Raw genomic sequence first — 53,164 nt, 5'->3', positions numbered from 1 at the left:
CGGTGTCAGGTGTCTCCAACCCGAGCACCAGGCGCAGGATGGTCGACTTGCCCGACAGCGGCGGACCGAAGAAGCAGAAGAACTCATTGTCGTTGACGGTGAACGAGGCGTCGTCGACGGCGAGTGTATTGCCGTAGCGTTTGGTCACATTACGGAAGACGATATCGGCCATCTCAACCTGCCTTCATCGCAAGGCCGGTAGCGGCGTCGAAGACGCGCACCGACGACGTAGTAGGAGCGATGACAGCGGTGTCGCCGATAGCCAGCCCGACATCATTGTCGAACACCGTTTTCACAGCCGCCTCGCCCTGGCCGAGATGAACGATGGTGCGCGCACCGATCCGTTCGACAAAGGTCACCGGCATTGCGAGGCCCTGCCCATTCTGCACCAACGTCGCCTGTTCAGGCCGGAATCCGTAAAGCACCTCGCCGCGTGCACCACGCATGGCCGCTGCGAGTTCGCCCGGCAGCGGCGGCGTGACGCCCAACGGTCCGAGATCGACGACCAGTCCGCGGTCGCTCTCCGCCGGCCTGCCCTTGAGCAGGTTCATGCCCGGCGCACCGATAAAGCGGGCGACGAAGACATTGGCTGGATCGTTGTAGACCTCGAGCGGCGTGCCGACCTGCTGCAAAACCCCATGATCCATGACCGCGATGCGGTCGGCCATGGTCATCGCCTCGAGCTGATCGTGGGTGACATACACCATGGTCTGGCGGAACTGCCGCTGCAGCTGCTTCAGTTCGGTGCGCATGACGGCCCGGAAAGCGGCGTCGACATTGGAGAGCGGCTCGTCGAGCAGGAAGATCGCCGGCTCCATGATCGCCGAGCGGCCGATCGCCACCCGTTGCAATATGTTGACCGACAGCCTGTCGGCCTTGCGGTCGAGCAGCGGCGAAAGCTGCAGCATCTCGGCGATGGCGCCGACACGGCGATCGATCTCGGCTTTGGCAGCCCCTCGCATTTTTGGTCCATAGGCAAGGTTCTGGCGCACTGTCATATGCGTGAAGATGGCGTAGTTCTGGAACACGAAGCCGACGCCACGCCGGCCCATCGGCACGCCGGCCATGTCGCGCTCGCCAAACAGGATCTTGCCGCCGGTCGGTTCTTCCATGCCGGCGATCATGTTCATCGTCGTCGACTTGCCGCAGCCCGACGGGCCGAGCAGCGCCATGAACTCGCCATCTGATATTGCCAGGTCCATGGTCTTCAGCGCGGTGAAGTCGCCGAATTTCTTGACCAGGTTTTGCAGGTGGATGGCGCTCATGCCGGAACCTCGCGTGCACGCGCCATGCGCTTCATGGCAAACACCGCGACGATCGACAGCACGACCAAAATGGCCAGCGCGATCGCCGCCACATAGCCCCAGATCAGGTCCTGCGTGGTGAGCTTGTAGATGTAGACCGAGATGGTTTCGGTAGCGACGCCTGGACCGCCGCCGGTCATGATGTAGAGCGTGTCGAAGATCTTGAAGTTCTCGATCACCCGGATCGCCAACGCGATGATGATGATCGTCTTCATCTTCGGCAGCACGATGGTGACGAAGCGCTGCCACGGATTGGCGCCGAGCAGCGTCGCCGCCTTGATCTGGTCCTCCGGCACGCCGACCAGGCCGGCAAGCAGGATAAGGAACATCAGCGGCGTCCATTGCCAGATGTCGGCGACCATCACCGCAATCAGCGCCAGAGTCGGATCCGACAGCCAGGCGATGGTGACGGGAGATCCGGTGAGCGCCGACAAGATGTCGTTCACCGGGCCGCCCGACTGGAACAGCATGAAGAACATGTAGCCGGCCACGGCAGGCACCACCATCATCGGCATCAGCAGGATCGAATAGAAGACGCGCTTGCCCGGGAAATCGTCGGCAAACAGTGTCGCCAGCGCCAGCCCAAGCAGGAATTCCGCCGGCACGCAGACGATCATGACGATGGCCGTACGCTTCAGCGCGCTCCAGAAGCGCGCGTCGGCGGCGAGATCGGTGTAGTTGGCAAAGCTGTTCCACATCGACCAGGCGTTCCACCAGCCGGTGCCCGACAGGGGCGACCAGTCGGTGACGCTGATGTAGAGCTGCATCAACAGCGGGAAGGCCGAGATGAACAGCACCAGGATCTGCGCAGGCAATGTCAGCCGGAAACCCAGCCTTGCGCCCTCATCGCGCGAAACCGGCTTTGCTCCGACGGCTTTCACCTCATCCTTGGAAGTCATGACAGTCACCGCGCTCATTGCTTGAGCGCCCCGAACGTCAACCCGCGCACCAGATGGCGTTGGATGGCGATGCCCATGATGACCGGCGGCACGGCCGCGATCAGGCCAAGCGCCGCCTTGGCGCCATAGAGCTGCCCGGTCATCGAGGAGGATAGCGAGGCCATGTAGACCGGGATGGTCACCCATTCGCGCGTCGTCAGAAGCAGCGCGATCAGATAGTCCGACCAGTTGAGGATGAAGACGAAGAGCGCGGCACTGGCCAGCGGCGCGCGCATCATCGGCAGCGTGATGCGGGTGAAGACGCGCAACCGCGAACAGCCCTCGACAAGCGCCGCCTCCTCGATCTCGCGCGGCATGTCGTCGAAGAAGGTCTTCATCAGCCAGAAGGCGAACGGCAAGGTGACGATGCCGTAGATCAGCGCCAGGCCCCACCAGCTGTCGGTGAAGTTGAGGAAAGCCCACATGATCATCACCGGGATCATGACCGCCATCGGCGGAAAGATCCTGAGTTGGATCAGCGCCAGCGGCAGGTTCTGGCCGGAGCCGAAACGCGAGAGCCCATAAGCCGCGGCAGTGCCCGCCGACATGGCGATCACCGTGCCGAAAACCGCCGACAGCAGCGATGCGAGGATCGGCTTCAGCGCGGTACGGTCGAGCGCGACGATCAAATTGTTGGTCGACTCGCCGAAGACGAAACGAAAATTGCTGAGCGTCGGGTTCTTCGGCCACCAGGTCAGGTCGGCGCCGGTCGCCGACCATTCGGCGATCGGCTTGAACGCCATCGATACCATCCACAGGATCGGCACCAGCGTCACCGCCATGGCCGCGAAGATCGCGGCATAGCGGAATATCAGGAAAGGAACGGAACGCTTCATCTGGCGGCTTTGCTGGTGGCGTTGTGGGCGGAGGGGAAAAGCAAGCTCCTCCCCTCCTTCGATGTGATCCAGGGAGATGGATCAGACGATCGGGTCGAGAACTGTCGGCCAGGCCTCCTTGTTGGTCTTGATGGCTTCGAGCAGTTTGTCCTCGCCGGTGCGCCGCACGATCTTCTTCCACTCCGCCTCGGTATCGGCCATCGCCTGCTCGGATGTCTTGGCCTTGGTCAGCGCCGCCATGAGGTTCTCGTCGAGCGCATTGTGGAAGGCTGTCGCGCCGGGATAGTTGATGGTCGGCACGGTGCGCGCCACCGTCTCGCGCACGACGTCCATGTGGTAGGCATGATAGGTCTGGCGCACCAGCGGATCGGAGAAGTCCGAAAGCCGGAACGGGTCCAGATAACCGCCGGGATTGGCACTCATCCAGGCGTAGATACGGGCCGAGCCCAGCCATTGCAGCAGGAGATAGGCAACCTCCTGGTTCTTCGACTGCGACGAAACCATGCCGGTCAGCGAGAACCACAGCACGGAACGGCTGATCAGCTTGCCGTCGATCTCGCGGCCTGGCGGCAGCATCGAGCCGATCTTGCCGGTGACGGCCGAATCCTTGTTGCCGGCATTGTCGAGGAATTTCGGCAGGTTGGAGAAGGCGCAGGTCATCGCCGCACCACCCTTGGCGAAGTTGCCGTATTGCTCCGGCCAGCCCCACGAGATCGCATCCGGCGAATGATGTGCGAGCGAAGCGACATATTCGTTGGTGGCGGCGATGCCTTGCTCGGAATTGATCATCGGCTTGCCGTCATCGCCAAACAGGAATTGGTTGGGCGAAGCCATCGAGACATAGCGCTGGTACCAATTGGTATAGCCCCAACCCTGGTTGCGCAGGTCGGTCGAGCCGAACAGGCCCTTGTCCGGTCGCTGGAAGAAGGCGGCGATGTCGCCATGCTGCTTCCAGGTCTTCGGCGGCGCCAGATCGTAGCCGTATTTGTCCTTGAAGGCCTTCTTCTCGGCTTCGTCGCCGAACAAATCGGTGCGGTAGACCCAGGTCTGGAAGTCGCCGTCCAGCGACACGCCATAGTTGGAGCCGCGGTATTTGTTGAGCAGCGACACGCCCTTGGCGCCGTTGACATAGCCGCTGACGGGATCGTCCCATTCGGGCTTGTGCTGCGCGACAAAGTCATCGAGCTTGGCGATGCCGCCGGTTTCGGCGAGGTCGCCGAGGCGATTCCATTCGGTCGAATAGATGTCGTAGGCCCCACCCTTGGTAGAGATGTCCTGCATCGTCTTGGTGAATTCCTGGCCGTTCGGCAAACCGACGATTTCGATCGCGATGCCGGTTTCCTTTTCCCACAGCTCCTTGATCGACGGCGCACCGGCCGGGAACGGCTGCGTGAGCTGGCCGATCGAGCCGTCGGACAGGCCGAGCACGATCTTGGCGGGCGCCTTGCCGGCGCCCTTCAGCGCCTTGGCCGCCTCGATGGCGCGGCCTTCCGGCGTGTCGGCGCCATACTGGTAGCGCTCGGCTCCATCGAAGCCCGTCGGGCCGCCGATCATGCCTGGCGCCAGCGCGTCGGCCGCATAGGCGCGGCCGGGACGAATGAATTGGGGTGCGATACCAGCGGCGGCCATGATCACAGCCGCCTTTCCTCCGGATGCCAGCAGCCGGCGCCGCGAGATGCGGATCAAGTCAGACATTGAAACTCCTCCCTCAGGGCCACGTTTCCTCCACGGCCCTTATGAGGGATATTGACGGCAGCATGGCAAGGCTGTCAACATCATAAATAATCAAAACACCTCACAACATCGCAATAGGGCAAGGAAATGCACAAAAACGGGATCCATGCATCATGCCGGGTGCTTCAATTTGAGGGCACACGACCCTTCCCGGCCCTGCGCAGCCCTGCCGGACCATTTGATTTAGCGCGGCGGCTTGCGCATGGGCTAAGGGCGGATACATCATTTCCCATCAGAATCGCCGATGGCGGGGAAGCCGTCACCAGCCGATCTGACGCATGCAGGAGATGAAAGACGGTGCGTTCCACCCTGACTGACATAGCCCGGGAAGCCGGCGTCTCGGCCGCCACCGTCGACCGCGTGCTCAACAACCGACCCGGCGTGCGGGCGCGCACGCGCGAAATCGTGCTCGAAATGGCGCAGCGCCTCGGCTACATCGCCGAAGGCCCGAACGGCGCGCCGCCACGGCCTGCGCCCGGCGAGGTCATCCGGCTCGACTTCGCGCTGCCGGCCGGCACCAATTCCTTCATCAAGATGCTGCACCGGCACATCGAGGCACAGGCTCTGGCGCGGCCCGACCTCGATGTCCATATCGCCACCATCGAGGGCTTCAATCCTGACCGGCTCGCCCGCCTGCTGCAGGACCTGCGCGGACAGACGCAAGGCGTCGGCGTTATAGCGCTCGACCATCCGACGGTGCGCGAAGCGATCCGATCCCTGTCGGCCAACGATATCAAGGTGGTGACCATCGCCTCCGACATCCTGCATGTGCCCAGGGTCGCCTATATCGGCATCGACAACCGCGCCGCCGGGCGGCTGGCCGGCTATCTGCTCAACCGCTTCATGGGATCGGGGCATCCGGGCAAGGTGGCGCTGTTCGCCGGCTCGCTGTCCTATCGCGGCCACGAAGAACGCGAGATGGGGTTCCGCCACGTCCTGACCGAGGAATCACCCAACCTGCAGATCGTCGAGATGCGCGAAATGCTCGACGACCGCGAGAAGGCCTATTCGGAGGCATCGGCCCTGCTGGAGCGGCACCCCGACCTTGCCGCGATCTACAATGTCGGCGCCGGCAACACCGGCATCGCCCGCGCGCTCAAGGAGCACGGCCGCGCCCAGTCCATGGTCTTCCTCGGCCACGAGGTGACGGACGGCACCAAGGACCTTCTGCTCGACGGCACGCTCGACGCGGTCATCGACCAGAACCCGCGCGTCGAGGCCCGCGAAGCGCTCAACACTTTGACCCATGCGGTCCGCGGATTGCCCTATGAACTGCACCAGCCAAGGCTGCAGGTGATCTTCAAGGAGAACATCCCTGAGATTTGACGGACCAGACGAGCGGGGCAGCGCGGTAAAGCGCCCGCCCCGCTCGATGCTTCCAGTCTATTGGACGGCAGCGACTTCAGCCGCGGCGCCATCGACAAAGCTCTTGTCGACCCATTTGCCGTAGTCGATCGAGCCCTTCAGGAGCCCGGCGCTGGCCATGAATTTCTCCTCGCCCTGCAAGGCGGCGATCGCGTCGTCGGTGAGTTTCGGATCCTGGTGGAACACCCCGTCGGCATAGGTCTTGCGGACGGATTTTTCCGACGACTTGGTCGCCTCCACAAACGTCTTGATCGTCTCGTCCGGATGAGCGTCGGCCCAACGCGAAATCTCGATGTCGATCTTCAGCAGCCGCTTGACCAGATCGGGATATTTCGCCGCGAAGGCGCCGTTGACCGAGATGACGTTCGGCACGTTCCATTCCGGATGGGTGCTGGTGTCGAACAGCACCCGCGCCTCGCCGGTGTCGACCAGCTTGGCCGCCGTCGAATCCGTCTCGACAATGGCGTCGATATCGCCGCGCAGCAGCGCCGGGCCGGATGCCTCGAAAGGCAGGTTCAGACCTTCGACGTCATTGGTGGTCAGGCCGACGCTGTTCAGTGCCTTGCTGAAGTTCGAATGCCGTACCGTTCCGGTGAGATAGGCGACCTTCTTGCCCCTGAGATCCTGCAGCGTCTTCAACGGCGAGTCGGTTTTGACGACGATGTAGGAACCGCCGGCCTTCACGTAGCTCGACAGGCCGATCAGCTTGACGTCGGCGCCGGACGCAGCAACGCGCAGCGCCGGATTGTTGCCGGTATAGGTGAACTCGATGGCGCCGGTCGCCAATGCCGTCGTGGCTTCCGAGCCGCCGTTGAAGGTCACCAGTTCGACCTTGATGCCGTCCTTGGCGAATTCCTTGTCCCACCAGCCGTCCTTCTGGGCGAGGACGAATTTGAGGTGCCCCGGCGCCGTGCTGCCGATGCGGATGATGTCAGGCTTGTCCTGTGCGAAGGCAGGCATGCCACCGAGGCCGATGACGACGGCAATGGCGCCCTTCAGCAGCAGCCGGCGAATTGCGTCGAATGGAATGTTGGGCATGGGAAAATCCTTCCTGTTTGGAATGAATGGGGCCGCTTAAATGAGCGAGGTCTCGGACTGGCCCTTCCAGGCTGTTGCCCAGCGCTCGAACCAGACGAGCAGGTAATTGACGGTCAGGCCGATGACGGTGAGCGTCAGGATGCCGGCATACATGTCGGCCGTTTCCATCATCAGCTGCGAATTCTGGATGAGGAAACCGAGGCCGGATTTGGCCGCCAGCATCTCGGCGCCGATGACCGCGAACAGCGAGGATTTCACCGCCAGCCGAGCGCCGGCGACGATCGAGGGAATGCTGGCCGGCAGGATGACTTTCCGGAACAGGTCGAAGTCGGACGTGCCCATCGAGCGCGCCGCCTTGATGAGCAGCGGATCGACCGACTTGACGCCGCTGATCGTGTTGACGAGGAGAAAGAAAACCGAGGAGTAGAAGGTGATCGCGACCTTCGATTCCTCGCCGATGCCGAGCAGCAGGATGAACACCGGCAGAAGCGCGAATTGCGAGGTGTTGCGCAGCGTCTGCACCAAAAGGTCGGAAACCTTCTCGAACAGCGAATAGCGCCCCATCAAGAGACCGAGCGGGATGGCGACCACTACGCCGAGTGCGAAGCCGATCGCAGCGCGCTGCAGGCTTATGCCGATATGCTCGATCAGCACGCCCGAGGCGAGCAGCGCCCACCAGGCGACCAGCACCTCGCTCAGCGGCGGAAAGAAGATCCGGTTCAGCCAGCCGAGCCGGGGCGCGATCTCCCACAGCAGGAAGAACAGGCCGAGCAGCGGCAAGCCATAGAGGAATGTGCCGCGGCTCGCTTTCTTGCTCCGGATCTTGGCGTTGGCCTTGATGGCGGGGACCCTGGCGGCGGCTACCGTTTCGCCAGCGCCGGCAAACAGGTGGAGCGCTCCAGCGGAGCCAAACTTCTCGGTCAGATAGGCCATGGGTCCAGTTCCTCAGTGACTGAAGGCTGGCGACAGAGTCCAGTCCTTCTGCGCCTTGTTGACCTCGTCGCGCAGCACGTCCCAGACGCGAGCGCGATATAGATTGAATTCGGCGCTGGCGCGGATGTCGCCGTCGCGCGGCCGTGGCAGGTCGATATCGATGATCTCCTTCACCGCGCCCGGCCGCGCCGTCATCACCACCACCCGGTCGGCGAGGAAGATCGCCTCGTCGATCGAGTGGGTGACGAAAATGACAGTCGTGTTGATCTTGCCCCAGATCCGCAGCAGCTCGCCTTGCAGAAGCTCGCGCGTCTGCTGGTCGAGCGCCGCGAACGGCTCATCCATCAGCAACACTTCCGGGTTGCTGGCCAGCGCACGCGCGATCGCCACACGCTGCTGCATGCCGCCGGACAGCTGGTTGGGAAAACGGTCCTCGAAGCCCGCAAGGCCGAACAGCGACAACAGATGGTGGGCCGTCGCCGTGCGCTCAGCCTTGGCCACGCCGCGCACTTCCAGCGCATATTCGATGTTGGCGAGCGCCGTGCGCCAGGGAAACAGCGCATATTGCTGGAAGACATAGCCGGTCTTCGGGTCGGGCCTGGTGATGCGCCGGCCATCGAGCTTGACGTCGCCGCCGGTCGCCTGCGTCAGCCCGCCAATGATGTCGAGCAGCACCGACTTGCCCGAGCCGCTGGGGCCGACCAGCGTGATGAACTCGCCCTTGCGGATCGAGAGGTCAACGCCATCGAGCACGGTGACGCGGTCGGTCGCCTCGCCATCGACGGTGACGAACTGCCCCGGCTTGAGCTGGAAGGTCTTGCTGATGTCGCTGACGACGATACGGTCCATATCTGTCTCCGATCGGTTCACTGCGCCACGCGGATGCGGTGCGTCGGGTCGAATTCCGAGCCGCCGGCCTTGCCGCGCTTCCAGCCGAGCGCGCGGGCATAGGAGCCAAACAGCTGTCGGGCGTCGGCCTGAGCTTCCGTGATGCCGGTCGGCCCTTCGGCGAACTCGGCCACATAGAGCGCGTCGGTCGGGCAGTAGATCTCGCACAGGAAGCAGGTCTGGCAGTCCTCCTGGCGGGCGATCACCGGCACGCCGCTCTCGGTCGCGTCGAAGACGTTGGCCGGGCACACCTTGACGCAGATGTCGCATTCGACGCAGCGCGTGGCCGAGACGATCTCGATCATGACGCCAGCTCCGCCAGCCGCTCAGGCTCGCCTGCGATGCGGAACGCATCCACACCGGTGATGACCAGCCGGTGCGCGAAGGCCGGGCTCTTGCCCGGCAAATCGGTGCGGCGATGCATACCGCGGCTCTCGGTGCGGTGCAGCGCTGCGGCCACGGACCAGCGCCCGGCGGCGGCGATCGAAGCTGCCTCTCGGGTACGGACCCTATCCAGCCCGTCGCCTTGCAGATGGTCGCGCACGTCGCGCCAGACACTCTCCAGCCGCTCGCCGCTTTTCTCCAGGCCTTCGCCGGTGCGGAAGAAATTCTTGTCGAGCGGCGTCACCTCACTGCGCACCGCCTCGATGACTTCGCCTGCCGAGATGTCGACGCGCGGCGATGATGCAGGACGTAATCCAGCCTGGCCAAGCGACTGCACCTCAGTGCGGAATGCCTTGCCGGTCCGGCGCTTGGCATGGGTCGAAGCGCCCTTGCCCGCCCACCAGCCGCTGGCCAGCGCCCAGGACGAATTGACGGCGCCGCCGCCCGACACCGCACCGGTCATGATCTCGCGGCTGGCCGCGTCGCCGGCGACATAGAGGCCGGGTACGCCGGTGGCGCAATCGTCGGAGACGATGTCTATGCCGCCCGTGCCGCGCACCGTGCCTTCGGCGCGCAGGGTGATGCGGAACAGCTCGCTGAAAGGGTCGATGCCGGCGCGGTCATAGGGCACGAAGCAATTCGGCTGGCCCTGGCGCAGCCAGCCCTGCAGCGCTGGTTCGGCCTGATCGAGCCGCGCGTAGACCGGGCCGTCGATCAGCGCGCGCGCCACTTCCTCCTCGCGGTCGCCGATGCCGTTGCGCAACGGCTCGCCGGTCGGCCCGACGATCGGTGAGCCATCTTCGCGATGGAACGACGCCCAGCGGAACGGCAGCCCCTTGTTCAACGAGGAGCCGTAGGGCGCCAGCGTGTATTTGCCGGTGAACTCCATGCCCGACAGGCTGGCGCCGGCCTCCGCCGCCATCAGATAGCCGTCGCCGGTCAGCCCGGTCGCGCCGAGGATGCGCTCGCGGAAAGCGCAGCCACCGGTCGCCAGCACCACCGCGTTGGCGTCGACGCGCCAATCCTGGCCGATCTGCCTGGCAACACCGGCGGCGCCGACGATGGCCTCGCCGTCCGACAAAAGTTCGAGCGCGGGATGATGGTCGAGGACGGTGACGCCGGCCAAAAGCACGCGGCGACGCATGAAGCGCATGTAGTCCGGGCCGCGCAGATTGGCGATGTAGAGCCGGCCGTCATCCTCGCTCGGGAAGGGATAGCCCCATTCGGAAAGCCTGAGCAGGTTGCGGTAGGCGGTGTCAACGCAGCGCAGCATCCAGCGCGGGTCGGCGAGTTCGCCGGTGCGCTGCCAGCGTCGCTCGACCACGGCATGCCTGTTGTCGCCCGGCGGCACGCACCAGGTGCCGGTGTTGGACGGCGCGGTGGCGCCGCTGGTGCCGAGATAGCCCTTGTCGGCCAGCACCACCTTGGCGCCGGCCTCGGCCGCGGCGACTGCTGCCCAAGCTGCCGACGGACCGCCGCCCAGCACCAGCACGTCGGCCTGGAGCAGCAAGCTGTCGGAAGCGGATTTTTGCGGCTTGGGCATGGAGACCTGGCGAATAAAGTCGAAGCAGGCGCTAGGCCGCGCGGGCCGCGCTGGAAGACCACACCGGCTCGTTGCCCGCGCTCCACTTGATGTTGCAGCCGATCGACGGCGCCTGGCTGGCAGTGGGCCTGCCGCCCTCCAGCACCGTATCGACCGCCGCGCGCAGATCGGCACCCGTCACCGGCTTGCCGTTGCCCGGCCGCGCATCGTCGAACTGGCCGTGATAGGCGAGCCGCCGGTCAGTGCCGAACAGGAAGAAGTCGGGCGTGCAAGCCGCGCCATAGGCTTTCGCCGTCTGCTGCGACGCATCCTTGAGATAGGGGAAGGAATAGCCGAATTTTTCGGCCTCCTCGCCGATATGGGCGAGCCTCTCCTCCGGATGCGCCTCGTGGTCGTTGGCGTTGATCGCCACCACCTGCAGCCCCTTGCCCGCATAATCCCTGGCGAAAGCGGCAAGCTGCTCGCGGATCAGCACGACGAACGGGCAGCGGTTGGAGATGAAAGCGACGAGCAAGGCCGGCTTGGCGTCGAAATCGGCAAGGCGGTGCAGCACACCTTGCGCGTCGGGCAGCAGGAAGTCGGCGGCCCTGGTGCCGAGGTCGACCGGATTGGACTCTGTTTTCGGCATCGATGCGCTCCCTTGTGCAACCATTTTCACAGGCCAAGATGCGAGCGCTCCGAGCGTTCGCAGTTAGTCTATGAATTTAGTATAATTATAGGCTGGAGAGCGCATTCACGGTCAACCGCGCGGCTTAGAATATCGTGCCAATGTTTCAGGCCGAGCCGCCAAGTTTGTTCGGGCGGAAGCCGATCCGGAGAAATCCGGACGGACAGCATTTATGAAGCGCAACGGGGTTCGGCGACGAAATTGTACTGCCCAGCCGAACCGTCTTGCGATTTTCGCGACGTCATTCCCCTTCCGGATAGAGCGCTTTCGCCAGGTCGCGGATCGCATCCGATGTGCGCGGGCCGAAGCCGATCATGTAGGCGCCGTCGAGCACGACCAGCGCCTTGTTGGCCGCCGCCGGCGTTGCCGCCAGCGCGCGGTTGCCGAACACCAGATCGGCCGTCGGCCCGCCCTTGCCGTCGCTCATCATCAGGATGACGTCAGGCGCCATCTCGATCAGTTTTTCCTCCGACGCCGCCTTGTAGCCCTGTACGATGTCCATAGGGTTGAGGCCGCCGGCATAGCGGATGATGGCGTCGGCAGAAGTACCCGCGCCGGCAGCGCTCAGACGTACCAGGCCATGGAAGAACACCACCTTCTTGCGCCGCTCCGGCGGAATTTGCGACGCCAGATCCGCGGCAGCCTGAAAGGCGGTGAGCACCTCGGCGGAAACCGCCTTGCCCTTGTCCTCGAGCCCAAGGCTGGCGGCGATCAACGTGATCTTGTGCTCGATGCCTTGCGGGCTGTTGTCCTGCGGGACCAAGACGATCGGGATTGCCAGCGACTTCAGCACCTCGACCGCTTCAGGAGGCCCGCTGTCTTCTGCGGCCAGGATCAGGTCGGGACGCAGGCTGGCCAGCCCCTCGACCGAAAGCTGGCGGCGGTAGCCGACATTGGGTTTTTGCGCGACTTCAGGCGGATATTTGCTGCCGCGATCGATAGCGACGATTCGCCCGCCGGCGCCCAGCGCGTGGACGATCTCGGTGACGTCGGAACCGAGCGTCACGATCCGGGTCGCCGCGCCCGGCACGACGGTTCGCCCCAGCGCATCGACAACGGTCTCGGCGGCCAGCGCCTTGAAGCCGCAGGAAGGCGCCAGCACCGACATTGCCAGAAGCAGCACCGCCGCGATCCTGCCCGGTTGCGACCAGTGGATCGTCTTGCCTTCGCCTAAACTGCCGACCATGCCGCTGTTCCCGTGCCAGATGCTTTTCGAGGATGGTCGGCTATAAATTTAAAGTTGACTTATGTCATCATGTTTTAATATGTGACCCGTGCCCTGACCTGCCTGGTCGAGGGATTTTCAATAATGCCAGCCAAGGCCGCTCAGCCACCGCCAGCAGTTTTGCTTTTGCTTGGGGGCTGCATGACAACGACAACAAACACGACATTGATGGCGAGCACGGCGCTCGCCTTCGTGCTCGGCCTCTGCGCCGTGCCTCTTGCCAGCGCGCAGGAACAGGACCGGGAGAAAAAGGCCGCCGCCAAGACCGGCCGCCTGGCGCCGGCCAGTGTCGCGCAGAACCAGCCGGCGACGATGCTCGACGTGATCACCATCTCGGCAACGATGATCAAAACGGCGGTGATCGAATCGATGGCCGCCATCAGCGCCGTCGATCAGGACGAACTCGACCGCATCCAGCCCGACACAGCCGCCGACATCTTCCGCACCACACCGGGCGTCGCTGCCTCGATGAATGGCGACGATCCCGCAACCGCCATCAACATCCGCGGCCTGGAGCAATATGGCCGCGTCGTCGTCACCCTCGACGGCGCCCGCCAGGACTACTGGCGCGTCGGTCATGGCTCTGGCTCGTTCTATGTCGAACCCGACCTGATCAAGGAAGCCACCGTCATTCGCGGTCCGGTCTCGAATGCCTATGGTTCCGGCGGCATCGGCGGCGTCGTCTCCTTCGAGACCAAGGATGCCGGCGATTTCCTCAAGAAGGATGAGCGCTGGGCGCTGAGCGAGAAGCTCGGCTACGAGGACAATGGCGACGGCTTCACCACCAGCACCACCGGTGCCTACCGCTTCAGCGACGATGCCGATATCATCGGCAACCTCATCTACCGCGACCGCGACAGCTACACCGATGGCAATGGCGACACCGTGCCATGGGCCGGCGAGCGGGTGACCAGCGGCTATCTGAAGGCGACGTTGCGGCCGGCCGATGGCCATGAGCTGAAGCTCGGCGCCATCCTGCAGCGCTACAACGACCAGATCACCGGATCGAGCGGCTCGACCTCGCCGACCCTGAGCCGCTATGACACCGACACCACCAACCAGACCTACACCGCCGCTTACACCTGGAAGCCCGACGACAACGCGCTGATCGACTTCAGCGCCAATGCCTATCACAACCGCACCCGCGCCGAGCAGACTCAGGTCTGGCCGACCTCGGCGATCGGCAATTTCCGCTTCTACGACGTGGCCACGACAGGTTTCAATGTGAAGAACTCCTCGCGGTTCGACGTCTGGGGACTAGCACATACGCTGACCTACGGACTCGACTACTACTATCTCGAGGCCTCCTCGGAAGCGGCGCATTTCGGCGCTGGCCAACAGCAGGGCTATGGCGGCTTCCTGCAGTGGCAGGGCGATTACGGGGACTGGCTGCAGGTCATCGCGGCGATGCGCTATGACGGCTACCAGCTCGATGGCGAGACGCGCATCCCGTCACCGCAGGAAGCCTCGATCTCCGGCGATCGTTGGTCGCCGCGCCTCACCGTCGGCGTCACGCCATTCGATGGCTTCCAGCTCTATGGCACCTATTCCGAAGGCTACCGGGCGCCGGGTCTGCAGGATGTCTTCCGTGGCGGCGGCGCGCATGGCGGCGGTGATACATATCGGCCCAATCTTCTGCTGCAGCCCGAGACGGCGAAGAACTGGGAGGCCGGCGTCAACGTGAAATATGACGATGTGCTGACGGCGGGTGATCGGCTGCGCGCCAAGGTCAACGTTTTCCACACTGACGTCGAGGACTACATCGACGTCGACCTCACCGTGCTGCCGCGCACGGCAATCAACATCGGCGACGCACGCCTGAAGGGCGTAGAGGCCGAGATGGTTTATGATTATGGCTGGGGTTTCGTGAACTTCTCCGGCGCGCTGATCGATGCCAAGGTCGTCAGCGGCGTCTATTCCGGCCAGGCGTTGAACAACACGCCGCTCGACCGCTTCTCGGCCACGATCGGCTTCCGCATGCTGGAGGACCAGCTCACCGTCGGCGCGCAATATCTCAGCGTCGGCAAGATCACCCGCACCAGCCGCACCAATCCCAACGCCGTGCCGGTCGTCGATGACGGTTTCGATCTGGTCAATGTCTTCGCCAACTGGCGCGTCAACGACAACCTCAAGCTCGATTTCGGCGTCGATAACATCTTCAACACCGCCTACACCGATCCGCAAAGCGCATGGTCGACCTCGGCGGCAACAGAACAGGGCAAGGGCCGCACCTTCAAGGTGGCCCTCACCGGCAGGATCGGAGGCTGACAATGAACGAAGCATCGGTGCGTGAACTGGCCTGCGAGGCACGGCTCAACCTGCGGCGTCTGCCGGACTACATGGACAGCATCTCCGACAGGCTGCGGAGCTTCGAGGCCGATGCTTCGCATCAGGGACAGCGCATCGATTTCCGCTTTGCCTTCGGCGGCGCCTCGTTCGACATGGAGCGGCTGGTGATGCGGGCCAATGCTGCCGACCGCGACGGGCTCGCCCGTATCAAGGACCTGCTCGCCACAGCCGTACAGGTCTACGCCAAGGAGGAAAACCCCGAGATCGTCTGGACCGGCGATCTCTCAGGCGAAACCAGCCTCGCCCAGTTCCGCGAGATGGTGGTGACCGATGTTCGCGACCTCACTCAGAATATGCGCCGCATTCGTCTGACCGGCGAGAACCTCTCGCGCTTCGCCAAGTTCGGCGGCATGCATATCCGCATGCTGTTTCCGACCAGGGACGTCCCCGATCCGCTGTGGCCGGTGCTGGGCGGCAATGGCTTACCGGTCTGGCCCACCGACGACCGGCGCCCGGTGGCGCGCGTCTACACCATCCGCGCGCTCGACGTGGAAAAGGGCATCATCGATGTCGACTTCCTGATCCATCCCGGCGAGAGCGTCGGCTCCGCCTGGGCCATGCAGGCCGCGCCCAGCATGAAGGTTGGCATCATGGGCCCGGTCGGCCGTCCGGTGCGGCAGGCAGAATGGTACGTCATGGGCGCCGACGAAACCGGCTTGCCGGCGCTGGCTCGGCTGCTGGAGACGCTACCGGCCGGGACAAAAGGCGTCGCCTTCGTCGAGATCGCCAATGATGGTGAAAGACAAGCGATCAACAATGGCACGGGCATCGAGGTGCATTGGCTGACACGGGATGGCGTGGCGGCGGGCGAGGACAGACTGCTGGCCGAGGCTGTCCGCTCGGTGGCGTGGCCGCAGGACGGTTCGGCCTTCGGCTGGTTCGCGGCGGAAGCCGCTGCCGCCAAGATCGTGCGCGAATGTTGGCGCGACACGCTGGGGCTTGGTCGCGATCAAACGCTGGCGGCGGCCTATTGGCGGCGTGGCTCTGCCGGATTGATGGCGGGGTGAACTCTGATGATCGGCCCGCCGTCTTTGCCGATGCCGATATCAATTTGATCACCGGAGACAAGGTTCGAAATATCGCACACCACCAGCGGCATGCGGATGTCATAAAGAAATTCGGCAACGATGGCACCGACCGCCAGGATCGGGTCCGGCCGCTCCAGAAGAATACCGGCCGGCGCCGTGCCCCTGCGGATCGCCTCGGCCAGGACCGAGGATGAAGACGACGAGCCGCGCCCGCTCGGCATGGCCAAAATCCTGCCGGCGACATTTCGGCCGAGGCCGGGGTGCGAATGGTCTGTTATCTCGCCGGTCTCGGCATCGATACCGCCCCAGAAGCTGAGCGGTTGCGAAAACACCAGCGCCTGACCCTCAGCGTCACCGGCCAGCTGGAAAGTGCCGGTTCGTTCCACCGGTCGCGTCATGACGCGCTCCGCACAACATGCCCGGCCGCAGCAGAGCGGATGCAATCCCGCATCTCGGCGAAGGCGACGGACACACCGATATTGCCGGGTGCATAGTGCGCCCATTTGCCGGAATTGGTCATCACCACGCCGTCGAGACGTTCCAGGATCGATGTGACATAGGTGCAGGTATCGGCGACCGGGATCAGGCCGAACGCCTCCATACCGGCCAGCGCGCCCTCCTCCTGCAATCGCGTCAGCGTCGCGCGGCCGGTGTTGACATAGATCGGAATGCGCCTACCCGGTGCTGCCTCGCGCAGCAACGGCAACAGTCGCATCCATTCCTCATGCGAAAAATGCGGCGTGCCGAGCGACACGGCCGCCAGCGGCGCGCCATCCGGCACGCTCGATAGCCTGGCCAGGCCATGGTCGATATCGGCGCGGGTAATGCGGATCGTCTCGTCAGGCGCATGACCCTGGAATACCTCATCGAGCGTCCTTGCTTCCGGCGTGATGCCGACCGCATGGAACAGCGCCACAGCACCGGTCGTTGCCGCCGCCGCCCCCAGCGCCTTCAGCTGGTCCTCGTCGCGCGGCCGCGGCAGGCCGGCAATCACCGGAACGCGGTCGCCGCTCGCTTGCCCAATCAATAGCCCGACGCCGACGAAAAGGCTGTCGCACGGCTCGCTGTCCGGAACATCCAGCTCAAACAGGATCCGACCACGCCGGTTCTCGCTCAGATGCAGCCCCCAGGCCGGCGCGCGCCCGGTCATGGCGCAGCACAGATCGATGAAATCGCCATAGCGGTTGGTCCGCGCGCCGATCACCGAATTGGCAAAGACGATGGCGTTGGATTCCCCCCAGGCGATCTGTTGGCCAAAGCTTGGCCGGAACCGCGTCTGGTAAGGCGCGCAAGTGAAAGTCGCCTGGCAGCCGAGCTCCAGATGCGCTTTCATCAGCCGGCGCGCCGGCACCTCTTCCGCCGCCGGCATTTTCACCATGCCGGGATGGATGAGATCGAACGAACCGACATTGAGCGTCGTCGGCACCTGCACGCGGCCACCGCCTTCGACCAGCCGCTCGACGAAGTCGAGACCGGCCTTGCCGTGGTAGAGACAGCCGTCGATATGGGCGCCGGCAATGTCGAGCAGGCTGCCCGCGCCGATCGCGTTGGAAAAGGCGACCAGGATTTTCATGGCAGCAGCCGCTGACAGGCCATGCTCGCCGTCGAGCATGGATCGGTCGCGTGCAGTCAGTTCCAGGGTCATCGGTATGCTCCGGGTCGTGCCCGTCTATGCTGTCCCTGATTGCGGACGGTCTGGCAAGACCCGGTGAGGATCAGTTCGCCGCGATCAACACCGTGCTTTCAGGCGACCAGCGCAGCACGACATCCTGACCTTCTGCCAGCCGTTCCATGCCGGTATTCTGCACAATCACTTTCAACGTCTGACCAGCACGCTCGACGAAATAGGTGCTGTTGCTGCCGGCGAAGATGCGCTTGGAAACCTGTCCCTTGAGCATGTTGGCGTTGCCATCCGGTGCTCCGGCATCCCTGGCGATGCGGATGCGTTCGGGCCGCACGGCACAGCTCGCCTTGGCGCCGGCGGCAAGCTTGGCACCCACACCAGCGGCAATCGCCGTTCCGTCCGCCAGCCGGATGCCATCGCCCGTGCTGTCGCCGCGAAAAATGTTGGCGTCGCCGAGGAAGGTGGCGGCGAACTCGCTCTTCGGCCTGTTATAGATCTCCTCCGGCGGCCCCTCCTGCACCAGCCTGCCGTCGCGCAATATGCCGATGCGGTCGCTCATCGTCAGCGCTTCTTCCTGGTCGTGCGTGACGAAGATGGTGGTGATGCCGATCTCGCGCTGGATGCGCTTGAGCTCGATCTGCATATCGACGCGCAGCGCCTTGTCGAGCGCGCCGAGCGGCTCGTCGAGCAGCAGCACGCGCGGCTTGGTGACGATAGCGCGGGCGAGAGCCACACGCTGCCGCTGCCCGCCGGAGAGTTGGTGCGGCCGGCGGCCACCAAGCTTGCCGAGCTGCACCAGATCGAGCGCGCGCTGCACCTCCGTTGCAATCACCGCCTTGGCCTCGCCGCGCACCGACAGGCCGAAGGCGACATTGTCGGCGACGCTCATATTGGGAAACAGCGCATAGTTCTGGAACACCATGCCGATGCGCCGCTTTTCGACCGGCACCCGCTCGACGCTCTCGCCGCCGATGGTGATGCGGCCCGAATCGGGAAAATCGAAACCGGCAATCTGGCGCAGCAGCGTGGTCTTGCCGCTGCCCGACGGCCCCAGCAGCGCATAGAATCCGCCATCGGCGAAATCGATGGAGACATTGTCCAGCGCCTTGTGTGCGCCGAAACTGCGCGAGACATCAGATACCTGCACGCCGGCCATTATTTCTCTCCGCCGAATTTGAAGAACCGCGCCGTGAGCAGCATCAGCGCCATCGACACGACAATGATGATCGTCGAGACCGCATTGATCTCGGGCGTGAACCCTTTGCGGATCGCGGCGTAGATTTCCACCGGCAGCGTCGTCTGCCCAGGTGTCGCCAGGAAATAGGACACCACGAACTGGTCGAACGACACTGCAAACGCAAACAGCCCTCCGGCAATGACGCCTGGCATGATCCAAGGCAGCGTGACGCGCCTCGTTACCTGCCACTGGTTGGCGCCGAGCGAGCGTGCCGCCTCTTCCAGCTCCGGCGCGAAGGTCTGCAGCCGGGCCGAGACGACGACGATGACATAGGGCAGCGCCAGTGCGACATGGCCAAGCAGGATCGCATGCAGCCCGCGACCGATGCCGACGCCGAAAAAGAAGATCAGCATCGCCGTGCCGGTGATCAGCCACGGAATGGCGATCGGCGGAAACAACAGCGCCTGCAGGAATTTCTTGCCGCGAAACTCATAGCGATAGAGCGCCAGCGATGCCGCCGAGCCGAGCACGACACAAATGACGGTGGTGATGACGGCGATCTCGACGCTGTTCCAGGTGGCGGCGATCAGCTGGTCGTTCTGCCACAGCGAAGCGTACCATTCGGTCGTCCATTCGAACGGCAATTGGTAGAAGGGCGAGACGTTGAACGACATCAGCGCCATGATGATGATCGGCAGATAGAGGAAGGCGAGCAGCAGACCGATGTAGAAGCGGCCAAGCCATTCGAGGACGCGGGTCGTCGCCATCACGCGGCCCTCCGCAGCACCGGCGACGCCACCGCCAGGATGACCAGCACCACGGCCAGCAGGATGAAGGAAAGCGCGGCACCGAGCGGCCAGTTGAACACGGCGACGAACTGGTCCTCGATGACCGTGCCGTAGAAGGTGCCGGTGCGACCGCCGAGGATGCGCGGCTCCATGAACGAGCCGACGACGGGGACGAAGATCAGGGCCGCACCCGCGACCAATCCGGGCATCGACAGCGGGATGATCACCCGCTTCAGCACCTGTAGCCGTGAAGCGCCAAGCGAACGCCCGGCCTCAATCAGGGAATCATCGATCGCCTGCAGCGTGAGATAGCAGGTCAGTACCATGTAAGGCACGTAGGAATGCACCAGCCCGATGATGACGGCTGGATAGGAATACATCAGGTCGATGTTGATCTTGAACGGCAGCACGGCGTTGAGCGCGGTGTCGAGAATGCCGCCCTCGCGCAAAACCATCGCCCAGGAAAAGATGCGCACCAGCCCGTTCGACCAGAACGGCAAGATGACGAGCAGGAAGATCGCCTCGCGGCTGCGCCCCTTCAGCACTTTGGCGAGCACGTAAGCGGCGGGATAGCCGATGACGACGCACCACAGCGTCACTTCGAGGCCAAGCCGCAGCGAGGCCAGCAGCAGTGTCAGATAGAGGCTTTGCGAGAAGAAGGTGGCATAGTTGCCAAGGGTGAATGTCCACGGCTTTCCCGACAGCGGCAGCTCGGTCATGAACGAGAAAAAGACCATGGCCGAGAGCGGCAGGAAGATCGCCACCGTCAGCCAGAGATAGGCTGGCGCCAGCAGCGGCAGTGCCGATCTCAGCCCGCTTCGCGACGCTGTCGCAGCTGCCATGATACCCTCCCCCAGGATTGAAACGCCAGCCGGCGCGAACCGCCGGCTGGCCGGGATGTTGGCTCTATTTCACGTCGACCTTCAACTGCTGCCACAGCGCCAGATAGGCTTCGCGCTGGGCATCGGTGATCGGCGCCTGGAACTGGATGCGTTTGGCCACCTCGGGGTCGCCCATGACCTTGCGGTTGAAGGCATCCTCGGGCAGCGCTTCCACCGCCCTAGTGTTGGCGGAGACAGGAGCACCGACCTTGGTGACCCATTCGACGTAGAATTTCGGGTCGATCATGTAGTTGATGAAAGCCTCGGCGCCGGCGACGTTCTTGGCGCCGACCGGAATGGAAAACGCGTCGAGCCAGGCGACGGCACCCTCCTGCGGCACGACCAGAGAGACCGGCAATTTGAAATGCGTCTTGGCGCGATCGGCCGAGCCGCTCCAGTAGGTGCCGATGTCGATCTGGTTGGAGGCGACCATCTGGTTCCAGTCGTTCTCTGAACTCCAGAAGGTCTTGATCTGCGGCATCAGCGAGGTGAGCTTCGCCTTGACCGCATCCATATCCTTGATGTCGTTGATGTTCTGGCCCGTTGCGATGGCGCCGAACTGCACCGCTTCGACGGCATCGTCGCGAATGACGACGCGGCCCTTATGGGCGGCATCCCACATCTCGGCGATGCTCGTCGGCGGCTTGTCGAAGGATTTGTCGTTGATGGCGAGCGCGGTGAGGCCCCACACCCACGGCACGCCATAGACCTTGCCGTCATGGACGAGCATCGGCGATCCCGCCTTGTCCTTGCTGATGTCGGCGTAGTTCGGCAATTTGGAGACGTCGATCGGCTGGATCAGTTTGCCGTCCATCGCCTGGTCGTTGAAGGCGGCATTGATCATGACCACGTCGTAGAGACCGGGATTGGTCCGGATCTTGGTCAGCATTTCCTGTTCGGAATTGAAGAAGTCGTTGACGACCTTGTTGCCGGTCGCTTTTTCGAAAGCCTCCACCGCCCATGGTTCGTCGGCGCCGTATCCCTTCCAGTTGAGCACATGCACTTCGTCAGCCTTGGCGGCGAACGCGAGTGCGGAGGTAAAGACGGCAGTCGCCGTCAGCAGAGCAGTCAAGTCAGGCATGCGCATGGTTGGTTCCTCTCTGTGGGTTTGCCCGGTTCCCGGGCTTGTCAGGCTTTCCAGCTGTTATGCATTGGCCTTCTGTGTCCGGCCTGCTCCCGCCGGATCGGCGGCATGGCTCAGGAATGTCTGGATTTGGTGGTCGGTCGGCGCCGACGAGCCGCCATGGCGGGTGACCGATATGGCCGCTGCCGCATTGGCATAGCGCGCTGCCTCGAAGGGCGGGATGCCGCGCGCCAGCGCGCTGACGAAAGCACCGATATGGGTGTCGCCGGCGCCATTGGTGTCGATGGCGGTGACCTTGAAGCCGGCAACGGTCTGCGCCGTGCCGTCGGCCAACCTGATATGGCAACCCTTTGCCCCGGAGCGGATGACCACGCCCGCTGCTTTCGGGCAGTGGTCGCCCAGCAGCCGTACCGCGAGGCCCTCGACATCGCCTGGGCCGGCAATCTCGGCGGCTTCCGTCGTGTTGCAGCTCAGCCATGTGGTGCGGGCAAGCACCCGCGACAGGATGGGACGCGGAATGTCCGTGATGACCGGCGTCGGGTCGAAGACGAAGGGAATACCTGTCGGCAGCGCCTCGATCCAATCAGTGAGCGCATCGCGACTCTTGGGGTAGCTCAGCGTGTAGCCGGAGGTGAACACCCAGTCACCCGGTGCCACCGCGACCGGCGCCATCATGTCGAGGCTGAGAACGCTCTCCGCACCAGGCCACGACACAAAGGTGCGTTCGGCGTCGCTCGAGATCATGGCGACGCAGTTGCCGCTGTCCATCACGGGCGATGGCGGCGTCAGTGTCTCGATACCCTCGGCTATGAACGCAGCGCGCAGGAAATCGCCATTGGGCCCGCTGCCGAGTTGGCCGCCGAACACCACCTGCATGCCGGTGCGGCTGGCCGCGACCATCATGTTGAAGCCGCCGCCGGCGACCTGGGCAAAGCTCGATGCCGTCTTTTCCATGCCGGGCGCCGGCAGGGCGTCGATGCGGTAGACATAGTCGACCACGGCACTGCCGACATGGACGAGACGGCCCCTCATTCCGCCGCGTCCTTGCCGGAACCGATTTTCGCCATCCTTGCGGCCACGAGATCGGCGGCGAGCGCGCGAACCTCCGACATGTCGAGGCCGACAAGCCGGGCGATATGCTGTTGCGGCAATCGGGAAAAACCGCTGCAGGCGCCGGCCATGCCGGCGGCGATGGCGCCGATCGTATCGGTGTCGCCGCCGAGATTGGCGCTGATGACGGCTGCTTGCCATGGGTCGCCACGCGCGACTTCCAGCACGGCGAAGGCCGCCGGAACGGATTCCTGGCTGGCGACGCCGGTGCCAACCAGATCGGTGATCAGCCGGATCGCATCCCTGATCGCCTTGCCGCGCACGATGTCTTGCGCCCAGACGATGCGCGCGGCGATGTCGCCGCCGGTCACCCAATGTCCGAGTGTCGCCCCTCGCCTCGCCGCCGCGACCGCGCTGGCGGAAGCGTCGCGCCAGCCACCGCCGGCGACGCCGCGGCTGACGGCTGCCGCAACGGCAGCGGCGGAGGCGATGGCAATCGAGGTGTTGTGCGTGGCCCGGCAGGTCTCAGCCACCTTGCCGACGAACCCTTCCAACGGTTCGAGCGGCATCATGATGCCGACCGGCGCGATACGCATCGCCGCACCATTGGTGTCGCCGCTGCGCCCCGCTTCCTCAGCCGGCATACCATTGTTGATGGCGTCGATGGCGCGTTTGGTCGATGGCCCCAAAAGGTCATAGCTGCCACGCGCCTTAACCTCGCGTTCCCAGTCGAGCAGCGCATTGACCCAGCGCGCGTGGTCGAAACGGTCGCCGGATTCGACCAGGATGCGGCCGAGCAGCAACGCCTGCTCGGTATCGTCGGTGATGGTGCCGGCGGCCAATCCCTTCGACACCGGATGATCCGGGAAAGGCTCGATGAAATCCTCAACATGGCCGTAGAGTTCGGCAATGCGAACCGGCGACAAAAGCTGCGTCGGCATGCCGAGCGCATCGCCCAGCGCTCCGCCGACAAGCGCCCCCATGGCGCGGTCAATAGCCTTGCTGGTTGCATCCGACACCGCTCAGAACCTCATATGCAGCGCAAAATGCGCCGGATTGAGCAAGCTGGTGACGTACTCGATCGGCCGGTCGTCGGCGGCGCGCGTCAGCCGGCGGCCACGCAGGAAAGGCGTGCCTTGCGGGCAGCCGAGGATGGCCGCATCCTCGGCATTGAGCATCTCGATCTCGACCCATTCCTCGCCATGGTCGGGAATGAGGCCGGCGACGCGCAGCGTCTGGTGCAGCGAGCCCTCGCGCAATCCGCGCAACGGTACGTCCTCGAGCTCGGAGGACAATGGCAACCGGCTGCGCTCGATGGAGATCGCATGGCCGTCGCTGGCGTTGGTGCGCACCCGGTCGACGGCGATGAAGAACGGGCTTTCGATGCCAAGCAGCGCAGCCAGATCGGGGTCTTCGATGACCTCCAGCCGCAGCGTCCGCGTCTCGGCATTGGCGCCGGCATCGGCCAGCGCGCGCGACCAGCCGATCGAGTCGTCGACCGGCTTGCCGTCGAAGGTGACGAACGAGCCGATACCAACCTTGGTCGTGATCAGCCCGCGGCTGGACAGTTCCTCGAGGCCTTTGCGGACCGTATTGCGGCTAACGGAGAAGCGCTGGACGAGTTCGTTCTCGCTTTGAAGGCGGTCGCCGAAACCGAGGACGCCGGAACGGATCTCATGTTCGAGGACGGTGGCGATCTGCTCGGGCTTGCCCGTGCCGGGAGACAGTTGAACCGCGCGCCGCTTCATAAGGGTACCTGTTCAATGAACCTGTATAATCCTGTTCAATACCGAGGCCCGGATGCTATGTCAACAGATGCCGAAGACTGACCAACAGGCAGCGAAATGTGCGGGATAACCGTGCAGGGCGTGCCGAGAGGCAGGTCAATAGCCCTGAAAAGCCGGTCGGCGATCGCCAAAAAGGGGCATACATCAAGGGGATGGAGCCAGATCCTGATTCAATTTCACCAGGGGCAGGCTACGGGATCGACACCTCACGCGGTTCGACGAGGATGTCCGCCTCGATAGCGGCGTTGATGAACGCCGCTCTTGCCGCCGAGACTTCTTTCTTTCCCTCGAGCACGGCCAGACAGGCCTTGCGGGCAACCATATGCTTTTGCCCGGTCGCAACCGGCCAGCGGTTCAGCAGGATGTCGGCAGCCTGAGCGACCCGCTCCACGTTGAAGATCGAGTTTCGCGATCGGCCGAGCGCAATCCTGACCGGCTCATCGAAACGCTGATCTTGCACGATGCCACTCCCCAAAGTCGGCATTCATCGATTCGCGGCCTTCAACCCCGAGCAATGTGATAGGTTCTGCGCCAAAGGTGCAAGATGTCCGATTCCAGTGGCCAGAAAAATCCCAGGCTGATCGTCGTGGTCGCGTTCGATCGCGGTGAGGATGGCGAGTTGTTCCCAGCCTTTGGACCCGCCGACCAGCAGAGCGAGGATCGCGCCATACGCACCGCCAGGGCTCTGACGGCAAAGCATTCCGGCGTCATCGCCTGGAGCCGTGAGGCCGATCCGACGCTGGGCGAATATGGTCCGCCGAACACGCTCTTCGTCAGCGGTGACGTGCCTGACATGGAGTAGTCGACTGGCGCCAGCATCTGAACGCCTCGCCCATAGGGTTTGATGCGAGCCGGTTTTGCCTCGCCAGCAAGCAAAAGCCCGCTACGGTGAACCGGAGCGGGCCTTGGAGGAGGACAAGGGGTGGGACCCTCTCCTCTTGTTTCCACGGGGGGGGTGTGGACCGCAATGACCATACGAAAGTTTTGCAGAGTGCAGGATCACAAGCCGGCTTGCCTGCATCACAATCCGGTGCACGCCGACATTGGGGCGCTCACGAGATTGCGATCAGTTGGCGATAACCCGGCTAGATGCACCCGAGTACGACAAGCACGATGACGATGAGCAGCACGAGCCCAAGGCCGCCGCCGCGATAGGAGCCGGCGCCGTAGGATTGCACGTCGCAGCTGCGATGTTCAAAAGACGAGCGCTCCAAAGGCCTACCGTTCCGCGATTGTGGCGGGCATCGCGCGGAAGAAGTCACGCCAGCACAGAAACGGCCATCCAGGTGATGGCAACCAGAATTTAATTCCGGCACGCCTGTGGACCGCAGAAAGCCCACCAGTGTGGCGGGCTTTCCGATCGGCCGGAGATGGCGAGAAGCCGATTGCAGAAGCAATTACGCGAGGTAGTGAGTTTCAGCTTCACAGAGAGAATACTGAAATTAAAGTGTGGTATATATATCTCAAAATTTCTGAAATAATAAAGTTGTAATATTAGTTTGCACAAACAATGCGCAGGTCTATTGACGATCAACGTTGCCAGCGTGATTGCAGACCGAACGATTCTGCGCGCCGGGGCGCTGTCAAACGACGCCGTAGAACAGCCTGTAGTGGACGCGCTTCATATAGTCCCGGTACTCCGGCGTGGCGGCCAGCAGCGCCTCTTCGCGCAGGATGCGGTGCACCTGGAAGAAGGTGATCACCGCGTAGACGGCTAGATTGTAGAAGGAAAAGGCCGATAGCAGGAACAGGAGATGGCCGGCAAGATAGCCGGCATAGATCGGATGCCGCACCAGACGGTAGGCACCGCCTGTCATCACGCCGCGATTGCCCGGCAGAATGGCGAAAGAACGCCCCAGCGATATCTTTCCCCAGATCACGAACCCCAACGCCAGGGCCTGCAGCGGCGCCGCAACATGGACCGGGATGATCGCCACGCCCGGCTCCAGGTCGATGAAACCGACACCGAAGCTGGCGATCACGGAGACAACCACCGTGAGCGGGTTCCAGTCGCGAACCTTCGGCCGACGCGACAGAAGCAGCCAGGTAAAGGTCAGGATCTCGGAAATCGCCACCAGCGCCACATTGATGCGCGTCGGGTCGAGCATCAGGTGATACACGCCGCGGTAGACGAACATGCCCGCGAAGGCCAGCGCGCAGATCCGAAAGAAACCTTCGCGCAAATCCACCAGGATCTCACGCTTTCGGGCTGCGGACAGAATCGTGCCGTCACTGACGTGCGAAAGCGCCTCGCTTTTTGATATCAGCAATGCAAACACCCCAATGATCCCTCAGGGCGACCTTTGCACGCAACCATTGCCGGGCAGTTAATCAACAAGATCAGATCGGTCTTAAACTGGCTGTCGGGGAGCCAGGGCGCCACTTCCAGACGACCTGCTCCACGCGGTCGCCCAGAAAGACTGGCGACCCATGTCATTTGGTTTTGCCAGACTAGCTCAGATAGTCGTTGCGGAAATAGCTCCCGAAATCCGGGCGTCGAGCAACCAGCTTGCCGTCGGAATCGCGCAAAATGCCGGAGGCGAAGAGATAGTCGCCAATCGCTTCCATCTTGGCCGGATCCATCGTCCCGATGGCCCCGCTTTGGCTGCGTAGATAATGGCCGTCGATCAATGCCTTCAGCGAGGCGTGGATCAGCGCCGGATTGGTCAAGGCATCCTTGTTTGCAGCGATCAGCAGGGTTGCCGCATCGTCGGGGTGGTCGACAGCGAACTGGTAGCCGCGTCGCGTCGCCTGAACGAAGTCGGCCGCAGGCTTAGGATTGGCCTGGAGATAGGCTTCGCTCGAAGAGATCAGCGTCGTGTGCTCGTCAGGCACGCCATAATCGGCATAGACGAAGCTGCGCTGCTTGACGCCCCTGAGTTCGGCTTCGACACCCTCCCAGGTCGAGACTTCGAGCGTGAAATCGACCGACCCATTGGCCAGCGCCTCATAGGCTGAGGTGCCGAGCGTCACCGTCTCGAAATTGCCCTTGCCGCCGTCGTGGCGGATGATGGTCGATATCAGCGCGTTTTCCCAGGCACTGCCGAAGCCGCCATAGATCAAGCCGTCGAGGCTTCTTGGGCTTTTGATCTCGTTGCGCGCCGCATTGAAGACCACGCGGCCTGTTTCGGACTGCACCACCGCATAGACGCCCTTCAGATCCGCCCCGGCGGTTCTCTGGGTGAACAGGCTGATGGTGCCGTTGATGCCGAAATCGGCGACGCGGTTTGCGACCAGCGTGCCAGCACCGGTATCGCTGTAGGGCAGGATGTCGACCTCGAGTCCGGCCTCGCGATAAAATCCTTTGTCGCGGGCGACGAACAGTCCGATGTGGTTGGTGTTGACCGTCCAGTCGAGGGCGACGGTGACCTTTTGTGCCGCCGATTGTGCTCGAGCCCGACGCGTTCCGGCAATCAAGGGAAGGCCGGTGGCAAGGGTCAGCAACAAGGCCTGCCGGCGCGTCAAGTCAGTCATGATCGTGTCCTTTGGATGGATTGGGGTTGAGGATGATGTCGAGGATTTCGGCCTCGAGCGCGCTTGCCTGGCGCGCGGCATCGCCGCCAAGGCTGCGCGGGCGCGGCAACGGCACCCTGATTTCACGCACGATGCGGGCCGGGCGCGCCGACAGCACATAGATGCGGTCGGACAGGAACACGGCTTCGCGCACGTCATGGGTGATCAAGAGCGCCGTCCAGCGATGATGCCGCCACATCTGTTCGAGCCAGCGCTGCATGGCGGTGCGGGTCAGCGCATCGAGCGCGCCGAACGGCTCGTCGAGCAGGAGCATGTCGCGCTCCTGCACCACGGTGCGCAGCAAGGCCGCGCGCTGGCGCATGCCGCCGGACAGCTGCGCGGGAAAATGCCGCTCGAAGCCGGCAAGCCCGAATTCGGCAAACAACGGCGCAACGCGCGCCCGCGCCGCCTGTCTCCTCATACCTTGCACTTCGAGCCCGAGCGTCGTGTTGTCGAGGATGCGCCGCCATGGCATCAGCGCGTCGCGCTGCGGCATGAAGGCGAAGTGCCTGCCGTGGTCGTCGAGCCGCGCGCCGTCGAACAACATCTCGCCCTCGCCATGCTCGGCGCCGGTCAGAAGCTGGAACAGCGTCGACTTGCCGGCACCCGAGGGTCCAAGGATCGAGACGAATTCACCAGCGCCGACGCTGAGCGAAATATCGGCCAGCACGTCGAGCCCACCGAACGCCTTGTGCACATGCCGCAGTTCGAGCCGGCTCATCGCCAGGCCCCCTTCCCGGCAGTTTCCCTGTCGGCTCGCTCCCAGGGCATGGCAAGGCGCTGCAGCAACACGGTCAACCCGAACAGGACAAGGGTCAGCGCCGCGCTGACACCGACGGCGGCAAGAACCAGATCAGGACGGAAATTGTTTTTGGCGTTGAGCATGTAGATGCCCAGACCCTTCGCGGCACCGGCATACTCGGCGAAGATGGCGCCGACCACCGCATAGGTGATGGAGATCCTCAACCCGGCAAAGAAGTAAGGCAGCGCCGAAGGCAGCCGCGCCAGCAGGAAGATGCGCCAGCGCCCTGCCCCCATGGCGCGCAGCATTTGCCCGATCTCGGCCTCGGTCGCCTCATAGCCTTCGACCAATGCGACCAGCATCGGAAAGAAGGTGACCAGCGCCACCAGCATGATCTTGGGCGCCAGCCCGAAGCCGAACCACAGCACCACCAGCGGCGCGACCGCCACCAGCGGCAAGGTCTGGCTGACGATGAAGACGGGAAACAACGCACGCCGCAGCGGCTGGAAGAAGTCGACCAGCATCGACAGCACGAAGGCGGCGCTGAGCGAACAGGCAAAGCCAAGCAGCGTGGCACGGATGGTCGGAACGGCATTGTCGACCAGCGCCTCGCGATTGAGCATCGCTTGCTCGAAGACGCGTGACGGCGCCGGCAGTATCGTGGCCCTGATGCCGGAATAGGTGGCATAAAGCTCCCACGCCAGCAGGAGCAAACCGGCCGAGATCATGGCCGGCATTGCCTTGACGAGAAAGCTCGCGATCGGGCGCGAAGCGACTGATGATGAGACCACGGGAGATAACCTTTGACGGCCGCGAGAGCGGCGCGGCTTCAGACGGCCGACGGGCTGTTGGCCGAGACCGTGACGTCGAGGGTTACGTGGCCAGCGCCTGGTCCGAAACGGCAGAAAGCCTCGTCCAGCGCCGAAAAGATCGCACCGGCATCACCGCGCAGTTTCGTGCAGAAATGTTTGGAGCGCTCATAGACGCCGGACTGCTTGAGAAAGTCTATGCAGCCGTAGATCTCGTCCATGTGGTCGTCTGTGCCCATCACATAGAGCGAGAACTGCGCCGCCGCAGGCTGGCCGGTGGCAGCAGCATTGCGCACCGCCGCGATGGCCGCGTCCTTGCGCGGGCCGAGTGGACCGACGGGCCCGCCAAACGCATCGGAGCGGCAGATCGGATCGTCCGGCTCGCCAGGGCAGCCGCGCGAGATGGTGGCCGACAACACGCAATGTTTGCCGCTGCGTGCCGCCGCCACGAAGAGGTCGCGCATGGCAGGAAACAGCACTTCGGGCGGCCCGACCAGCAAGGTCGAGATGTCGTCGGTCTCGATCCTGAGTTTGTCGCGCCAGGGATCGAGCGCACCGAGCGCGCCAAGGATGACACCGACGAAATCGTCGGTCATGGGATATAGGGAAATCTGTGCGCCTGAAAACATCGCCCGCCTCGCTCCGCTGGTATTACCCAGATCAGCTTCTAGGGTCTGTGGGTTTGCCGCCCCCGTCTCAGCCCCGACCGTACGGAGCACCCCTGTGGATGTGCGCCTTAAAGCATCATTCGAGTTGAAGGAAAAGCCGTTTTTTTATCGCACTGCGCCAAAAGCATTGCGCCAGGGCGGGAGCAGTTGGCTCTGCCGGCGCGAGAATTTATCGGGAACCTTCACCAGGCCGCGAGGTTGTCCCACCAGTCGCTACGCGACGAGTTCACAGACAATGGAGACAAACCATGTTCATGAAAATCCTCGCAGCTTCGGCGCTCACCATTGGCCTGGCGACATCGGCCATGGCGCAGAGCAATGGCACAAGCGGCACCGACGGATCCGGCGGCAGCGGCAAGTCGGTCACCGTCGACCCAAATACGCCGGCTTCGCCGAACACGGTAGACCCCGGCACGACCAACAGTACGACGGTAGCACCGGGCACCACGAATTCAAACGCGGATGAAAATTGCCCTGCCCATCCGCAGGGCGCACAGCCCGATGCCAGTGGAACGTCGCCGGGCACCACCGCGCCGACAGTTAATGACAACCATTGCGGCAAGTAGGAATTGCAATGAAAAGAAGCCGCGGAGCGAGCGCTCCGCGGCTTCTCAAATCCTGTCGTATCAGTGTATCTACGGCACCGCTTTTTCCCGAACCGGCAGCTTCCACCCCGGCCTGACGAAGTGGCAGGTGTATCCGTTGGGATATTTCTCCAGATAGTCCTGATGCTCGGGCTCGGCTTCCCAGAAGGGGCCAACGGGTGCGACTTCGGTGACGACCTTGCCCGGCCACAGGCCCGAGGCATCGACATCGGCGATCGTGTCCTCGGCGATGCGCTTCTGTTCGTCGCTGGTGTAATAGATCGCCGAGCGATAACTCGTCCCGACATCGTTGCCCTGGCGGTTGCGGGTCGTCGGATCGTGGATCTGGAAAAAGCGTTCCAGCAGCGTGCGATAGCTTATGATGGCCGGATCGAAATTGATCTCGATGGCTTCGGCATGGCTGCCGTGGTTGCGGTAGGTGGCGTTGGGCACGTCGCCGCCGCTGTAGCCAACACGGGTGGAAATGACGCCGGGATAGCGCCGTATCAAATCCTGCATACCCCAGAAGCAGCCACCGGCAAGGACTGCGCGTTCGGTCGAAGTCGCCATATCACGTCTCCTCAAAGGCAAGTTTGTCTGGACATAGATGGGCATTGTCACCTGCTTCGTCCAGCGGACCGGCGGATCTGCTTCAGTTGCTCGGTCGGGCGAGGCCGTCGATAGCACCCGGCAACTGCCGCGCGCCAGGCGGAATGGCTGCGAAGCTAATCGCCACCGGCGGCGCCTTGAGCGACCAGTCGAAAAGAACGGTTTTGACCGGGATGTCGCCCACCCACGCCTGCAGATAAGATGGCACATCGCGCCCGGGCCAGACCAGCAATATGCCATGCTCGCGCAGCCGCTCCTTGGTGATCCAGGGGGCGTACTGCATGTTCAGTTCGGTGAAGATCGACGGCTTGTCATAGGCATTGAGGCCCGCCAGCGGCGCAATAAGGGCATGGCCGCCGACGATGTCGAGCCGATCGGGCGTCGCAGCGTGCCAGACAGCCTCTGCCTCATCCGAGATCTTTTGCGCCGGCCAGCAGACGGCGTCCATGCGCCCACGCAGATTGCATTTCGTCCAGCGGATGCCCGCATAGGCACCGGATATGCCGACAATGGAGATGAGCGCGCAGATCGCCAGCTTTCGCATCTCGATGGCGCCGAGGCGATGGCCCAGCAAGGCGAGCGCCACAACGCCAGCAAGATTGTACATCGGCGCGCCCCAGGCCTCGCCGGCGCCGGTGAACAGGGACGCCACCATGACGAGGATCGCCGGGCCAACCCCCATCCACAAGAGATAGACCAGCGTGCCGCGCCCGACGGGCTTTTGCGGCGCGGGCGAGCGCCGCAGCAGCCCTGATATCGCCAGCACCAGAAGAAAGCCGCAGAGCCCAGCCATCTGGACGCCGATATAATAAAAGCGGGAGCGATGAGCCACCACCCACTGATCGCGCCAGGCGGCATAGGTCAGCGGCAGGAAATCGACGCGGCAGAGTTCGGCGGCCAGTGGAGCGGCGACAGCGCCGAAAACCGCGAGCCCGAGCCATGGCCAGGGCGTGGCGAGCCGACTGCGTGCGCGTGTGTCCGACAGCAGCCAGATCGCCCCGAAAAGCAATAATAGGCCGGTGGAAAGCTTGGCATAGAGCCCGACGCCCGACACCAGCCCGAGCGCCAGCCACCAGCCCGGCCCACCACCACGGCCCGCACGCCACAACAGCCAGCAGATAGCGGCCCAGAAGGGCATCTGCGCGTAGTCATGATTGAACTGTGGGGTCGGCCAGCCGAAGAAATAGAGCGAGGGCATCAGAAGCACGGCGGCCAGCGCGCGGGTTCGCCCGAGCATGTCGCGGGCCAGCAGATAGACTAGCACGAAAGTGGCCGAGATCGTTAGCTGAGCCACGAGATATTGCGGCCAGCGGAACGATCCGGTCAGAAGATGGCTGATCTCGAGCAGCCAGCCGGGAAGCTGTGGATGCTTGTAGGTCAACAGCACCCATTCGCGGCCCCACATGAAGCCTTCGACGACATCGTTGGGCGGTGACACGTCGACAAGCGCGGGCGCCACGGTCCAGCACAGGATCTGTGTCAGGCATAAAAGCGCTAGGCCGGCTTCTGGATAGCGCGTCAGCCCCTGCCAGATCGACGACTGCCGCCAGTCGCCTGGAACAGAACTGCCGACCGGCAGCCAACCGTTCATGGGTTCGTCGATTCGCGTCATGCGGTGGATAAATCACACCGGACGGTTTTTGGAACAGCCCAGAACTCGAAGCTTACGAAAATGTATACTTGGGCGACCATGGCAAAACCAAGATTGAGGCAGAGTTTCGCGCCACCATGCCGCCTCTCTCATCATCACATGCCAGCAGGACAACAATGGAACACGCCGTCCCGGGGCGCCCTGAACATGCCGGGCACGGCGCATCGGGCGTGATCGCGGCAGGCGTCGGCTACGCCTGACCGGTTCCCGTCCCCAAAAAAGCATCCAGGATTTGATAAATGCGCCACCACCATGCCATCATCCACTACCGTGCGCTCGATTTCTGGATGGCCCGTGCGGCCGTTCTCGTCATCATCTGCCTGCAGCTTCTGGTCATCAACAATCTCTCATTCGGGCCGCGCTGGCTAGCGCCCGCGCTGGAGGCCGCTCTGCTGCTGCCCTTGTCGGTGGCCACCGCCTGGACACAGGCCGCCACCCGCAAGGCGGTCGAGGACCACGAGTGGCATGCGATCGGCCAGTTTCGGGTCATGATCCGCAGAACAGCCCTGACCATGACCGCCATCATCAGCATCATGAACTGCGGTTCGCTGGTCCTGCTGGTGCGTGCCTTGCTGGAGGGCCATGGCGGCAACAGCGGCACGACGCTGCTGATCGACGCACTCAACATCTGGGTCACCAACGTCATCGTCTTTGCCTTGTGGTTCTGGAGCACCGACCGCGGCGGCCCGCCGACCTGCGGCCTCGTCAAGCTTGCGCAGGCCGATTTCCTGTTCGCGCAGATGACGTTGAACGACCGTGACCTCCGAGATTGGCTGCCCGGTTTCGTCGATTATTTCTTCCTCGCCTTCACCAATGCGACAGCGTTTTCGCCCACCGATACCTTGCCCCTTTCCCAGCGCGCCAAGCTGCTGATGATGGCCGAGGCCATGATCTCGCTGCTGACCATCGCGCTGGTCGCGGCACGCGCGGTCAACATCCTCGCTTGATCGGCCCGACACGCGAAATAGCCCGCCCGGCGCACCGGAACGGCTATTTTGGGTTGCCTTCGACAGTTGAAATGCAGCGCCGGACTAGTGGCGCTTGCCCAGCCTGTAGCTGTTGCCGCCCAGCAGGTTCACGCCGAGCCCGCTCAGAACGCCACCGACGATGCCGGTCTTGTTGCCGTTTAGAATGCCTGAGACGACATTGCCGCTCAGGATGTTGTTGCCGCTGAGCACGTCGTTCAGCGCGGTGATCTTGCCAAGGTCGATGGACGGCGAAACATTGATCAGGCTGCTCGAATTGCCTCCCCAGCCGCCCGAACCTCCGCACCCACAACCTGCCTCGGCGGCTCCAACGGACGATGCAACTGCAACAGCGGCGAAAATAACAGTGAACTTGTTCATGAAAGCTACTCCCGTTTGATGATGGAGATGGCTTCCGTCTTCTGTGGTCTACCTCTTGCTTAACAATATATGAACACTTCATCCGCTCAAGTCTGTGGTGGTGTCGTCGGCGGGATCGGGCATCGGCAGGCCGGCGATCCTGGCGTAGGAAACCGCCGGCAGCGTCAGATACGGTCTATAGGCCGCCAGTTGATTGGTCCGGCGCCGTCTGTCCAGTTCCGTCAGCAGCGCCAGATATTCCGTCTTCACGGACATCGCCCGGCTCTTCGAGGAACGGCTTGACGACGGCCTCGAGGGCGCGGATGCGGCTGCGGATTTCGTCATCGCTCAGGCCGTCCATTTGGTTGATCTTGGCATCGAAATCCTTGGGCAGCACCGACAGCACGATCTTCAGATACTGGTCCGGCTTGTCGGCCCGCACTTCGGCGATGACGCCGGCGCCATGTGTACGGAAATCGGCGCGCACGGCGGCCAGGAAATCGTCGCCCAGTGTTTTCTTGGCGCGCTTGCGGGGCGGCTTCTGTGTCGCGGCCGGTTTGGCGGCGGGCCTGCGTCTCGCCGGCTTGCGGCGCGTCGGCCCGGTTGCGGTTTTATCAGTCATGGACCTGGTCCATGGCGCTGGCACCGGCAGCGGAAACCATTTCGACCTTGGGCGCCGCCGGTCCGGGCCGGCTGGCTCGCTTCTTCGAGCGAACCGTTTTCCTCTTTGCCTTCTTGGCGCGCTTCGGCCCTGTCGCCTGGGCGGGATTCGCCGCACCGACAGGCTTTGCCACACCGGCTCGCGCCTTGAGCCGCGCCATGACGAGACCGACAAGGGGTCCGGCAATGCCGGCCTGCGAAAAACAAAAGCCGCCGGCCGCATCCCGCACCATGCCGATCTTTATGCCGGGTGCGACCTGCTCGACACGCCCCAGGCGTGGCTGCGGTGCGGCGCCTTCGAATTCGCCGATGGCGCTGACGATTTCCTGGCCGTCAGCATCGGTGATGATCGTGGCGTAGCGGGTCATGGGTCGTCTCTCGGATTGCGAAATGAGTCATCGGGCGAAGGATGGCATTCCTTGGCGCCCCCCTCTGTCCCGCCGACATGTCTAGCCCAGAAACAAAAAACCCGCCTCGGGGGCGGGTTGTTGGCGCAACTCAGCACCATGGGCAAAAATGTAGCATAGCTGCACTCACCCCGTCAACCACTTTCTGAGAAAAAATTCCTAGTCTGGTCGAAACTCCCGCGCTGAGCGACGCTGGCAAAGCGCGTAAAACCCTGCTTTTGCCGGCGGCTGGTCATAAGCCGGCAGGTGTGAAATCATTCGTCGAAGCTCATGGAATGATTCCCGTCGCACGGCCTTGTGGAGAGGACGATGGACAGACCAGCCATGGCATCCGTGTTCAGGATGCGGCATGCACCAGCCACGGTTTCCGGGGTGCGCAGCACCGGCCAGGGTCAGGCCGATCCAGTCATCCGAGTGCGTTCGCTGGGCGAAGCCATCCGTTTCGTCGCCAACGCCTACCCCCACTACGACGTCGGCGCCGTCGCCATCAGCTGTGGGGATGTTTCGATCGGCAGCCTCGGCAAGCTGGAGGTCAAGGCGCTGTGGCGCGAATATGGCGAACGGCTGACGCAGGAATAGGCGTTCGCCCGCAGACTTTCTGGAGCGGAAATGCCGCTCGTGCGTTTCAACCCCAGCCACGGGAGCAATCGCCATGAATGTCGCCAACCTGCAACTCGAAGGCCTGTTGATGGCCGTCGCCTCGATCAATCGTCTCCTGGTTCGAAAGGGGGTGCTGACGGCGGAGGAAATCGACCTGGCCCTGCGCAAGACCGAGGCCGGCGAAACCAACGAGGAACGATCCGAAGGTATGTCCGCATCCAGCCGCGACGCCGTCAACTTTCCGATCCGGCTGCTGGAACTCGCCAACCAGTGCCAGCCGGAGGCGGAGCTGCCGTCCTTCTCAAAGCTGGCCCGCATGGTCGGCAAGATTAAGGAACCCTACAACGACCAGCTGTGAGCGGTGCCGGGCCCGGCGCGCGTCCTTCGCGCGGGGGCCGACCGGCCTCGCCTCAAGCCCTGCCCGGCCATCCCAAATTGAGCGAAAGCACCTTGCCCGGTCCATGCACCGCCGCAAACAGCAGTCCGGCCAGGAACGAAAAATGGTCGATGAAGAAGCCGAACTCGGCCTGGTTGCCGGCCCAGTGGCTGGGTCCGTGGAAGGCAAAGGCCAGGAACAGCACATAGGCGGCGGCCACCAGGGCCGCCTGCGTGAAGAAGGCGCCGGTCAGGAAGCAGAGCATCAGCGCGACTTCCAGGATCGCCGCGCACCAGGCCAGAAACAGCGGAAACGGAAAGCCGGCGGCGGCGATATAGCCGGCGGTGGCCGCCATGCCCATGAATTTGAACGTCACGGCCATCAGGAAGACGCCGGCGAAAATCAGCCGGGCGATGAGAAGGGCCGCGGTCTGCCACGGCGATTGAGTGATTTGCGACGACATGCTCGTTCTCCAGCTTTGCAGGTTGCTCGCTCCTAGGACGCGCGACTGGAGCCAGATCCGACACGCCAGGCCAATTTTTCTCGACAGGGCGCTTGCCGCGGGTCGAAGCAGGCTTCGAAGCCTCACACCGACGGCAGGGAGCGATCTTCGGTTTGTCGGCCGACGGTATAGCGTTGCTCGCTCAAAGGGGGAAACGGACATGGCCAAGGCATTGACCATCGGCGCACCGCGGCATCCGGCGATGAGCACCGCCTACGAACAGGAATGCAGGGATATGCTGGCTCCGCATCTCGACGCCCTGCTCCGCAAGGTCGAGGCTGCCGGCTGGGACCGCGGGCAGGCCGCCTCGGCGCTCATGTATCTCGCCGCGATGCGGCTGAAGCCGGCCTGACGACACGCCGGCCCGAACGGCTTTCCGGCGCATCGCGCGATTGAAACTTGTTGGTAATCACGAATGTGATATTGTTAGCCGGGGCTAATGCAGCGGTGTGCCGGTGCAGCAATTTTGGGTGGGCTGAAATTTGCGAACAAGCGTCAGGTTTGGGGCGACACCTCGTGGCGTGGGGTCGGCGACGCTGGAATGCAGCGGCTGCGGCGGCGCTGGCCAGGTCTTCCAATGTCCGCGCTGGACGAGTTCCAACGGCCATTGTTGCCCTGCCGGCACCCACCGGCGCGGCTGCCCCGGCCTCAGCGCGGCATGCTCCGAATGTGACGGCGACCACGCTGCCGACGCCGACCCGATGCGGCCATCGGCCTGATACAGGCCGGTTGCAGCCTGGCCGTGTCGCCTGGTGGAACCGGCGGCGCCGATCTGTGTTATGTCGTGTTGATCGCGGGCGCCGAAGGTTGCGCGTTTCCCCGACAACAGAAAGCGAGGCCTGAGATGGCTGACGACAAGTCGAAGACGAAACAGGACCGCAAGCAGGTCTCGGGCGAAGAGCCCTACGAGGTTGCCGCCTTTGCCCGCAAATACGGCATTCCGCCAAGCGAGGCACAGACCATCATCAAGCGCTACGGACCCTCGCGCAAGAAGCTCGACGCCCATATGGCGGCCCGCGGCTAGCCGAAACCATTTCGCCTGGGCGGCGTTGAAGACGCTGCGGGCCGCGTCAACCGGGCCTGGTGGTACGGTGAACAGGATGTCTTTTTCCCGGTTTCTCATCCTGGCCAACGAAACGGCAGACGAGCATCTGTCCCACCCGGCCCGCAGCGCCACGCATTGAGGGAGGTTGTCATGTCCGACACCATACGCAGGACCGGCAGCTGCCTGTGCGGCGGCGTGCAGTTCGAGGTTCACGGCGCGCCGCTGCGCGTCGGCCTGTGCCATTGCAAGGATTGCCGCAAGGCCGGCGGTTCGGTCTATTCGGCCTTTGCCATCTGGCCGCGCGAGGCCTTCGAGACCACCGGCCTCGTCAGCTCCTATGGCACGCGCAGCTTTTGCCCGACATGCGGCGGCCGCGTCGCCTGGGTCGACGACAACGAGGCCGAGGTGGCAATCGGCAGCCTCGACATCGCGCCGACCGATCTCGTGCCCGAATATGAATTGTGGACCTCCAGGCGCGAGACCTGGCTGCACGCTTTGCCAGGCGCCGAACAGTTCGAGCATGACCGCCCAGCCACGTACAACGCCGAAGCGCCGACGCCGAGATCGCTGTCGGACATCGACGCAGAGATTGATCTCCGGGCAAGGGAACCCTGCCCTGCCGCCGACGTTACCGGACGCCTCTCACGCATGTCGCCCGGCGACTTGCGGCAATCTGGAGACGACCGTTGAACGACAAGATGTTTCCCCGCCCCATCAGGCTGAAATTCGCGCCTGAGCGCGAGCGCATCGTCCGCAGCGCCTGGGAAGGCCTGGAATGCCTCGGCGACTGGCCGGCTGGCCAGGGACGGCGCTACCGGGCGGCGTTGCGCAGCTGCCGCGATGCGCTGGATGGCTGGACGCCGCCGGAAAAAGCGATGCAGGCGGTGATCGACGCCGCGCGCGAAGCAAAACTCCTGCAGTAGTTGGAAAACAGGACATGTCCGAGCTCATTTTGCCCACACCGATGCGGATCAAGCCGCATGGGTCGGACACGATCCGCGACGTCGCTACGCTCAGGGATGCCAGCGAAATCCTGATCGACTGGCCGCAGGCCAAGCGCGGCCCGTTCTACCAGGCGGCGCGCGAGAAGGTCGAAGCCGCATTGGAAACCCAGACAGGCGCCGCCGAGGCGCAGGAAGCATTCGCAGCGCTCTGCAGCCACGCCGGCGTCTTGGTGCGGTAGGTGTCAAAGGAAGCAGACGTCGTGCCTCGCCTGCTTTGTCATTTCGTTGGAAGCTCGCCCTGGACAATCGGCTGAGAGGTTTCGAATCCAAAGCTCTTCGGCACCAGAAGAATCAATGCAATCACGATGGCGATCGACGCAAGCAACGTGGCTGTGGCTGCAATATCTCTCACGATAATCTCTCCAAATTCCAAGTCGTGAGAAAAACGCTCCCGAGAAAACGAGGTTCCATTAGCTTGTGCGATAATACCAGTGAGCCGGCGTTTATTGCTTCGGCGGCTGGGGTGGAACTTCACCCGGCTTGATCACCGGCGTCTTGCCTTCGTCGGGGGCCGGCGCCGCCATGCCCTGGTCTCCCGTCGGGGGCGGTTTCAGCACGCCGCCGCAGTCGTTGAGCTTCGCGGTCAAATTGCCGTCATCGGCTTGCTTTTCAGGCTGCTGTTTTGCCCCTTGCCCGGTCTGAGCCCTGCATTTGTCGGCCTGCGGCGCCTGGCTGTCGTTCTGCTGCTGGGCTGCGGCCGGCACTGCCAGCGCCAGCATAAGGCCGAATGGCATGATGGCGAGAGTTCTCATCCCTGCCTCCTTCTTTCTTTCACGGTCGCCCGCGGCGACCTTCCCTTCACAGGGACAACGCCTGTCGACGAAAAAGGTTGGCCGCGTCGCCGGGCGGCATTGCAACCAAACCCGTTCGCCGGCCGTTGCGCGTGCCGGAGGCGGTCATGTTCGAAGGTTTTCAAGGCGCGGAAATCGACACCGGCGATGCCGGCATATTCTGCCTGCGTGCCGGGACCGGGCCGCCATTGCTGTTGCTGCACGGCTTTCCGCAGACGCATCTGATGTGGCGCGACATCGCGCCCGCTCTGGCCAGCCGGTTCAGCGTCGTCTGCGCCGATTTGCGCGGCTATGGCGGCAGCTCCTGTCCGGCGTCCACTCCGGACCACGCACCCTATGCCAAGCGCGCCATGGCGGACGATTTGGTGAGGCTGATGGAGAAGCTGGGTTTCAGCAGCTTCATGGTCGCCGGCCATGATCGCGGCGGGCGTGTCGCCTACCGCATGGCGCTCGACCATCCGGGCAGCATCGACAGGCTCGCCGTCCTCGACATCGTGCCGACCGCGGATGCCTGGGACCGCGCCGACGCCAGGCTGGCGCTGGGCTATTGGCCATGGTCGCTGCTGGCGCAGCCCGAGCCATTGCCCGAAAAGATCCTGTCCGGCGCCGCCGAGGCGATCGTCGACAATGCGCTCAACGGCTGGGGCTCACAGCCATCGGCGTTTCCAGCCGAAGTGCGTCGGGCCTATGTCGAGGCCCTGCGTACGCCTGCCCACGCCCATGCCATCTGCGAGGAATATCGGGCGGCAGCCACGCTCGACCGCGAGCATGACCATGCCGACAAGGCAGCCGGCCGGCGCATCCGCTGCCCGCTGCTGGCGCTATGGAGCGGTCAGGGCGCGTTGGCGGATTGGTATGCCGGCGAAGGCGGGCCGCTGGCGCTGTGGCGCGGCTGGGCTGAGGATGTGCGCGGCCAGGCGATGCCGGGTGGACACTTCTTCCCCGAGGAGGACCCGGCGCGGACGGCCGATCTGCTGGCCGGCTTCTTCAGTGAGACCGGTCACCGCATCTCCGCGCGATCGGAGTTACCTTCGCCCTCCCCTTGATGGGTCAGGACGTTTCGGTTTCAGGCAGGTCAGCGCCGAGCTGCGGAACGATGATCGAATCCAGCGGCGCCGTCAGCGACCAGCTGAGATGGCCCGGGCTGCGATCCAGCACCGCCAAGCCGTTCAGCGATTGCGGCGCGACCCGTTGCAGGACGACGGTGCCGAAACCCTTGCGCGTGCTTTCGTCTTGCCGCCCCCCGGGCCGCTCTCCCTCACGCACCGGCATCGTCTCGTCCCAGAGCAGATGGATTTCCAGCTTGTCCGAAGCGCCTTCGACGATCCGCCAGGTGATCTCCAGCCGCCCGGCTTCGCTCGCCAGCGCGCCATATTTGGAAGAGTTGGTGCCGAGTTCATGAAACGCCATGCCAAGATTTTGCACGGCATTCGGCTGCAGGGTCAAAAGCGGTCCGGAAAGCGATACCCGCGCCTCGTGGCCGAACGGCTTGAGCTGCTCCTGGGCAAGGTCGAAGAGGCTGGCGCCGGCCCATTCCGAGTTCACCAGCAGATCGTGCGACCGCGACAGCGCCATGATGCGGGAACGGATCATCTCCTCGAACTCGCGCGGATCGGTCGAGCGTTTGCTGGTCTCCCGGATCATCGAGAGGATCACCGCGAACTGGTTCTTGACGCGATGGTTCACCTCGCGGAGCAAAAGCCTGATCCGACGCTCGCTCTCCTTGCTGGCGGTGATGTCGCGGGCGATCTTCGATGCGCCGATGATCTCGCCGGACGCGTTCCTGATCGGCGAAATGGTCAGCGACACGGCGATGAGGCCGCCATCCTTGCGCCGGCGGATCGTCTCATAGCTGGCCAGGAGTTCGCCCTTGCGAACCCGGCTGATGATGTCGGTCTCTTCATCCTTGAGATGATCGGGGATGAGCATGAGCACGGAGCGGCCGACGGCCTCTTCGGCGGTGTAGCCGAACATGCGTTGCGCCGCCGCGTTCCAACTGGTGATGATGCTGTTCAGGTCCTTGCTGACGATGGCGTCGAAGGACGAATCGACAATCGCCGCCAGCCGAGCGTGGGCAGTGATTTCGAGCAGGCTATCGACGCTTGCCAATTCTGTCATTGCCCCGTCGTGGCCCCACCTTGCCGCCTCCCGCCAGCGTCTGCGTGAGGATTCCCCTCCTGAAATGCCTGACCGGGCATTTTGGTTGCAGTCGGTGCGCAACATTCCGCATTTGCGGTCGCGGACACGCATGTCACGATAATGCCCGGCCCTCCATCTCGGCAATGCCTCTGCGGCCGTAAATGCCGATCCAGTCGAGCTGCTGTAAGCCCGGTGACCGCTTCGCCCTGTCCGTCTTATCGGCCTGCTTTTTCGGAGCCAGCGCCGTTGGGCGGCGCAACGGGCACTGCATCGGCGTCGGGATTCCTTTGTGGACAGTCCTCGTAGCTGTGGTCGCGCCCGCCGCAGAAGGAACAGCACATGGCCTCGCGATCCCCGCTTCCGGGCCGCCATTGCGGAGTTTTGTAGGGCTTCCTGCCATCCATCCCCAGCAATGCACGACGGACCATTTGGTTGCGCTGCCACAGACGGCGAGCCGGCGGTTGCGGAACCACCCGGCGGGATGCGAGTTTCGGCCGATATGTCCATTCGAGGAACAGCCATGCCAATGCGCCGAATTGCCTTGACGGCAGCGATCCTGCTGGCCGCGACCGGCCTCGCCGAAGCCAGGCCCGACACCCGCACGATGAGTTGCGACCAGCTCCGGCAACTGCTCCAAAGCCGCCATGCCGTGGTGCTGACCACAGGCCCCAACACCTATGACCGCTATGTCAGGCAGTTCGGCAACGAATGCGACTGGCCGGAGGTGCCGATGTCGGCCTATGTCCCGACCCGTGACGGCAGCTGCCCGATCTACCGCTGCGAGGAACCTGTCACCAACTTTCCGGACTGACACCGCGCTTCCAATCGGCTTTGCCGCCGCAGTGCGTTGATCCCGGCGCGCGAACCGGCTAGGGGTGGGGCGCAACGTGCATTTTCCCGCTTCGTCTAATGGTAGGACAGCGCCCTTTGAAGGCGTGAATCGAGGTTCGAGCCCTTGAGCGGGAACCAGCAACCAAGCGCTTGGCTGGTTCGAAGCCGCGCGCAGACTGGCCAGCCGACTTCAGCACATTAGCGCGCGCTTGTATTTCACTCGAAGCAGGATCATCATCCAGGCCGTCAGTGGCTTGAAGGGGTACAGCGCATGGAACTGAGTTGCTTTGACGGGGGCGTCCTTGCGTCGACGATGTCCCTGAACGTCACGGCGGTTTTCATGATATTGGCCGCATTTGCCGCATTTCGGCTGGTTGCAATGTCAGGCGAAGGTTCTGTCGACCAACTCCAGACGGCGTAGCCGGCAGAGAACCTCCCGTGCAGGAGAACGGCATATGGCCGCGAGAAAGGTGATAGCCGTCAAGGACTGGTCTTGCGGCATGAGCGACGAGCTTGGCCGCGTCGTGCTAACCATCAACCCGACCGAGGGTGAGCCCATCCTGGTTTTGATGACAATTTTCCAGGCGGCAAGGATGGCCGGGGAATTGCGGGCGCCGAAACTCGTCTCCATACCCCGGTGATGCCACGCCCCTGGCAAGGCGGATCAAGCTCGCCGGGGCAGCCCCAACGCCCCCAGCGGGCCCTGTTGCTCCGTTACGATGAACAATGGAGCAATTAGTGTTTTACGGATCTGGGCGCCGTCAAGTTGCATCCGGCTCCTGAAACCATTTCGCGGACCCCGCGTTGACCACCGGGCCGACACAGGAGACATCTCATGACCGTCAACTGCCGCATATCGATCGACAACCGGCCGGAGGCCACGGACGCGGTTTTTCAGGCGGTTCCGCGGATCGGCGAAAGCGTTGCGCTGTCGATCGATGGAACCACGCAGGATCTGCGGGTATCGCGTGTCGTGCACGTCACCAATGGCAGCCTGGAAGGTGCCGCGATCGTCGTCGAAGTGACGACCAACATCCTCTGAATCGAGAGTTATGGTCCGCTGGGCCGGTCGGCACCGCGTTGCGGCGACCGGCAGCCTGAAAGGACTGGAGCGGCTCACGCGCGGTGAACCGCTACTCCTTGCCGCTTTCGGAAATGCCGTTGCCGCCGGCGGTTGGTAGGATGCCGAAGTCTTGCGACTTCGCCCCTTGCTCCGCCGTCAGGAAGCCGTCCGAGGCAAGCCCGCGCCGCAGCAATTCCCTGACCGCGGCCGAACGGCTCGGCATACGCTTGTCGAAGCGCCAGTTTTCCAGCGCAGCCAGCTCGTCTGACGTCAGCATGATCTGCAACCGTTCCGGGCGTTCCAGTTCAGTCATCGCGCTCCCTCGCTCAGGATCCCGATACCTTGAATGAGTATTCAACTCGCTTACCTAATAGTTAGGAAAGCGCTCCTAGCGCGTCAAGACCTCGCGATGAGTGAACTGCTTCTCATGCGCATGATGAGCGCGATGGTATTCGGCGTAAGGCGCATACTTGGATAACTATGCTAACTAGCTGATTTATTTATATATTATTTAATTCGTGACTTGCCAAGACGAAGCCTCTGCCGCATTGTGCAACCTGAACAGAAAACCGTTCCCTTTGGGAGGTTTCGATGCGGTATGATTACTCGGCGCGACTGCGCGATGACGTCCGTTCAGCGGTCCAGATCGCCTTCAGGAAGACCGGCATCGTCAGCATCACGGCGGTGGCGGAACATGTAAGGGTCAGGAACCTGGCCGAAAACATCGCCCTCGAGGACGTCGAATACCTTGTCTTCCAGGCAGCCCAGCTGATTGGCGCCGCAATTGAATTCGACGGGCTCACCAATTTCGACGGCGTGGCTGGCCTGTTCGTGGATGGTCTCGGTGGCGACGATGGCGGGCGGATGATCGCCCAACGCGACGGGCCTGGTCCGGCCACCCTGCAGTAAGACGGTACCGGCTGAACAGGGGGCCTTCTCAAAAGGCCGCCCTGCTGTTTCTGAACCGGGTGATGACCGGAGCCGTTCCGTCAGGCAGAGCCGGCGATTTGTGAGGCGAAGTCGCGATAGGGACGCAGAGGGCGGCCCAGAAGCGCGGTCAGGCGCTCGACGTCGCCGGCCTCGGGCAGCATGCCGTCCGTCAGGAACCGTTCGCCCATCAAGCGCATGTCGTAGGCCATCCAGGCAGGCAGGAACTGCTTGAGATTCTGCTCGAAACCTTCGGTGTTGTCGCCGCCGTAGCTGATCGGCCGGGCGAGCACGTCGGACCAGATGGCCGCGATATCCGTCCCGGTCAGTGTCTGCGGACCGACGAGGTTGATCCGCTCGAGCGCAAGCGGCTCCGCGGACCGTTCGCGGCGCAGCAGCTCGAGAGCGGCGATCTCGGCGATATCACGCACGTCGACCATGGCGAGACCCTTGGCGCCGATCGGCATTGTGTAGGTGCCATAGCCGGTGATGACGTCTTCGATCATCAGGTCGTTCTGGATGAAATAGGCCGGGCGCAGGATCGTAGCCTGGAAGCCCATCTGCTCGATCATTCGCTCGACGCCGAACTTGCCGGCGAAATGCGGCACGTTCACATACACGTCGGCATGGATCACCGAGAGATAGACGATCCGCTCGATGCCCGCCGATCGGGCGACGTTCAGCGCGACCAAAGCCTGGGTGAATTCGTCCGGCACCACGGCGTTCAAGAGGAACAGGGTGGAAACGCCGGACATGGCTTTGCGCAGTGAATCGACATCGAGAAAGTCGCCTTGCGCGACCGATACGCCCGCCGGGAAGCTGGCTTTCGACGGATCGCGGACGAGAGCACGGACGTCGGCGCCGCGCTTGACGAGGTGCTCGACGACTTGGCGGCCAACATTGCCTGTGGCGCCGGTAACGAGGATGGTCATGGAATTTCTCCTGTTGGGTTGCTTGACAGGCCCAATATGTGTGGCTCACAAACACTCAAACAGACCGAAATTTTAGACGCACCGTCTCACTGGTGGAACACCTATGGATATTCTGGCCCTCACCGATTTCAACCTCGTTGCCCGCCATGGCGGTTTCGGCAAGGCGGCACGGGCCACCGGCCGGCCCAAGGCAACCCTGTCGCGGCGCGTTGGAGACTTGGAGAGCAGCCTTGACCTGCGCCTGTTTGAACGGGGTGCGCGTAACCTGAAGCTGACCGAGGAAGGACGGGCGCTTTTCGAGCGGACGGGGGCGTTGCTTGCCGAACTGGACGAGACGGCCGCGGCGATCGCCTCGGGCGGTCAAAGACCCAAGGGGAGACTGCGGATCAGCGCGCCCCTGCTTTTTTCTCAGACCGCGATGGGGAGGATCGCCGCGGGATTTGCCCTCAAATTTCCGGAGGTGAGGCTGGAGGTCACGACGGAGGACCGGGCTGTGGACATGATCGAGGAAGGCTACGACCTGGTGATCCGGGTCAACCCGGATCCCGACGAAAGCTTGGTCGGACGGGCGTTTCTCCGCGACCGGCTGGTCGTCGTGGCGAGCCCTCACCTTCCTCGCACCGGTGGACCGGCCCCTGCCGTTGCGCGCGGGAAAGGCGAACGGCAAACATGGCACGTGAAGACCGAGGGTGGCCGGTCGACGATCAAAATCGAGCCGGTCCTCGCTTTGGGAACGCTCATTATGGTGCGCGATGCGGTGCGGGCGGGGGTCGGTGCGGCACGTCTTCCCATTTCGTTGGTGGCCCACGATTTGGCTGACGGCACGTTGGTGAATTGGGGGGACATCGACGCCCCTGAGATCGCTCTTTGGACGCTCTACCCCTCCCGGCGGCTGCTCAGCCCGCGCGTGTCGGCGTTCCTGGATTTTCTGAAACAGGCCTTCCCGAACGGGACGCCGGACGAACTGGCCGCCTATATCGGCAGGTGATGCCCGGCTGCTTTCGCCGGCAAGAACTTTTATTTCTGGCGGAAGGAGTTTGCGGTGGAACAAGTTGGGGCGACGGCAATTACCTAGTCGCCCTACAAGAGGAGGACGTCGTGAAAGACTTGCGCAGTCTCCTTGCCGAACTGTCAGCCAACTGGCTCAAGCGCCGCAAGGCGCAGGCGCCCACGACCGTGAACACGGTCAAACCCCGCCCTGCCCACCAGGCGACGCGGCAACGCGCCGCCCACAAACCCAAAACTCCGCCCACCCGCGACGTCGCCTCGAACATGTGAGCCCCGCGGACAATGTGGGGCCCAATGCCGCTGGGGGTATCGGCAATCTATCACGCCAGATTGATTGGTAGCGACGAAACCTTGAGCGGACATAAGCGTTTATTGCTTCAGCCCAATTGAGGTGGTTCCAATGCAAACGGCATGGTTCTCCAAACCTGTGGCGGTTTCGGTCGGCGTCACCGGTTCCATCCATCATCTGTCCAATACACAGCAGGCCATTGATTTGCTCACCACACATTGGCGTGACGCAGGCAGCCCGAAGCATCGGTCCGCACTGCGCGCCTGCCAGCGGGCGACGAGCGGCGATGTTGCCCCCGACGTCGCCAGGGCGGCGCTCGTCGAAGCAGCGCGCGAAGCCCACATCCTGATCGAATAGCCACATCCTGATCGAATAGCCACATCGTGATCGAATAGGCGTATCGATTGAACCTGCTGACGCTATAATCGCTGCGCCCCCTCCGGAGAACGCCTGCCATGACCCTGAAAACACGCAAGCTCGGCAGCCAGGGGCTGCAGGTCTCGGCTATCGGCCTCGGCTGCATGGGCATGAGCCAGTCCTATGGCCCGGCCGACGAGGCCGAATCCATCGCCACGCTGCACCGTGCCATCGACCTCGGCTGCACCTTCCTCGACACCGCCGAAGTCTATGGCCCTTACGACAACGAAGCCCTGCTCGGCCGGGCATTGAAGGGCAAGCGCGACCAGGTGACGATCGCCACGAAATTTGGCTTCCGCATCGAAAACGGCAAGCAGACCGGAACCGACAGCCGGCCCGAGCACATTCGAGAGGCGGTGGAAGCCTCGCTCGGCCGCCTCGGAACCGACCGTATCGACCTGCTCTACCAGCACCGCGTCGACCCGGCGGTGCCGATGGAGGATGTCGCGGGCGCCGTCGGCGAACTCGTCGCGCAAGGCAAGGTGCGCTTCTTCGGCCTGTCGGAAGCGGGTGCAGCCAACATCCGCCGGGCGCATGCCGTGCATCCGGTGTCGGCGTTGCAGAGCGAGTATTCGCTGTGGGAGCGCAATCTGGAGCCGGAGATCATCCCGCTGCTTGGCGAACTCGGCATCGGCCTGGTGCCGTTCTCGCCGCTCGGCCGAGGGTTTCTCACCGGCCAGGTCAAGCGTGCGGAAGACTATCCCGACGGCGATTATCGCCGCAACGACCCGCGCTACCAGGGCGAAAACTACGACGCCAATGTCGAGGCGGCCGCCAAGGTGAGCGACATCGCCGCTGCCCGCGGCGTCAAGCCCGGCCAGGTCGCGCTGGCCTGGCTGCTGGCGAAGGGCGACGGCTTTGGCATCGACATCGTGCCGATCCCCGGCACCAAGCGCAGAAAATACCTGGAAGAGAACGTCGCCGGCGCCGCTATCAAACTCGATGCCGCCGAGATGGCCGCGCTCAACGAAGCGCTCGCGCCGGGAAAAATCTCCGGCCCGCGCTACACCGAGCGGGGCATGGCGATGGTCGACCGGTAGGGGGCGCCTGCTCCAGCGTCCGCGACAATCTCGCCAAGCTCGTTCCGAATAGTGACGCTAACGAAAGCCCAGATGCTTCCGATAGCAGTGGGTTTCCACGGTGAACCTGCCGGCGACATCATCCGGCAGCCAAAGTGCGTCTTCGAAGCTGCGGCTCAAGCGCCACCCTTCGCGGGCATAAAATCTCTGCGCGCGGACATTTCCCGCCGTGCAGAAAAGCTCTGCCTCCGCCACGCCCTGTTCGCACAAGAGATGCTCGGCATAAGACAGCAGATCGCGGGCGGTTCCGCTTCCCCGTGCTTGCGGGCTTACATAGAGTTTGACCAGCTCCGCCCCGTTTATCGAGACGAAGCCAAGCAATCCATCGGCAGCCGCCACATGGAAGGCATCGGTGGATTGCTCCAGCCACAGCGCAAAATGCGCCGGCGTTCGGTACGCCAGGATTCGGCTGGAACCAGATGCGCATGGGCATCATGCCAGCCCTGATGCCACAGTTGCACGATCGCCGACCGGTCGGCTTCCTGGGCTGGGCGAATTTCGAGCATTTCTCACCGCCGACGGGTAACTAATCCGTAAGGCCGCGCGGAGGGCCGCCTTGTTCCATGGGCCTTCAGCCGATTTCGGTCAACCCGCCGCTGCCGCGGTAACCTTCTTGGACGCGGCCCGCTGTCGCCGCATGCGCCGTTTGGCGACAAGCTTGAGCGCGACCGGCGGCTCGTTTGACAGCGCGCCCAGCACGGCGTCGACCATGCCATGCGCCACGAAATCCGCGTTCATGTCACGCGCCAGTTTGCCCGCCGTCTCCTTGTCCTCGCTGTCGGCCTCCGACCAGAACACGATTCCCACCCGAAGTGCGGCCTTCGCACGCTTCAGCCGGCGGACCAGAAAGCGGGCGTGCTTGATGGAATCCCGGTTCAGGAATCCGACCACGACGGTGTCGACGGTTTCGAGCTCAAGGCGGCGAATGCCGGCGGGTTCCATATCGGCAAAGCTGGCTTTCGACACCGTCGCGCCCTGGACCTCCAGCACCTGCGCCAGCATCGCAGCAGCGGCGTCGTCGAGCTCGCCACGCCCCCCGGCGCAAAGCACGGACATATCCGTGCCATCGGGCAGTTCGGTCTCGTCCTCCCCGCCGGGATCGTCATCGTCGCTCGCCTCTGCGGCCACGGGCGGCCCCTCCTCCTCGCCTGCCTCCTCCTGCGCGCTGTCGTCGAGATTGGCGACCAGCATCAGGGCACTGGCCGCCACCTGCCGCCTTTGCAAATCGCCCATGACGCCGCGCACACGGTCCTGTTCGCCCAGCAGAAGCGCCGGAATGGCAACCTTGTCATAGAATTCGACCAGATATTTCTCCTCCAGCATCTCCTCGGCATGATCGGTGGCTTCTTCCGGATCGCCGGCCAGCAGCCGCTGGTACAGGCGCGCATGGGGTTCGAGCACGGGCTCGTTGCCGAACAGCACGTCCAGGAATTCAAACTGCGGCACGTGCCTGCCCAGCACCACCAGGCAGACAGTGAGCGGCGTCGACAGGATCAGCCCGAGCGGCCCCCAGAGCCACGTCCAGAAAATCGCCGCGACGATGATCGCCAGCGGCGACAGTCCCGTTCGCGAACCGTAGAGCCAGGGTTCGATGACATTGCCGGTGATCAGTTCCATCACCACGAACAGGGCGGCTGTCCACAGCACGAGCGACCAGCCCGGTGCCACGGCCAGCGCCAGGAACAGCGGCAAAAGCATGCCTATGATCGGGCCGATATAGGGAACGAAACGCAGCGCCAGTGCCAGCAGCCCCCACAGCAGCGCATTGGGAATACCGAGGGCCCAGAGCCCGATCGCGATCGGTATGGCGTAGACGATGTTGACGACCAATTGCATCAGGAGATAGCGGCCCACCCGCTTGGCGGCATCCTGAAGCGCCTCGGTGGTGCGGTGGAGGTCGCCGTAGCCGACAAGCCGGATGAAGCGGTCGCGCAGATCCTCCCGCTCGAGCAGCATGAAGATGACGACGACGATGATCAGCCCGGCCGACCCAAGCGGGCTGATCAGCGGCCCGACGACATTCTGCAGGACCTGAAGCGGCCTTTCGTGCGCGACGATCTCGACCGGCACCGGCTCGCGCGGCGGCTTTTCCGGGGCGGCGGCCGGCAGCGAGGGGTCTTGCCTGTCGATCTCCTGGCCGACCCGCTCGACCACCTTGCTCAGTCTGGCAAGGATCCCGCCCCCGACCCCGGTCTCCTTGAGCGAGCGGATCTTGGTCAGGATGTTGGTCTGGTAGACCGGGATGTTCTGCGCCAGTTCGCTGACCTGCGTGGCGACGATGAAGGAGAACAGGCCAAGCGCCGCGAAGGCGCCGAGCACGCTGGCGATGACGGCGGCAATCCGGGGAATGCCGACCTTTTTTAGCGCTGCGACAAGCGGCGCCAGTGCGAAGGTCAGCAGCAGCGCGATGGCGATCGGCAGGAAAACCTCGCGCCCGAAATACAGTGCCGCCACTGTCGTGACGATGGCCGCCACATTGGGCAAAGAGGTTCGCGGATGGGGCGCGGCCGCTGAAAGGGCGTCCCCCAGCCCATCAGCCGGAGACGCCGTGCCGTTTCGACGATTGGCCACGTGATGCCTCCCTGCCAAATGCCATGATCGGGCATATAGAGCGGACGTGCAACTTTAGCCAACGATGAAATACGCCGCACTCACAGGCAATGATCCGGCCCGCACCGGCCGCTCCCGAAGGGCTAAATGGAAGTCAGGCTCGCCCGATCGGATCAGCGCGCCGCATGCCTGGCCAGCGCGTGCTCGATCAGCAGGTCGATGGTCTGGCTGTAGCCGATGCCTGAGGCGGCAAGCGCCTTGGCATACATCGAGATGTCGGTGAAGCCGGGAATGGTGTTGACCTCGTTGACAAGCAGGCTGCCGTCGGCGCGCAGGAAGAAATCGACGCGCGCCATGGCTTCGCAGCCAAGCGCCTGGAACGCCTGCCGCGCCATATCCCTGGCCTTTTCGGCCACATCGGCCGGGACATCGGCGGGCACCTTGACCAGCGCGCCGTCGGCATCGAGATATTTGGCCTCATAGGTGTAGAAGCCGTGCTTGCCGGCCGGAATGATCTCGCCGGGCAGCGACACCGTCAGCGACCCGTCGGCGCGCTCCAGCACCGAGAACTCGATCTCGCGGCCCTCGACGAATTCCTCGATCAACACTTTGCCGTCGTAGCGGAAAGCCGTGTCGATGGCCTGCTCGAAGCCGTCCCTGTCATTCACCTTGCTGACCCCGAAGGACGAGCCCTGGCGCGCCGGCTTGGCGAAGAAAGGCAGGCCGAGCGTCCCGGCAATCTCCTGGAAGGAATGCTTGCCGTTTCGATGCACGGTGATGGAGCGGGCAACCGCCAGTCCCGCCTCGCGCATCAGCCGCTTGGCGACGTCCTTGTCCATGGCGGCGGCCGAGGCGAGAATGCCGCAGCCGACATAGGCGACATCGGCGACCTCGGCATAGCCCTGCACCGAGCCGTCCTCGCCGAACGGCCCGTGCAGCACCGGGAACACGACGTCGATGGGGGGCAGCTCAGGCTGCGTACCATCCCGCAACACCGCAACCAGCCGGCCCTTGCCTCCGGGCAACAAAGCAACCTCCGGGCCGTCTTCGGAGGCCGGCGCCCCTGCCGCCTCATCGCCGATCGCCGCGGCGCGATCGAGTTGTTGCAGCAGCCACCTGCCGCCTCGCGAAATGGCGATCGGCACGATATCGTAGCGCGTGCGGTCGATCGCCTTCAGCACATTGGCGGCCGAAAGGCGCGACACGTCGTGCTCGGCCGAACGCCCGCCATAGAGGATGGCCACTCTTGTCTTGTCGGTCATCAAAATCCCTCGACTGTCAAAAAATCAAATGGCGACGGCAATGCCGCGATTGGCAAAGAAGCGGTCGAAATCGGCCGGTGACAACACTGCGTCTGCCTGTGTGGCGGGCTCATGGCCGGACGGGTTGTGAAAGCGGAAACCTTCGTCGGATGCCGCGGTGATCAGCACCAGATGGCCGCCCTTCGAGGGCGGCTCGCGCTCGGGCCAGCGGATCGAGCTGCTGACCGACGCGATGAAGAAGCGCGTCCGCTGCATGATCGCCGGAATGTCTGATGTGGCGACATTGGTCATCACCTCGGCGCGCAGGCCGAAAGCTTCCTTCACGAAGCTGACGAAGGGCGCGTAGATCAGCCCCTTGATCGATCCCTCATTGACGACATAGCCGCCATATAAGGTGCAGCGCCTGGCAAGTTCGATCGTCGGCACGATCTCGCCGCGGCTGGCCAGGATCATCTTAAGGCAGGCCATGCCGCAGATGTTGGCGGCCCAGATTGCGTATTCATCGAGGGTCTCCGCCCCGGATCGCCTCCACAGCGGATCGCGCCTGAGCGCAACATCCGCGCCGTCGGCGAGCACGTCCAGCGTCATGTCAGGCGTTTCCCACTGGCTGAAAAACGGCACGGTTTCAGGCGGCGGGCTCATGCGGTCTCCTCGGTCGGCTGGTTCCATCTCGTATACGAGGATACGAGATGGATGAAAAGCCGTGACATTCAGTGGCGCGACCCAGAAGATGTCATCTTCCGTTTCGGTCAACCATC

At 63.6% G+C, this 53,164-nt stretch carries 64 protein-coding genes, 1 tRNA gene, 1 pseudogene and 1 riboswitch (1 of these 67 cut by a window edge); of the genes and pseudogenes, 23 read left to right on the top strand and 43 right to left on the bottom strand.

Annotated features, from left to right (window positions below; translation table 11 throughout):
* The 5 genes from P3C39_RS03475 to P3C39_RS03455 all read right to left on the bottom strand — a co-directional run.
* Window positions 1-172 carry the 5' portion of an ABC transporter ATP-binding protein gene (locus tag P3C39_RS03475; protein WP_275952674.1) on the bottom strand. Its footprint begins 890 nt before the window's first position, so the window shows 172 of its 1,062 coding nt (coding positions 1-172); its start codon is at window positions 170-172; its stop codon lies off the left edge, out of view.
* A gap of 1 nt (window position 173) precedes the next feature.
* Entirely contained in the window at window positions 174-1,265 is a 1,092-nt protein-coding gene (locus P3C39_RS03470) for an ABC transporter ATP-binding protein (protein WP_063168540.1), read from the bottom strand.
* A complete protein-coding gene (locus tag P3C39_RS03465) occupies window positions 1,262-2,221 on the bottom strand; it encodes a sugar ABC transporter permease (RefSeq protein ID WP_013530822.1) in 960 nt (319 codons plus the stop codon). The genes P3C39_RS03470 and P3C39_RS03465 overlap by 4 nt, the downstream gene beginning before the upstream one ends.
* A complete protein-coding gene (locus P3C39_RS03460; RefSeq protein ID WP_024501565.1) occupies window positions 2,218-3,078 on the bottom strand; it encodes a carbohydrate ABC transporter permease in 861 nt (286 codons plus the stop codon). Before P3C39_RS03460 ends, P3C39_RS03465 begins: the two co-directional genes overlap by 4 nt.
* Window positions 3,079-3,159: 81 nt before the next feature.
* On the bottom strand, window positions 3,160-4,773 hold the full coding sequence (locus P3C39_RS03455; protein WP_063168542.1) for an extracellular solute-binding protein: 1,614 nt from the start codon (window positions 4,771-4,773) through the stop codon (window positions 3,160-3,162).
* Between the two features lie 336 nt (window positions 4,774-5,109).
* Between P3C39_RS03455 and P3C39_RS03450 the strand changes: the two genes are divergently transcribed.
* Window positions 5,110-6,138, top strand: a complete 1,029-nt coding sequence (locus P3C39_RS03450) for a LacI family DNA-binding transcriptional regulator (protein WP_013530819.1) — start codon at window positions 5,110-5,112, stop codon at window positions 6,136-6,138.
* A 57-nt stretch (window positions 6,139-6,195) separates the two neighbouring features.
* Here P3C39_RS03450 and P3C39_RS03445 read toward each other — a convergent pair whose 3' ends face one another.
* From P3C39_RS03445 to P3C39_RS03415, 7 genes are all read right to left on the bottom strand, one after another.
* Window positions 6,196-7,215, bottom strand: a complete 1,020-nt coding sequence (locus P3C39_RS03445; RefSeq protein ID WP_127384738.1) for an aliphatic sulfonate ABC transporter substrate-binding protein — start codon at window positions 7,213-7,215, stop codon at window positions 6,196-6,198.
* Window positions 7,216-7,251: 36 nt separating this feature from the next.
* Entirely contained in the window at window positions 7,252-8,148 is an 897-nt protein-coding gene (locus tag P3C39_RS03440) for an ABC transporter permease (protein ID WP_024501569.1), read from the bottom strand.
* A gap of 12 nt (window positions 8,149-8,160) precedes the next feature.
* Complete coding sequence (locus tag P3C39_RS03435; RefSeq protein ID WP_275952673.1) at window positions 8,161-8,997, bottom strand: ABC transporter ATP-binding protein; 837 nt, start codon at window positions 8,995-8,997, stop codon at window positions 8,161-8,163.
* A gap of 17 nt (window positions 8,998-9,014) precedes the next feature.
* On the bottom strand, window positions 9,015-9,341 hold the full coding sequence (locus tag P3C39_RS03430) for a ferredoxin family protein (protein WP_013530816.1): 327 nt from the start codon (window positions 9,339-9,341) through the stop codon (window positions 9,015-9,017).
* On the bottom strand, window positions 9,338-10,963 hold the full coding sequence (locus P3C39_RS03425; RefSeq protein WP_275952672.1) for an FAD-binding protein: 1,626 nt from the start codon (window positions 10,961-10,963) through the stop codon (window positions 9,338-9,340). Before P3C39_RS03425 ends, P3C39_RS03430 begins: the two co-directional genes overlap by 4 nt.
* Before the next feature lie 31 nt (window positions 10,964-10,994).
* Window positions 10,995-11,591 (bottom strand): thioredoxin family protein, encoded by a 597-nt coding sequence (locus tag P3C39_RS03420; protein WP_024501572.1) that lies wholly within the window; start codon window positions 11,589-11,591, stop codon window positions 10,995-10,997.
* Between the two features lie 280 nt (window positions 11,592-11,871).
* Window positions 11,872-12,816, bottom strand: a complete 945-nt coding sequence (locus P3C39_RS03415) for an ABC transporter substrate-binding protein (RefSeq protein ID WP_275952671.1) — start codon at window positions 12,814-12,816, stop codon at window positions 11,872-11,874.
* 180 nt (window positions 12,817-12,996) lie between these two features.
* Here P3C39_RS03415 and P3C39_RS03410 point away from each other — a divergent pair, with 180 nt between their 5' ends.
* Window positions 12,997-15,123: a TonB-dependent hemoglobin/transferrin/lactoferrin family receptor gene (locus P3C39_RS03410; RefSeq protein WP_275952670.1), complete on the top strand. Its 2,127-nt coding sequence runs from the start codon at window positions 12,997-12,999 to the stop codon at window positions 15,121-15,123.
* Between the two features lie 2 nt (window positions 15,124-15,125).
* Window positions 15,126-16,211: a siderophore-interacting protein gene (locus tag P3C39_RS03405; RefSeq protein ID WP_275952669.1), complete on the top strand. Its 1,086-nt coding sequence runs from the start codon at window positions 15,126-15,128 to the stop codon at window positions 16,209-16,211.
* Here the strand turns inward: P3C39_RS03405 and P3C39_RS03400 are convergent.
* The 10 genes from P3C39_RS03400 to P3C39_RS03355 form a co-directional block, all read right to left on the bottom strand.
* Window positions 16,172-16,630, bottom strand: coding sequence for a DUF126 domain-containing protein (locus tag P3C39_RS03400; protein ID WP_275952668.1), 459 nt, complete (start codon window positions 16,628-16,630; stop codon window positions 16,172-16,174). The two genes, P3C39_RS03405 and P3C39_RS03400, sit on opposite strands and share 40 nt — an antisense overlap.
* Complete coding sequence (locus P3C39_RS03395) at window positions 16,627-17,877, bottom strand: aconitase X (protein WP_275952667.1); 1,251 nt, start codon at window positions 17,875-17,877, stop codon at window positions 16,627-16,629. Before P3C39_RS03395 ends, P3C39_RS03400 begins: the two co-directional genes overlap by 4 nt.
* A 70-nt stretch (window positions 17,878-17,947) precedes the next feature.
* The gene (locus P3C39_RS03390) at window positions 17,948-19,012 is read right to left on the bottom strand and encodes an ABC transporter ATP-binding protein (RefSeq protein ID WP_063168549.1); all 1,065 of its coding nucleotides are present in this window, start codon (window positions 19,010-19,012) and stop codon (window positions 17,948-17,950) included.
* Window positions 19,012-19,800, bottom strand: a complete 789-nt coding sequence (locus P3C39_RS03385; protein WP_013530807.1) for an ABC transporter permease — start codon at window positions 19,798-19,800, stop codon at window positions 19,012-19,014. Before P3C39_RS03385 ends, P3C39_RS03390 begins: the two co-directional genes overlap by 1 nt.
* Window positions 19,800-20,663: an ABC transporter permease gene (locus P3C39_RS03380; protein ID WP_013530806.1), complete on the bottom strand. Its 864-nt coding sequence runs from the start codon at window positions 20,661-20,663 to the stop codon at window positions 19,800-19,802. Before P3C39_RS03380 ends, P3C39_RS03385 begins: the two co-directional genes overlap by 1 nt.
* Window positions 20,664-20,727: 64 nt before the next feature.
* A complete protein-coding gene (locus tag P3C39_RS03375) occupies window positions 20,728-21,789 on the bottom strand; it encodes an ABC transporter substrate-binding protein (protein ID WP_275952666.1) in 1,062 nt (353 codons plus the stop codon).
* A gap of 57 nt (window positions 21,790-21,846) precedes the next feature.
* Window positions 21,847-22,818 (bottom strand): PfkB family carbohydrate kinase, encoded by a 972-nt coding sequence (locus tag P3C39_RS03370; RefSeq protein ID WP_275952665.1) that lies wholly within the window; start codon window positions 22,816-22,818, stop codon window positions 21,847-21,849.
* Complete coding sequence (locus P3C39_RS03365; protein ID WP_275952664.1) at window positions 22,815-23,855, bottom strand: ADP-ribosylglycohydrolase family protein; 1,041 nt, start codon at window positions 23,853-23,855, stop codon at window positions 22,815-22,817. The genes P3C39_RS03370 and P3C39_RS03365 overlap by 4 nt, the downstream gene beginning before the upstream one ends.
* 3 nt (window positions 23,856-23,858) lie before the next feature.
* Window positions 23,859-24,584 carry a GntR family transcriptional regulator gene (locus P3C39_RS03360; RefSeq protein WP_013530802.1) on the bottom strand — a complete coding sequence of 242 codons (726 nt, stop codon included), beginning with the start codon at window positions 24,582-24,584 and terminating at the stop codon, window positions 23,859-23,861.
* Window positions 24,585-24,813: 229 nt separating this feature from the next.
* Entirely contained in the window at window positions 24,814-25,083 is a 270-nt protein-coding gene (locus P3C39_RS03355) for a DUF982 domain-containing protein (protein WP_013530801.1), read from the bottom strand.
* Between the two features lie 84 nt (window positions 25,084-25,167).
* Between P3C39_RS03355 and P3C39_RS03350 the strand changes: the two genes are divergently transcribed.
* Window positions 25,168-25,425 (top strand): hypothetical protein, encoded by a 258-nt coding sequence (locus tag P3C39_RS03350; RefSeq protein ID WP_013530800.1) that lies wholly within the window; start codon window positions 25,168-25,170, stop codon window positions 25,423-25,425.
* A gap of 283 nt (window positions 25,426-25,708) precedes the next feature.
* Here P3C39_RS03350 and P3C39_RS03345 read toward each other — a convergent pair whose 3' ends face one another.
* From P3C39_RS03345 to P3C39_RS03320, 6 genes are all read right to left on the bottom strand, one after another.
* Window positions 25,709-25,801 (bottom strand): DUF3309 family protein, encoded by a 93-nt coding sequence (locus P3C39_RS03345; RefSeq protein ID WP_275952663.1) that lies wholly within the window; start codon window positions 25,799-25,801, stop codon window positions 25,709-25,711.
* A gap of 405 nt (window positions 25,802-26,206) precedes the next feature.
* The gene (locus P3C39_RS03340) at window positions 26,207-26,902 is read right to left on the bottom strand and encodes an isoprenylcysteine carboxylmethyltransferase family protein (protein ID WP_275952662.1); all 696 of its coding nucleotides are present in this window, start codon (window positions 26,900-26,902) and stop codon (window positions 26,207-26,209) included.
* 172 nt (window positions 26,903-27,074) lie between these two features.
* Window positions 27,075-28,097 carry an ABC transporter substrate-binding protein gene (locus P3C39_RS03335; protein ID WP_224675515.1) on the bottom strand — a complete coding sequence of 341 codons (1,023 nt, stop codon included), beginning with the start codon at window positions 28,095-28,097 and terminating at the stop codon, window positions 27,075-27,077.
* Window positions 28,090-28,857, bottom strand: coding sequence for an ABC transporter ATP-binding protein (locus P3C39_RS03330; protein ID WP_063168554.1), 768 nt, complete (start codon window positions 28,855-28,857; stop codon window positions 28,090-28,092). Before P3C39_RS03330 ends, P3C39_RS03335 begins: the two co-directional genes overlap by 8 nt.
* Window positions 28,854-29,615 carry an ABC transporter permease gene (locus tag P3C39_RS03325; RefSeq protein ID WP_275953157.1) on the bottom strand — a complete coding sequence of 254 codons (762 nt, stop codon included), beginning with the start codon at window positions 29,613-29,615 and terminating at the stop codon, window positions 28,854-28,856. The genes P3C39_RS03330 and P3C39_RS03325 overlap by 4 nt, the downstream gene beginning before the upstream one ends.
* A gap of 92 nt (window positions 29,616-29,707) precedes the next feature.
* The gene (locus P3C39_RS03320) at window positions 29,708-30,316 is read right to left on the bottom strand and encodes a YkoF family thiamine/hydroxymethylpyrimidine-binding protein (RefSeq protein WP_164919913.1); all 609 of its coding nucleotides are present in this window, start codon (window positions 30,314-30,316) and stop codon (window positions 29,708-29,710) included.
* Window positions 30,307-30,420, bottom strand: a riboswitch (TPP riboswitch). (Overlaps the previous gene by 10 nt.)
* 183 nt (window positions 30,421-30,603) lie before the next feature.
* Here P3C39_RS03320 and P3C39_RS03315 point away from each other — a divergent pair.
* Entirely contained in the window at window positions 30,604-30,921 is a 318-nt protein-coding gene (locus tag P3C39_RS03315; RefSeq protein ID WP_064993900.1) for a hypothetical protein, read from the top strand.
* A 69-nt stretch (window positions 30,922-30,990) separates the two neighbouring features.
* On the opposite strand, the gene msrA is transcribed toward P3C39_RS03315, so the two are convergent.
* Together msrA and P3C39_RS03305 are read right to left on the bottom strand one after the other, a co-directional pair.
* Entirely contained in the window at window positions 30,991-31,509 is a 519-nt protein-coding gene (gene msrA, locus P3C39_RS03310; protein WP_013530793.1) for a peptide-methionine (S)-S-oxide reductase MsrA, read from the bottom strand.
* Between the two features lie 82 nt (window positions 31,510-31,591).
* Window positions 31,592-33,139: a glycosyltransferase family 39 protein gene (locus P3C39_RS03305; RefSeq protein ID WP_013530792.1), complete on the bottom strand. Its 1,548-nt coding sequence runs from the start codon at window positions 33,137-33,139 to the stop codon at window positions 31,592-31,594.
* A gap of 299 nt (window positions 33,140-33,438) precedes the next feature.
* Between P3C39_RS03305 and P3C39_RS03300 the strand changes: the two genes are divergently transcribed.
* Window positions 33,439-34,146, top strand: a complete 708-nt coding sequence (locus P3C39_RS03300) for a hypothetical protein (RefSeq protein WP_127369710.1) — start codon at window positions 33,439-33,441, stop codon at window positions 34,144-34,146.
* An 84-nt stretch (window positions 34,147-34,230) separates the two neighbouring features.
* Here P3C39_RS03300 and P3C39_RS03295 read toward each other — a convergent pair whose 3' ends face one another.
* The 3 genes from P3C39_RS03295 to P3C39_RS03285 form a co-directional block, all read right to left on the bottom strand.
* Complete coding sequence (locus P3C39_RS03295; protein WP_013530790.1) at window positions 34,231-34,545, bottom strand: hypothetical protein; 315 nt, start codon at window positions 34,543-34,545, stop codon at window positions 34,231-34,233.
* Window positions 34,546-34,720: 175 nt separating this feature from the next.
* Window positions 34,721-35,146: a hypothetical protein gene (locus P3C39_RS03290; RefSeq protein ID WP_275952660.1), complete on the bottom strand. Its 426-nt coding sequence runs from the start codon at window positions 35,144-35,146 to the stop codon at window positions 34,721-34,723.
* Window positions 35,139-35,552 (bottom strand): hypothetical protein, encoded by a 414-nt coding sequence (locus tag P3C39_RS03285; RefSeq protein ID WP_275952659.1) that lies wholly within the window; start codon window positions 35,550-35,552, stop codon window positions 35,139-35,141. The genes P3C39_RS03290 and P3C39_RS03285 overlap by 8 nt, the downstream gene beginning before the upstream one ends.
* A 348-nt stretch (window positions 35,553-35,900) precedes the next feature.
* On the opposite strand from P3C39_RS03285, the gene P3C39_RS03280 reads away from it, so the two are divergent.
* Window positions 35,901-36,170: a hypothetical protein gene (locus P3C39_RS03280; protein WP_275952658.1), complete on the top strand. Its 270-nt coding sequence runs from the start codon at window positions 35,901-35,903 to the stop codon at window positions 36,168-36,170.
* A gap of 73 nt (window positions 36,171-36,243) precedes the next feature.
* A complete protein-coding gene (locus P3C39_RS03275) occupies window positions 36,244-36,549 on the top strand; it encodes a hypothetical protein (RefSeq protein ID WP_275952657.1) in 306 nt (101 codons plus the stop codon).
* 52 nt (window positions 36,550-36,601) lie between these two features.
* Here the strand turns inward: P3C39_RS03275 and P3C39_RS03270 are convergent, their stop codons facing one another.
* Window positions 36,602-37,030: a DoxX family protein gene (locus P3C39_RS03270; RefSeq protein WP_275952656.1), complete on the bottom strand. Its 429-nt coding sequence runs from the start codon at window positions 37,028-37,030 to the stop codon at window positions 36,602-36,604.
* Between the two features lie 199 nt (window positions 37,031-37,229).
* Between P3C39_RS03270 and P3C39_RS03265 the strand changes: the two genes are divergently transcribed.
* The 5 genes and pseudogenes from P3C39_RS03265 (at window position 37,230) to P3C39_RS03245 (ending at window position 39,297) form a co-directional block, all read left to right on the top strand.
* A complete protein-coding gene (locus tag P3C39_RS03265) occupies window positions 37,230-37,421 on the top strand; it encodes a hypothetical protein (RefSeq protein WP_013530778.1) in 192 nt (63 codons plus the stop codon).
* 492 nt (window positions 37,422-37,913) lie between these two features.
* Window positions 37,914-38,093: a DUF3606 domain-containing protein gene (locus tag P3C39_RS03260; protein ID WP_013530777.1), complete on the top strand. Its 180-nt coding sequence runs from the start codon at window positions 37,914-37,916 to the stop codon at window positions 38,091-38,093.
* 171 nt (window positions 38,094-38,264) lie between these two features.
* Window positions 38,265-38,690, top strand: a pseudogene (locus P3C39_RS03255) (GFA family protein); the annotation flags it as partial.
* A gap of 110 nt (window positions 38,691-38,800) precedes the next feature.
* Window positions 38,801-39,037: a DUF982 domain-containing protein gene (locus P3C39_RS03250; RefSeq protein WP_275952655.1), complete on the top strand. Its 237-nt coding sequence runs from the start codon at window positions 38,801-38,803 to the stop codon at window positions 39,035-39,037.
* A gap of 14 nt (window positions 39,038-39,051) precedes the next feature.
* On the top strand, window positions 39,052-39,297 hold the full coding sequence (locus P3C39_RS03245; protein ID WP_027160738.1) for a DUF982 domain-containing protein: 246 nt from the start codon (window positions 39,052-39,054) through the stop codon (window positions 39,295-39,297).
* Between the two features lie 38 nt (window positions 39,298-39,335).
* On the opposite strand, the gene P3C39_RS03240 is transcribed toward P3C39_RS03245, so the two are convergent.
* Window positions 39,336-39,470, bottom strand: a complete 135-nt coding sequence (locus P3C39_RS03240) for a hypothetical protein (protein WP_263484935.1) — start codon at window positions 39,468-39,470, stop codon at window positions 39,336-39,338.
* Window positions 39,471-39,561: 91 nt separating this feature from the next.
* A complete protein-coding gene (locus P3C39_RS03235) occupies window positions 39,562-39,870 on the bottom strand; it encodes a hypothetical protein (RefSeq protein ID WP_127370214.1) in 309 nt (102 codons plus the stop codon).
* Window positions 39,871-40,016: 146 nt separating this feature from the next.
* On the opposite strand from P3C39_RS03235, the gene P3C39_RS03230 reads away from it, so the two are divergent.
* On the top strand, window positions 40,017-40,955 hold the full coding sequence (locus tag P3C39_RS03230; protein WP_127370215.1) for an alpha/beta hydrolase: 939 nt from the start codon (window positions 40,017-40,019) through the stop codon (window positions 40,953-40,955).
* Between the two features lie 4 nt (window positions 40,956-40,959).
* Here the strand turns inward: P3C39_RS03230 and P3C39_RS03225 are convergent, their stop codons facing one another.
* The gene (locus tag P3C39_RS03225; RefSeq protein WP_013530772.1) at window positions 40,960-42,027 is read right to left on the bottom strand and encodes a PAS domain S-box protein; all 1,068 of its coding nucleotides are present in this window, start codon (window positions 42,025-42,027) and stop codon (window positions 40,960-40,962) included.
* Window positions 42,028-42,568: 541 nt separating this feature from the next.
* Between P3C39_RS03225 and P3C39_RS03220 the strand changes: the two genes are divergently transcribed.
* The 4 genes from P3C39_RS03220 (at window position 42,569) to P3C39_RS03205 (ending at window position 43,921) form a co-directional block, all read left to right on the top strand.
* A complete protein-coding gene (locus P3C39_RS03220) occupies window positions 42,569-42,859 on the top strand; it encodes a hypothetical protein (RefSeq protein WP_275952654.1) in 291 nt (96 codons plus the stop codon).
* 84 nt (window positions 42,860-42,943) lie between these two features.
* Window positions 42,944-43,017: transfer RNA gene (locus P3C39_RS03215), tRNA-Gln, on the top strand.
* A gap of 317 nt (window positions 43,018-43,334) precedes the next feature.
* Entirely contained in the window at window positions 43,335-43,520 is a 186-nt protein-coding gene (locus tag P3C39_RS03210; protein WP_013530769.1) for a hypothetical protein, read from the top strand.
* A gap of 194 nt (window positions 43,521-43,714) precedes the next feature.
* Window positions 43,715-43,921: a hypothetical protein gene (locus P3C39_RS03205; RefSeq protein ID WP_013530768.1), complete on the top strand. Its 207-nt coding sequence runs from the start codon at window positions 43,715-43,717 to the stop codon at window positions 43,919-43,921.
* A 91-nt stretch (window positions 43,922-44,012) separates the two neighbouring features.
* Here P3C39_RS03205 and P3C39_RS03200 read toward each other — a convergent pair whose 3' ends face one another.
* Complete coding sequence (locus P3C39_RS03200; RefSeq protein WP_013530767.1) at window positions 44,013-44,255, bottom strand: hypothetical protein; 243 nt, start codon at window positions 44,253-44,255, stop codon at window positions 44,013-44,015.
* Window positions 44,256-44,533: 278 nt separating this feature from the next.
* On the opposite strand from P3C39_RS03200, the gene P3C39_RS03195 reads away from it, so the two are divergent.
* Window positions 44,534-44,851, top strand: coding sequence for a hypothetical protein (locus P3C39_RS03195; RefSeq protein WP_013530766.1), 318 nt, complete (start codon window positions 44,534-44,536; stop codon window positions 44,849-44,851).
* A gap of 80 nt (window positions 44,852-44,931) precedes the next feature.
* Here P3C39_RS03195 and P3C39_RS03190 read toward each other — a convergent pair whose 3' ends face one another.
* Window positions 44,932-45,801: an NmrA/HSCARG family protein gene (locus P3C39_RS03190; RefSeq protein WP_013530765.1), complete on the bottom strand. Its 870-nt coding sequence runs from the start codon at window positions 45,799-45,801 to the stop codon at window positions 44,932-44,934.
* Between the two features lie 103 nt (window positions 45,802-45,904).
* Here P3C39_RS03190 and P3C39_RS03185 point away from each other — a divergent pair, with 103 nt between their 5' ends.
* From P3C39_RS03185 to P3C39_RS03170, 4 genes are all read left to right on the top strand, one after another.
* Entirely contained in the window at window positions 45,905-46,789 is an 885-nt protein-coding gene (locus P3C39_RS03185) for a LysR family transcriptional regulator (RefSeq protein WP_013530764.1), read from the top strand.
* A 110-nt stretch (window positions 46,790-46,899) separates the two neighbouring features.
* Window positions 46,900-47,079, top strand: coding sequence for a hypothetical protein (locus P3C39_RS03180; protein ID WP_024501614.1), 180 nt, complete (start codon window positions 46,900-46,902; stop codon window positions 47,077-47,079).
* A 130-nt stretch (window positions 47,080-47,209) separates the two neighbouring features.
* Complete coding sequence (locus P3C39_RS03175) at window positions 47,210-47,455, top strand: DUF982 domain-containing protein (protein ID WP_013530762.1); 246 nt, start codon at window positions 47,210-47,212, stop codon at window positions 47,453-47,455.
* A 98-nt stretch (window positions 47,456-47,553) separates the two neighbouring features.
* Window positions 47,554-48,555, top strand: coding sequence for an aldo/keto reductase (locus P3C39_RS03170; protein WP_127388351.1), 1,002 nt, complete (start codon window positions 47,554-47,556; stop codon window positions 48,553-48,555).
* Between the two features lie 57 nt (window positions 48,556-48,612).
* Here the strand turns inward: P3C39_RS03170 and P3C39_RS03165 are convergent, their stop codons facing one another.
* From P3C39_RS03165 to P3C39_RS03150, 4 genes are all read right to left on the bottom strand, one after another.
* Window positions 48,613-48,933 (bottom strand): GNAT family N-acetyltransferase, encoded by a 321-nt coding sequence (locus tag P3C39_RS03165; protein WP_275952653.1) that lies wholly within the window; start codon window positions 48,931-48,933, stop codon window positions 48,613-48,615.
* Between the two features lie 246 nt (window positions 48,934-49,179).
* Entirely contained in the window at window positions 49,180-51,165 is a 1,986-nt protein-coding gene (locus P3C39_RS03160) for an AI-2E family transporter (protein ID WP_275952652.1), read from the bottom strand.
* A gap of 152 nt (window positions 51,166-51,317) precedes the next feature.
* Window positions 51,318-52,406, bottom strand: a complete 1,089-nt coding sequence (locus P3C39_RS03155) for a D-alanine--D-alanine ligase family protein (RefSeq protein WP_275952651.1) — start codon at window positions 52,404-52,406, stop codon at window positions 51,318-51,320.
* A 24-nt stretch (window positions 52,407-52,430) separates the two neighbouring features.
* Window positions 52,431-53,048, bottom strand: a complete 618-nt coding sequence (locus P3C39_RS03150; RefSeq protein ID WP_024501618.1) for a C39 family peptidase — start codon at window positions 53,046-53,048, stop codon at window positions 52,431-52,433.
* Window positions 53,049-53,164 lie beyond the last annotated feature (116 nt).

This window comes from Mesorhizobium sp. XAP4 (assembly GCF_029269325.1).
In the GTDB taxonomy this organism is placed as follows: Bacteria; Pseudomonadota; Alphaproteobacteria; order Rhizobiales; family Rhizobiaceae; genus Mesorhizobium; species Mesorhizobium ciceri.
This window is presented reverse-complemented; position numbering and strand designations above follow the sequence as displayed.

What these genes read in the sequence shown, in the direction of transcription:
- P3C39_RS03470 (WP_063168540.1), bottom strand. Translation starts at nt 1,265, where the DNA reads ATGAGCGCCATCCACCTGCAAAACCTGGTCAAGAAATTCGGCGACTTC.
- P3C39_RS03465 (WP_013530822.1), bottom strand. Translation starts at nt 2,221, where the DNA reads ATGAGCGCGGTGACTGTCATGACTTCCAAGGATGAGGTGAAAGCCGTC.
- P3C39_RS03460 (WP_024501565.1), bottom strand. Translation starts at nt 3,078, where the DNA reads ATGAAGCGTTCCGTTCCTTTCCTGATATTCCGCTATGCCGCGATCTTC.
- P3C39_RS03455 (WP_063168542.1), bottom strand. Translation starts at nt 4,773, where the DNA reads ATGTCTGACTTGATCCGCATCTCGCGGCGCCGGCTGCTGGCATCCGGA.
- P3C39_RS03445 (WP_127384738.1), bottom strand. Translation starts at nt 7,215, where the DNA reads ATGCCCAACATTCCATTCGACGCAATTCGCCGGCTGCTGCTGAAGGGC.
- P3C39_RS03440 (WP_024501569.1), bottom strand. Translation starts at nt 8,148, where the DNA reads ATGGCCTATCTGACCGAGAAGTTTGGCTCCGCTGGAGCGCTCCACCTG.
- P3C39_RS03435 (WP_275952673.1), bottom strand. Translation starts at nt 8,997, where the DNA reads ATGGACCGTATCGTCGTCAGCGACATCAGCAAGACCTTCCAGCTCAAG.
- P3C39_RS03430 (WP_013530816.1), bottom strand. Translation starts at nt 9,341, where the DNA reads ATGATCGAGATCGTCTCGGCCACGCGCTGCGTCGAATGCGACATCTGC.
- P3C39_RS03425 (WP_275952672.1), bottom strand. Translation starts at nt 10,963, where the DNA reads ATGCCCAAGCCGCAAAAATCCGCTTCCGACAGCTTGCTGCTCCAGGCC.
- P3C39_RS03420 (WP_024501572.1), bottom strand. Translation starts at nt 11,591, where the DNA reads ATGCCGAAAACAGAGTCCAATCCGGTCGACCTCGGCACCAGGGCCGCC.
- P3C39_RS03415 (WP_275952671.1), bottom strand. Translation starts at nt 12,816, where the DNA reads ATGGTCGGCAGTTTAGGCGAAGGCAAGACGATCCACTGGTCGCAACCG.
- P3C39_RS03410 (WP_275952670.1), top strand. Translation starts at nt 12,997, where the DNA reads ATGACAACGACAACAAACACGACATTGATGGCGAGCACGGCGCTCGCC.
- P3C39_RS03405 (WP_275952669.1), top strand. Translation starts at nt 15,126, where the DNA reads ATGAACGAAGCATCGGTGCGTGAACTGGCCTGCGAGGCACGGCTCAAC.
- P3C39_RS03400 (WP_275952668.1), bottom strand. Translation starts at nt 16,630, where the DNA reads ATGACGCGACCGGTGGAACGAACCGGCACTTTCCAGCTGGCCGGTGAC.
- P3C39_RS03395 (WP_275952667.1), bottom strand. Translation starts at nt 17,877, where the DNA reads ATGACCCTGGAACTGACTGCACGCGACCGATCCATGCTCGACGGCGAG.
- P3C39_RS03390 (WP_063168549.1), bottom strand. Translation starts at nt 19,012, where the DNA reads ATGGCCGGCGTGCAGGTATCTGATGTCTCGCGCAGTTTCGGCGCACAC.
- P3C39_RS03385 (WP_013530807.1), bottom strand. Translation starts at nt 19,800, where the DNA reads ATGGCGACGACCCGCGTCCTCGAATGGCTTGGCCGCTTCTACATCGGT.
- P3C39_RS03380 (WP_013530806.1), bottom strand. Translation starts at nt 20,663, where the DNA reads ATGGCAGCTGCGACAGCGTCGCGAAGCGGGCTGAGATCGGCACTGCCG.
- P3C39_RS03375 (WP_275952666.1), bottom strand. Translation starts at nt 21,789, where the DNA reads ATGCGCATGCCTGACTTGACTGCTCTGCTGACGGCGACTGCCGTCTTT.
- P3C39_RS03370 (WP_275952665.1), bottom strand. Translation starts at nt 22,818, where the DNA reads ATGAGGGGCCGTCTCGTCCATGTCGGCAGTGCCGTGGTCGACTATGTC.
- P3C39_RS03360 (WP_013530802.1), bottom strand. Translation starts at nt 24,584, where the DNA reads ATGAAGCGGCGCGCGGTTCAACTGTCTCCCGGCACGGGCAAGCCCGAG.
- P3C39_RS03350 (WP_013530800.1), top strand. Translation starts at nt 25,168, where the DNA reads ATGTCCGATTCCAGTGGCCAGAAAAATCCCAGGCTGATCGTCGTGGTC.
- P3C39_RS03335 (WP_224675515.1), bottom strand. Translation starts at nt 28,097, where the DNA reads ATGACTGACTTGACGCGCCGGCAGGCCTTGTTGCTGACCCTTGCCACC.
- P3C39_RS03330 (WP_063168554.1), bottom strand. Translation starts at nt 28,857, where the DNA reads ATGAGCCGGCTCGAACTGCGGCATGTGCACAAGGCGTTCGGTGGGCTC.
- P3C39_RS03325 (WP_275953157.1), bottom strand. Translation starts at nt 29,615, where the DNA reads ATGCCGGCCATGATCTCGGCCGGTTTGCTCCTGCTGGCGTGGGAGCTT.
- P3C39_RS03320 (WP_164919913.1), bottom strand. Translation starts at nt 30,316, where the DNA reads ATGTTTTCAGGCGCACAGATTTCCCTATATCCCATGACCGACGATTTC.
- P3C39_RS03315 (WP_064993900.1), top strand. Translation starts at nt 30,604, where the DNA reads ATGTTCATGAAAATCCTCGCAGCTTCGGCGCTCACCATTGGCCTGGCG.
- msrA (WP_013530793.1), bottom strand. Translation starts at nt 31,509, where the DNA reads ATGGCGACTTCGACCGAACGCGCAGTCCTTGCCGGTGGCTGCTTCTGG.
- P3C39_RS03305 (WP_013530792.1), bottom strand. Translation starts at nt 33,139, where the DNA reads ATGAACGGTTGGCTGCCGGTCGGCAGTTCTGTTCCAGGCGACTGGCGG.
- P3C39_RS03300 (WP_127369710.1), top strand. Translation starts at nt 33,439, where the DNA reads ATGCGCCACCACCATGCCATCATCCACTACCGTGCGCTCGATTTCTGG.
- P3C39_RS03295 (WP_013530790.1), bottom strand. Translation starts at nt 34,545, where the DNA reads ATGAACAAGTTCACTGTTATTTTCGCCGCTGTTGCAGTTGCATCGTCC.
- P3C39_RS03290 (WP_275952660.1), bottom strand. Translation starts at nt 35,146, where the DNA reads ATGACTGATAAAACCGCAACCGGGCCGACGCGCCGCAAGCCGGCGAGA.
- P3C39_RS03285 (WP_275952659.1), bottom strand. Translation starts at nt 35,552, where the DNA reads ATGACCCGCTACGCCACGATCATCACCGATGCTGACGGCCAGGAAATC.
- P3C39_RS03280 (WP_275952658.1), top strand. Translation starts at nt 35,901, where the DNA reads ATGGACAGACCAGCCATGGCATCCGTGTTCAGGATGCGGCATGCACCA.
- P3C39_RS03275 (WP_275952657.1), top strand. Translation starts at nt 36,244, where the DNA reads ATGAATGTCGCCAACCTGCAACTCGAAGGCCTGTTGATGGCCGTCGCC.
- P3C39_RS03270 (WP_275952656.1), bottom strand. Translation starts at nt 37,030, where the DNA reads ATGTCGTCGCAAATCACTCAATCGCCGTGGCAGACCGCGGCCCTTCTC.
- P3C39_RS03265 (WP_013530778.1), top strand. Translation starts at nt 37,230, where the DNA reads ATGGCCAAGGCATTGACCATCGGCGCACCGCGGCATCCGGCGATGAGC.
- P3C39_RS03260 (WP_013530777.1), top strand. Translation starts at nt 37,914, where the DNA reads ATGGCTGACGACAAGTCGAAGACGAAACAGGACCGCAAGCAGGTCTCG.
- P3C39_RS03245 (WP_027160738.1), top strand. Translation starts at nt 39,052, where the DNA reads ATGTCCGAGCTCATTTTGCCCACACCGATGCGGATCAAGCCGCATGGG.
- P3C39_RS03235 (WP_127370214.1), bottom strand. Translation starts at nt 39,870, where the DNA reads ATGAGAACTCTCGCCATCATGCCATTCGGCCTTATGCTGGCGCTGGCA.
- P3C39_RS03230 (WP_127370215.1), top strand. Translation starts at nt 40,017, where the DNA reads ATGTTCGAAGGTTTTCAAGGCGCGGAAATCGACACCGGCGATGCCGGC.
- P3C39_RS03225 (WP_013530772.1), bottom strand. Translation starts at nt 42,027, where the DNA reads ATGACAGAATTGGCAAGCGTCGATAGCCTGCTCGAAATCACTGCCCAC.
- P3C39_RS03220 (WP_275952654.1), top strand. Translation starts at nt 42,569, where the DNA reads ATGCCAATGCGCCGAATTGCCTTGACGGCAGCGATCCTGCTGGCCGCG.
- P3C39_RS03210 (WP_013530769.1), top strand. Translation starts at nt 43,335, where the DNA reads ATGGCCGCGAGAAAGGTGATAGCCGTCAAGGACTGGTCTTGCGGCATG.
- P3C39_RS03205 (WP_013530768.1), top strand. Translation starts at nt 43,715, where the DNA reads ATGACCGTCAACTGCCGCATATCGATCGACAACCGGCCGGAGGCCACG.
- P3C39_RS03200 (WP_013530767.1), bottom strand. Translation starts at nt 44,255, where the DNA reads ATGACTGAACTGGAACGCCCGGAACGGTTGCAGATCATGCTGACGTCA.
- P3C39_RS03195 (WP_013530766.1), top strand. Translation starts at nt 44,534, where the DNA reads ATGCGGTATGATTACTCGGCGCGACTGCGCGATGACGTCCGTTCAGCG.
- P3C39_RS03190 (WP_013530765.1), bottom strand. Translation starts at nt 45,801, where the DNA reads ATGACCATCCTCGTTACCGGCGCCACAGGCAATGTTGGCCGCCAAGTC.
- P3C39_RS03185 (WP_013530764.1), top strand. Translation starts at nt 45,905, where the DNA reads ATGGATATTCTGGCCCTCACCGATTTCAACCTCGTTGCCCGCCATGGC.
- P3C39_RS03175 (WP_013530762.1), top strand. Translation starts at nt 47,210, where the DNA reads ATGCAAACGGCATGGTTCTCCAAACCTGTGGCGGTTTCGGTCGGCGTC.
- P3C39_RS03170 (WP_127388351.1), top strand. Translation starts at nt 47,554, where the DNA reads ATGACCCTGAAAACACGCAAGCTCGGCAGCCAGGGGCTGCAGGTCTCG.
- P3C39_RS03155 (WP_275952651.1), bottom strand. Translation starts at nt 52,406, where the DNA reads ATGACCGACAAGACAAGAGTGGCCATCCTCTATGGCGGGCGTTCGGCC.
- P3C39_RS03150 (WP_024501618.1), bottom strand. Translation starts at nt 53,048, where the DNA reads ATGAGCCCGCCGCCTGAAACCGTGCCGTTTTTCAGCCAGTGGGAAACG.